The organism is Amycolatopsis japonica, from assembly GCF_000732925.1.
Classification (GTDB): domain Bacteria; phylum Actinomycetota; class Actinomycetes; order Mycobacteriales; family Pseudonocardiaceae; genus Amycolatopsis; species Amycolatopsis japonica.
In genome coordinates this window covers 2,148,836-2,204,942 of record NZ_CP008953.1, presented here as the reverse complement: position 1 = coordinate 2,204,942, position 56,107 = coordinate 2,148,836, and the positions used below count along the sequence as shown (strand labels likewise).

The following is a 56,107-nucleotide window of genomic DNA, read 5'->3' as shown; positions in this document are numbered from 1 at the left end:
ACGGGGGCTGCTGGAGGGCGGGGCCTGGGGCAGCGGTGGCTGAAGGCTGGGCCACTGTCACCGCGGTGATCACCGCGGCCGCGGCCAAAGCTCCTGACACCACGCGCTTGACTGGATGCGACTGCACGGTCGCGCGTGTCTCCTTTGCTGTCGGCCACCGACTCGGAACCCGGGACGAAGAGGTCGGGGGCCCTCTTCCGCGAAGCCGCGACGCCGACCGTGAGGCCCGCGCGGTTCCCCGCGTTCCCGCCTCGCGCCTGGCCGAGTGCTATCGCAACAGGTTTGGCGCGTGGCTGGTTCCGGTGCAGCTCCCCGACAAAGCTGCCTCAGTGGCGATCCCGTGTCGCCGTCTGGCGACGACTTCCGGCCACGAGATCTCGGACAGGTTACGAAACCACGGGCACCGCGTCCACCATGGGAAGCGCAAAAACTCTCCGTGATGCGCCGAAACACCTTCGGACCAGCATGAGCGGAAAGGTGTGACGGGCGTTACAACCTGGGGCCGATCACGACTACCTACCGTTCACCCGATCGGATCGACCACTCGTCGAATACCCCGGTCGAGGCGTGTCCTCAGGCCGATTTCCGGCGCTCCTGCTCCACGATCTCGACCATCCGGAGGCGCGGGACCATCCCGGCGTCGGCGAGCGCGTCGACCGCTTTCCGCTCGTCGGCGTCCCATTCGAGCGCGAGCGGCGCACCGAGAAGGACGCTGACGACACAGTCATGACATGCGTCACCGCGGACCGCGCACCGGTCGCAATCGATGACGAGAGTCTCTATGTCGGCTATATCGGCGATGGCCTTGTCGTCCATCTCGGACTCCTCACTTTCAGTGGTGAGGTGCACATTAAGAGCGACCACCGACAGTTTCGGGCCTCCGAGACCCGAGTTGTCCACAACCGGTCCTTCCATCCACAACTTTCGGCGGCGTTTCCTTGTCGCCCTGTCGCCCGGCCACCGTGGACGTGTGCCCCTACACAGACGCTGGTCGGAAGAAGCCATCCCGGCCGAACAACGACCGAGCTGGCCGGTCCTGATTCAGGAACAGCACGGCATCGTGACCAGAGCGCAGCTTCTGGCCTATGGACACAGCAAGGCCGCCATCGTCGCGAACCTCGAGGCAGGACGCTGGCAGCGTGTACTACCGCGGGTTTACGCGACTTTCACCGGTCTTCTCCCAAGGCAGGCCAGGGTTCATGCCGCGCTCCGCTACGGAGGCGGGCACGCGGTGCTGAGCCATCGCACCGCGGCCGAGGAGTGGCGTCTCCTGCCGGTCGAGGAAGGTCCGATCGAGATCACCGTGCCCTATTCCAGTTCCGCGATTTCCCAGCCTTCACTGGTGAAGGTGCACAGGTCGCGAGCGCTCCCGCACTCCGCGGCCGAGACATGGCCGCCGCGTACCAAACCTACGGACACGATCGTCGATCTGGCGGTCTCCCAGGCCGGCGCACGGGACGCGGTGAACGTCGTCGTCGACCTCGTCAGCCGGAGCAAAGTCCCGGTCTCCGCGATGCGGGACTGCGTCTCGTCGCGTCCGCCTTTCCGCTTCCGCGCCGAGATCCAGCGAGGTCTCGAATTGGTTGCCGGAGGCCTCATGTCAGCGCTCGAAGTGGAGTTCAAAGAGCAGGTGGAGGAAAGGCACGGCCTGCCGCCGGGCGACCGGCAGACAGCGGTCAAGGTCGACGGGAAGACGTTGTGGGAAGACGTCACCTACGACTCACGAGGCGCGGCGCTGACCGTCCGTCTGGATGGGCGGGCAACCCACGCGATGGCCGCCGTCGCGTTCCGGGACCGCCGGCGGGACAACGCGGCCGAACTCGCCGGCCGGGCCCGTCTGGTCTACGGCTGGCGGGACGTCCGGAATTCGCCGTGCCAAGTCGCGGCCGAGGTACGGACGGTCCTGTTGCGGGAGGGGTGGCGACCGACGGCCGAGCGGGTCACCTGCCCGAGGTGCTCGTGAGTGGTAAGGACGGTTCTAACCGTCCTTACCACTCACGACACGCTTCACACCCGGCTGAGCCGCGACACCAGCACCGCCGACGGCACCGGATGCGCGCCCTTGCCCCGCACCGAATCCGCCACCGCCCGGTCCGTGCTCGCGACCACCATCGGCCGCCCCGGCGGCTCGGCCGCGACGAGGGACCGGATGACGTCGTCCGCGAGCACGCCGCGTTCGGAGAACAGCACCCGCACCCCGCGCGGCACCGCGGCGGGCACGGAAAGCACGCCGGCACCGTCGAACACGACGGTGACTTCGGCCGAAGTCCGCGCGGCGAGCGCGGAAAGCTGGTGGATCAGCCGGTCGCGCTGGTCGGACAGCGCCAGCTCCGGATAACCGGTCTTCGTGACGTTGTAGCCGTCGACGATCAGGTGCACGTTGGGCAGCGCGAGGTGCCGGTCGAGCGCGGTGACGTCCTGGATCTTGCCGCCCGCCCCGAGACCCGACGTCGCGCCGCGCACCATGTCCGCCGGACGCTGACCCCGCGCGCTCACCGAAAGTTCGCGGCGCAGCCCGCCGACGGCGCCCTCGATCGTGTCCAGCAGCAGCCCGAGTCTCACCTCGTCGGCCTGACGCGCCTCACGGGCCGACTGACGGGCGATCTCGGCGTCCGTGACGGCCTTCTCCGCCCGCGCCCGCTCTGTCGCGACACGCTGCCTCTCACGGTCCAACTGGGCCTTCAGCGCCTTGATCTCTTCGGCGCTTTCGGCGCCTCCGCTCTCCAGCCGAGCGTGCGCCTCGGCGACGGCGTCCTTCGCCTGGCGCAGCTGGACACCTTGTTCCCGCAGGCGCTTCAACAGCTTCTCGACCTCGGCGTCGCGTTCGCCTCGCGCACTACCGGCGATCTCCTTGGCTTCGCGCAGTTCTTCACGCAGCTGCGCCAGTTCGGTCTCAAGCCGCTGGTTGCGCGCCAGCGCGGCGTCGCGTTCGGCGCGCAACGCCGTCTCCTCGGCGTTCTTCGCCACCAGCCGGACCCGTCCGGCCGCGCCCGCCTCGCCGAGCAGCACGGCGGCGGCCGCCGCGGCGACGGAATCGGGGGCGTTCGGATCGAGGGCGTCCTTGCGGTGATCACGCAGCCATTCGGTGACCGCGACCCGGAACTGCGAAGACTCCCCCAACGCGGTGAGCAACGCCGTCCCGCCGAGTTTCGCGCGTTTCGCCGGGGCGAACTTCGCGACCGGGCGCAGCTGCCTCGGCACGTCGGCGACCGGCAGTTTCCCGACGGCGGCGGCCGCCAGTTCGGCGATCCGCTCCCGCACGGTCTCCGGCAAGGCCGTCCAGCCTTCGGCAGGCACCTCTTCGGACGTCTCCGTCGCGCCCGCCGACGCCACGACACCCGAGGGGCCGCCGGTGGCGTCCTCGGGCGATTCGGGCACTGCGGGCTGCGGTTGCATCGCTCCAGCGTAGGCCCCATGCCCTCGGGGCGCGCTCGATGGGACGGCGTGCGCGCATCCTGGGATTGTCGGTGCCCGCCCCTACTCTGCCCGACCATGGACACCGGACGGCGGCCCGGCGCGGCGCAACTCGCCTTCGACGAGCTGGGAACTCCTTTGCGGGACATCACTTTCGTCGTATTCGACCTGGAGACCACCGGGACGAAACCCGGACCGGACGGGATCACCGAGATCGGCGCGGTCAAGATCCGCGCGGGCGAGGTGGTCGGCGAGTTCGCCACCTTCGTCAATCCTGGGATGCCGATCCCGCCCCAGATCGTCGAGCTCACCGGCATCACCGGGGCGATGGTCTACGACGCTCCCCGGATCGAGCGCGTGCTCCCCGCGTTCCTCGAATTCATCTCCGGTGCCGTGCTCGTGGCGCACAACGCCGCCTTCGACACCGGATTCATGCGCGCGGCCTGCGAAGGCCACGGCTACCACTGGCCCAAGACGGCCGTCGTCTGCACGGTCCGGCTCGCCCGCCGGGTCATCTCCCGCGACGAGACGCCCAGCTACCGGCTTTCCGCGCTGGCGGCGTTGTTCGGGGCGCGCACGACGCCCAACCACCGCGCGCTCGCCGACGCGCGCGCCACCGTCGACGTCCTGCACGCGCTGCTCGAACGGGTGGGCAATCTCGGCGTCCACACCCTCGAAGAGCTGCTGGACTACCTGCCCGGAGTGACCGCTGCCCAGCGCCGTAAACGGTCGCTGGCCGAGCATCTGCCGTCGAGGCCCGGCGTCTACCTGTTCCGCGGCCCGAGCGACGAGGTCCTCTACGTCGGCACGTCGTCCGATCTGCGCCGCCGGGTCCGGCAGTACTTCACCGGTTCGGAGAGCCGGGGGCGGATCCGGGAGATGGTCGCGCTGGCCGAGCGGGTCGACGCGGTCGAATGCGCGCACGCGCTCGAAGCCGCCGTCCGGGAGCTTCGGCTGATCGCCGCCCACCGCCCCATGTACAACCGCCGTTCCAAGAACCCACGGCACGCCTGGTGGGTCGCGCTGACCGAGGAGGCGTTCCCACGCCTGTCGGTGGTCCGCATGCCGCGAGACGGGATGCTGGGGCCCTTTCGCACCCAGACCGACGCCCGGTCCGCCGCGGACACCCTCGCCGGCGCCTCCGGGCTGCGGACGTGCACCCAGCGCATCTCGGCGACCGCGCCGAGCGGGACGCCCTGTGTCCTCGCGGAACTCGGCCGCTGCGGAGCGCCGTGCGCCGGGCTGCAGACGGCGGAGGCGTACCGGCCGGGAGTGCTCGCGGTGTCCGGTCTCATCGCCGGCACGGACGGACGGCCGCTGCGGGCCGCCGCCGACCAGCTGGCCCGGCTCTCCGCGGCGGAACACTACGAACAGGCCGCCCAGCATCGCGATCAGCTGGCCGGGCTGATCCGCGCGGTCGGCCGGGCGCACCGGCAGTCGGCGCTGGCGGGTATCCCGGAGCTGATCGCCGCCGGTCCGGACGGGAACGGCGGCTGGGAGCTGGCGGTGATCCGGCACGGCAGGCTCGCGTCGGCGGGGGTCGCGCGGCGCGGGGTGCCGCCGATGCCGGTCGTCGAGATGCTCGTGGCCTCGGCGGAGACGGTGCTCCCGGGTCCCGGTCCGCTCTTCGGCGCGATCCCGGAGGAGATCGGCATCCTCCTGCGCTGGCTGACCCGTCCGGGCGTCCGGCTCGTGCGCACGACACAACCCTGGGCGGAGCCCGCCGCCGTCGCGGGTGGCTGGCAGGAGTGGCTCGATCTCGCGGCGAGCGCGACGGCACTGGAACGCGTGGCGGGCTAGGATTTCAGCACCGGATTCACCGATGTAGGAGGACCCTTTGATCACGGCGATCGTGTTGATCCAGGTCGAAGCCGATGCCATCCCCGAAGCGGCGCAGGCGATCGCGGACATCGAGGGTGTCCGCGAGGTCTACTCCTGCGCGGGTGACGTCGATCTGGTCGCTTCGGTCCGGGTCACGGCCCACGAAGACCTCGCGGATCTGATCCCGGCGAAGATCGGCAAGGTGCCCGGCGTGCTGAGCACCGTCACGCATATCGCGTTCCGCTCGTACTCGAAGGCCGACAAGGAGTCCGCGTTCGACATCGGCGTCGAAGGCGCCTGAGCTTCCCCCGAAACGCGTGAAGGCCCCCTTCCCTCGGCTCAGCCGAGGGAAGGGGGCCTTCACGCGTGTCTCCCGGGTCTAGTGCCCGGAGGTGATCTCCTTGCGCTCCTCGGAAGGCTCGCCACCGATGTCGTCGACCTTGCCGTTGCCGTGCCCGTTGGACCGGGCGCGCTCCAGCGCGATCGTCTCCTCGACCGGGTCCGGGGACCAGGTCGAACCGGCGACGGCGTGTCCGGCCGAGCCGAGCTTGTTCATCTTCTTCGGCACCGACGCGCCCTGGTACTCGAGCGGGATCGCGTGGCCGTGGTCGTCCACCGGGCCGAGCGGCTGGTGGATCTCGATGAACTCACCGTGCGGCAGGCGCTTGATGATGCCGGTTTCGACACCGTGCTCCAGCACCTCGCGGTCGGCCCGCTGGAGGCCGAGGCAGATCCGGTAGGTGATGTAGTACGCGATCGGCGGCAGCAGCAGGACACCGATCCGGCCCGCCCACGTCGTCGCGTTCAGCGAGATGTCGAAGGCGAACGCGATGATGTCGTTGAAGCCCGACAGCATGATGACCGCGAAGAAGGTCAGGGCCATGATGCCCAGCGAGGTCCGGACCGGGACGTCGCGCGGACGCTGCAGCAGGTTGTGGTGCGCGGTGTCCTTGGACAGCTTTCGCTCGATCCAGGGATACATCACCAGCAACCCGATCAGCAGCGGCATCCCGACCGCGCCGGGGAAGAACACCGCCGGGACCGTGTAGTTCCCGAGGTAGAGCTCCCACGCGGGCCAGATCCGCAGCATGCCGTCGGCCCAGGCCATGTACCAGTCAGGCTGCGAACCCGCCGAGACCTGCGCCGCGTTGTACGGGCCGATGTTCCAGATCGGGTTGATCTGGAAGAGGCCCGACATCAGCGCGATGATGCCGGTGACCAGCGCGAAGAACGCGCCGCCCTTGAGCGCGAAGACCGGCATGATGCGGACGCCGACGACGTTGGTCTCCTTGCGGCGCACGCCCGGGAACTGCGTGTGCTTCTGGTACCAGACCAGCGCGAGGTGCGCGGCCACCAGGCCGAGCATGATGCCCGGCAGCAGCAGGATGTGGATCGTGTACAGGCGCGGGATGATCTCGTTGCCGGGGAACTCCCCGCCGAACAGCGCCCAGTGGATCCAGGTGCCCATGACCGGCACCGAGAGCACGATGCCCGACAGGGTCGCGCGGATACCGGTGCCGGAGAGCAGGTCGTCCGGGAGCGAGTAGCCGAAGAAGCCTTCGAACATGCCCAGGACCAGCAGCAGCGCGCCGATGACCCAGTTCGCCTCACGCGGGCGGCGGAACGCTCCGGTGAAGAAGATCCGGAACATGTGCACCATCATCGAAGCCACGAAGATCAGCGCGGCCCAGTGGTGCAGCTGGCGGACGAAGAGACCGCCCCGGACGTCGAACGAGATGTCGAGCGTGGTCGCGAAGGCCCGCGACATCTCGACGCCCTGCAGACCGGTGTAGCTGCCGTTGTAGACGACCTCCTCCATGGAGGGGTCGAAGAACAGCGTGAGATAGACACCCGACAGCAACAGGATGATGAAGCTGTAGAGCGCGATCTCGCCGAGCAGGAACGACCAGTGCGTCGGGAACACCTTGTTGAGCTGGTGCCGCATGCCCTTGGCCAGGTGATACCGGTCGTCGGCCCACTTCGCACCAGCGCCCGCGGCCTTCTCGACCGGGTTCGTCCCCTTGGTCGGGGTGGTGAGTGAACTCATGACTTACGCTCCCAAAAGGCCGGTCCGACGGCCTCGTTGAAGTCTCCGCGCGCGATCAGGTAGCCCTCTTTGTCCACTGTAATCGGAAGCTGGGCCAAAGGCCGCGTCGCCGGCCCGAAAATCGGCTTGGCGTAGTGGAGCGCGTCGAACTGCGACTGGTGGCAGGGGCAGAGGATGCGGTTGGTCCGCTGCTCGTACAGGGAGGTCGGGCAGCCCACGTGGCTGCAGATCTTCGTGTACGCGTAGTAGTCGCCGAAGTTGTAGTCCTCCTGGCCCTGACGCTTGACGACCTTGGCGGCGTCGGTCGGGCGGAGACGGATCAGCATGACCGGGTTGTCGACCCGCTTGAAGGCGGCCGACAGCGCGTGCTCGTCGTGCTCCTCGGACTTGCGGTACGGGAACACCGTCTCCATCGCGCCCGCGTCGAGGTCCTCGGCCTTGACCAGGGAGATCTCGTGCGGACGGCCGGTGTTGCGGCGCAGGTAGACGACCTCGTCCGGGAAGTTCTTCTTCCAGCCCGAGTGCCACAGCGAGTCGCGGTTCTCGGTGTCCTTCCACGGGTCCTTGATGAAGGACGCGACCGGCAGCGCCGCGACGGCGAGGCCGAGCACACCGGCACCGGCGCCCGCGGACCGCTTGATCATCGAGCGGCGCGCGATGGTGCTGCGGCTGCCCGAGTCGGCGAGCTGGGCGACGATGGTGGCCTTGTCGACCTCCTTGGAACCGCCGTCCCCGCGTTCCTGGACCGAGACCTCGGCCGGGATGAACTTCTTGGTGTAGAGGATCACACCGATACCGAGGCTGAGCACGGCCAGCCCGAGGGTGACCCCGAGCAGCGGCGTGTACAGCGTGTACTTGGTGTAGCCGGTCGTACCCGGCTCCTTGTACTCGAACCAGTGCGGCCACGCGATGAGGACCACGAACGCGAGGCCGGACAGCGCGGCCAGCACGAACCAGAGGGCGACCGCGCGCTCGGCGCGCTTCTCCGCCCGTGTCCCCTCGACCGGCCACGGCGTCGGGTACTCCACGATCTCGACCCCGTCGAGCGCGGTACCCAGCTTGACGAGCTGGTCGCGATCCATGTCCGCCAATTCCGCCTCTGTCGGCGGCTTCGGCCCTTCGGCGCTCATGCCTTCGATCCAATCCACAACGTCACGCCGATCAGCGCGGCGATCCCGACGATCCACGCGATCGCGCCCTCCGAAGCCGGGCCGAGTCCGCCGAGCGAGCTACCGCCGGGAGCGTTGTTCCCGTCGCTCACGGACTTCACGAACGCGATGATGTCCTTCTTCTCCTCCGGCGACAGCTGCCGGTCGGAGAACTTGGGCATGTTCTGCGGCCCGGTGAGCATCGCGGTGTAGATCTGCTCTTCCGTGGCCGGGTCCAGGTTCGGGGCGAACTTGCCCGAGGAGAGCGCACCGCCGCGGCCGGTGAAGCCGTGGCAGGAGGCGCAGTTGAGGCGGAAGAGTTCGCTGCCGCGCGCGACGTCCTCGCCGCGCAGCGCGTCACCCTTCTCGGCGGGACGCTGCGCGCCGCCGCCGTTGGCCTGGATGTAGGCGCCGAGGGCGTTGATCTCGGCCTCGGACAGCTTCGGCGGCTTCCGCTGCGCCTGGGCTTCCTGACGCACCGCGGGCATGCGGCCGGTGGAGGTCTGGAAGTACACGGCCGCGTCGCCGATGCCGATGAGGCTCGGGCCACGGTCGGTGACACCTTCGAGCTTCGGCCCGTGACATTCGATACACGTGTTGTTGTAGAGCTTCTCGCCCTCGCGCAGGAGGGCGGATTCGCCCTGCGCCTGCGCGGTCTGCGGCTCCGGGGCGAAAACGGCGTACAACCCGCCCACGCTGAGCAGCGCGATCCCGAGCGCCAGCGCGCCGGCGAAGCGCCTGCGTGCCTTCGACCGCTTGCGGAAGCGGCGCTCCGTGTTGTTCTTGCTGGAGGTCATCTTGCGGCAACCCTTGCTGTCAGTTCAGGCCGATAGGTCGTGGTGGCGGCTTCGTTCACGGAAGGATGTAGATCACCGCGAACAGACCCACCCACACGATGTCGACGAAGTGCCAGTAGTACGACACCACGATCGCCGAGGTGGCCTGGGCCGGGGTGAACTTGCTCAGCTTGGTGCGGATGAGCAGGTACACGAACGCGATGAGCCCGCCGATGACGTGCAGGCCGTGGAACCCGGTCGCGAGGAAGAAGACCGTGCCGAACGGGCCGGACGGGATCGTCATCCCCTCTTCGATCAGGTGGAGGTACTCGTAACCCTGGCCGCCGACGAAGATCGCGCCCATGATCAACGTGATGATGTACCAGCGTCGAAGGCCGAAGACGTCGCCCTTTTCAGCGGCGAACACGCCGAACTGGCAGGTGAACGAGGACGCCACGAGGATCACCGTGAACGGGATCGCCAAGGCGATGTTCAACTCGAAGGGCTCACCGTGCAGCGGCGGCGGCCACTGACCGGTCGCGTTCTGCGCCTTCACGGTGAAGAACATGGCGAACAGTCCGGCGAAGAACATCAGTTCGCTGGACAGCCACACGATGGTGCCGACACTGACCATGTTCGGCCGGTTCAGCGAGTGGACCCGCTGGCTGATGGTGGGAGCTGCCGTTGTCACGCGTCGCATTATGTCCTCTCACGCATGGCGCCCGCCGGGTGGGTCCACGGCGGGTCGCGTGCGTGTCGGGTCACATCTGAACGAAAGTGGGAACCGGGCTACTCATGGGTTTACTAGATCGGCTTCGTGACCTGGTCAGGAAGCCTTCCGCGCCGAGCCTGACGATCGACACGCCCGGCGTGGAGATCGTCGTGGAGGCGTTCGATCCGGCCGAGGCGGACTCTTCGGCGTTGGCGAGATCACCCGCTTGGGTCGCCGAAGCGCCCGCGATCCTGCGCCATCACTTGAAGCTGCCGCCCGAAAAGGTGGCGGAGGCGGCCTCGATCCTCGCCCAGGACGGCTGGGAGCTGCGAGAACAGGCACCCGACGGGGAATTCGCCCTCGCGCACGCACTGCGCGTCCAGACCCTCGACGCGCTGCACTGCGCGCAGGAACGGTCACGGATGGCGGGGCTCGCGCAACGGCTCGGCGGCGACTCCCTGGGCTGGGACGCGCTCCAGCCGTCGGGTGCGTCCACGTGATGTCGGTCATGGCGGATAACATCGCGGGGTCGACATGACTAGACGAGGCGGAGGCGCGCTCATGGGCGAGCAGGCGATGCGGATCCTGGTGTTCAGCCACAAGGCGGAGGTGCGCGAGGCGATCATCAACGCCGTCGGCCGCAGGCCCGCCGCCGACCTCGGCCGGGTGGACTACACCGAGGCGTCCGGCATCTCCGAGGTCCTCGTCGAGATGGACGCGGGCAACGTGGACCTGGCCATCCTCGACGGCGAGGCCCAGCCGACCGGTGGCATCGGGCTGACCCGTCAGCTGAAGAACGAGATCGGGGTGGGGGCGGGCCGGGCTGGTGATGACACAGACTGCCCGCCGATCATCGTTACGGTGCGGCGCAAGGACGACCGCTGGCTCGCGACCTGGTCGCAGGCCGACGCGGTGCTGGTCCACCCGCTCGACCCGCTGACCGCCGCCGAGACCGTCGCCGACGTGCTGCGCGCCCGGCGGGTGCCGGCCGTGCACGGCTGAGCCGTGACCGCCAAGACCTGGCCGTCCCTGCTCAACCAGCTCATCGCGCGCGCGGATCTGTCCGAGGAGGACACCGCGTGGGCGATGGACCAGATCATGAGCGGGGCGGCGACGCCCTCCCAGATCGCCGGATTCGCCGTCGCGCTGCGCGCGAAGGGTGAGACACCGGCGGAGATCTCCGGCATGGCCGACGCCATGCTGGCGCACGCCAAACGGGTCACCATCGACCGGCCGTCGGTGGACATCGTCGGCACCGGCGGCGACCGGTCGAATTCGGTCAACATCTCCACCATGGCCACGGTGGTGACGGCCGCGGCGGGTGCCCCGGTGGCCAAGCACGGCAACCGGAGCGCGTCGTCGAAATCCGGCGCGGCGGACGTGCTGGAGGAGCTGGGCGTCACGATCGACCTGCCGCCGGAGACGGTCCAGCGCAGCGTCAACGAGCTGGGCATCGGCTTCTGCTTCGCGCCGAAGTTCCACCCGGCCCTGCGCCACGCGGGCCCGACCCGCGGCGAGCTCGGCGTGCCGACGACGTTCAACCTGCTGGGTCCCCTGACCAACCCGGCGCAGCCGCGCAGTTCGCTCATCGGTTGCGCTTATCAGGACAAGACCCGCGTGCTGGCCGAGGTGTTCGCGCGGCGCGGCATGACCGTGCTGCTCGTGCGCGGCGACGACGGCCTGGACGAGCTCACCACCACGACCACGAGTTCGGTGTGGGTGATCTCCGGCGGCGAGATCACCGAGCGGAGCTTCGACCCCGCTTCGCTGGGCATCGCCAGGGCGACCGCGGACGACCTGCGCGGCGGGGACGCCGCCCACAACGCCGACGTGTTCCGTCAGGTGATGGCCGGGAAGACCGGGCCGGTGCGGGACGCGGTGCTGCTCAACTCGGCGGCCGCGCTGGCGGCTTTCGCCGGGTTCTCGGCGTCACTGGAAGACGATCTGGCGGCCGGGCTCGAACGAGCGGCGTCGGCCATCGATTCGGGCGCCGCGGCGGACCTGCTGAACCGGTGGATCGCCTTCGCCTGACCTGCGCCCGCTCTGCCCTCGGTCCCGCCAACGCCATGAAAGGGGCGGTCAGGACGTTTTTCGTCTTGAACGACCCTTTCATGACATTCCGCGACCGTCGGCACCCCGCCGGACCCCACCCCTCAAGAGAGCGCCATGAAAGGTCCTTTCCTTGCAAATTTTGCAAGGAAAGGACCTTTCATGGCGTTGGCGACCGGACTCACGAAGCGGTGCTGAAGCGCGCCCGGTAAGCCGTAGGCGTCAGTCCCGTAGCGCGCCGAAGCTGCGTACGCAGGTTCGCAGCGGTCCCGAAACCCGAAGCCCGCGCCACCCGGTCCAGCCGCTGCTCCCCGCGCTCGATCAGCCGGCACGCCAGCGCGATCCGTTCCGTCGTGAGCCACGCCAGCGGCGTCGTGCCCAGTTCGGCCCGGAACCGCCGGTGCAGCGTCGCCTGGCTGGCCGCCGCCCGCGCGGCGAGGTCGGCGACGGTGAGCGGCCGGTCCAGCCGTTCGCGCGCCCACGCGAGCACCGGCGCCAGCGACGTGTCCGGCACCGGCGGCAGCGGACGTTCGACGAACTGCCGCTGCCCGCCATCACGGTGCCCGGCGAACACCAGCCGCCTGCTCACCGCGTTCGCGATCTCGGCGCCGTGGTCACGACTGATCAGATGCAGCCCCAGATCGAGCGCGGCCGCGCTGCCCGCCGCGGTCAGGACGTCGCCGTCGTCGACGAAGAGCACGTCCGGCTCCAGCAGCACTTCGGGATACAGCTCCCGGAAGAGCCCCGCCCACTTCCAGTGCGTCGTCGCGCGGCGCCCGTCCAGGACCCCCGCCTGCGCGAGGGTGAAGGCGCCCGTACAGAAGCTCACCAGCCGGGCACCCCGCTCGGACGCGGCGCGAACGGCCTTCAGCACCGATTCCCTGGCCGGGCTCTCCGGATCGGGCCGGTTGGGCACGATCACCGTGTCGGCGGTCTCCGCGGCTTCGAGCCCGGCGACCCCGCTGAGGGTGAACATGCCCAGATGCATCCGCACGGACGGCTCGGCCGCGCACACCGTGAAGTCGTACCAGGGCCTCCCCAGCTCCGGCCGCCGCAGGCCGAAGAGCTCGGTCGCGACGCCCATTTCGAAGGGGTTGGAGCCCTCGTCGACCAGGATGGCGACCTTGTGCGAGGAATCATGCGACATATGCGATTCCTAGCACTCACTCCTCCGGCGGTCCAGTGACGAGGATCGGGGTATGAGCAAGCAGCCGATCGATCTGGAAACCGCGCTGGCCGGGTTCGACGAGATCTGGAGCCCCCGGATCGTCGCCCACGTCAACGACTACGACGTCCGTCTCGCCAAGGTCGCGGGCGAGCACGTCTGGCACGTCCACGAGAACACCGACGAGTTCTTCCTCGTGCTCGACGGCACCTTGGACATCGCGTTGCGCGAGGAGGGCGGCGAACGCGTCGTCACGCTGCCGCGCGGTTCGGTTTTCGTCGTCCCGCGCGGGACGTTCCACAAACCGTCCTCAGTGGACGGTGCGTCGCTGCTGCTGTTCGAGCCGACCGGCACGCTCTCCGTCGGCGACGAGCACGACGAGGTCCCCGACCACGTCCAAGTGACAGTTGGACAGGAAATCTCCTTCTAGCCTGCGGAAAACGTCCTGCGGTACGCGCTCGGGCTGGTCCCCCTCAGCTTGCCGAACTGATGCCGCAGCGCGGCGGCCGAGGCGTATCCGCAGGCGACCGCGATGTCCTCAATGGACAGACGGCCTTCTTCGAGCAAGGACTGCGCACGGTCCAGGCGGCGCTCGGTGAGCCATCGGTGCGGCGTCGTCCCGGTGGCCGCCGAGAACCGGCGCAGGAACGTGCGCTCCCCCAGCCCGCTGCGACGGGCGAGCTCCGCGACGGTGAACGGCTGGTCCAATCGCCGCTCGATCCATTCGAGCGCTTCGGCGAGCACGGTGTCGTCCGGCGCGGCGGTCTCGGGCACCGGCGCCTGCACGAACTGTGCCTGCCCGCCGACCCGGTGCGGCGCCGCGACCATCCGCCTGGCCAGCGTCGTGGCCGCGACGACACCGCGCAGCTCCCGCACGAGATGCAGGCACAGGTCGACTGCGGCCACGGTTCCCGCGCTGGTGAGAACGCCGCCGTCGTCGACGTACAACGCCTTCGGATCCACCTTCGCCGTCGGGAAACGCGACCGGAACTCCTGTTCGTAGACCCAATGGACGGTGCAATTGCGCCCGTCGAGCAGCCCCGCGTAGCCGAGCGAGAAGACGCCCGCGCAGAAGCCCGCGACCCAGGCGCCCCGGCTCGCCGCGTCGCGCAGGACCTCGAGCACCGGCTCCGGCGGGCTCGCGCTGCGCGGTGCGCAGGTCGGGACGATCAGCAGATCGGCGGACGCCGCGAAGTCCAGGCCCCGCAGGCCGTCGAGCCCGAAGCCGGACCAGCTCAGGACGTTCGCGCCGCCGGGCGAGCAGACCGCGAAGTCCCAGCCCTCGATGCCGTCGGCGCTGCGATCTGTGCCGAAGACCTCGCAGGCGACGCCGAGTTCGAACGGCGAGACCTGGTCGGCGAGCACCACCGCGACCTTCTTCACATCCATCCGGGCAGTGTGTCACAAGTTTTGCGGTCGATGTCATCTCTGACACTGGTTGAACGCGGACACGAGGGCGAAAGTGGTCGCCATGAACAAGAACAACCCCGTGTTGCAGTGGACGGCCGCGATGGCGCTGTCCGGCACGATCGGCGCCGTCGTCCTCGAAAGCGGCGCCGACGCCCCCGCCGTGGCGTTCGCGAGGAGCCTCGTCGGCGGTCTGCTGCTCCTGGTGTGGAGCGCGGCTCGCGGCTGGCTGCGCCCGTGGACGCTCAGCCGACGCGACCTGCTGCTCGCCGTCCTCGGCGGCCTGTTCCTGGTCGGGAACTGGGTGCTGTTGTTCGCCTCGTACTCGCTGTCGTCGATCGGGGTCAGCACCGTCGTCTACCACACGCAGCCGCTGATGCTGGTCGGTCTCGCCGCGGCGTTCCTCGGCGAGAAGATGGCGAAGAGCCAGCTGGTCCGGGCGCTGATCGCGTTCGGCGGAGTGACCCTCATCTCACTGTCCGCGCACGGCGCCGACGGCAAGCCCGTACGGCTGGCGGGGATCGCGCTCGCCCTCGGCGCGGCCGCGCTCTACGCCGGCGCCTCGTTCGTCGCGAAGCAGCTCACGCACGTCCGTCCGCACGTCCTCGCGGCCGTACAGCTCGTGACGGGCACGATCGTGCTCGCACCCGCCCTGCTGGTCACGCCGCTGCCCACGGACACCTCAGGGCTGCTGTGGCTGGTCCTGCTGGGAACCGTGCACACCGCGCTGATGTACGTGCTCATGTACGCGAGCATCGGGAAGCTGCCGACCACGACGGTGGCGCTGCTGTCCTACGTCTATCCGGTGGTCGCGGTGGTCGTCGACGTCCTCGCCTACGGGCACCGGCCGACCTGGCCGGAAGGGGTGGGGATGCTGGCCGTCCTGGCGGCCGCGCTGGCCCCGAAACGCGCGGAGGCACGCCAACCCGCCCGCGTTTAGTCCTCTGAATGCGGAAAGCGGCGCCCCGGTCCGAAGACCGAGGCGCCGCTTCCGGCGTCAGAACGTCACTCGTGGTTCGGACCGGTGTGGTACTCGAACACCAGCCCGCCGATGGCGATGATGACCAGGCCCAGCGCGATGATCAGCAGCCAGACGTGGAAGAACGCGAGCGCGACACCGGTCAGCGCGGCGGCCGCCGCGAGACCGATCGGCCAGTAGCTGCCCGGGCTGAAGAAGCCCAGCTCACCGGCACCGTCGCTGATCTCGGCGTCTTCCCGGTCCTCCGGCCGCGGCTCGATGCGCCGCGCCACGAACTGCAGGTAGCTCCCGGCCAGGAAGGCCAGGCCACCGGTGAGGATCAGGGCCACCACACCGACCGGCTCGACGCCGTCCCGGGTCATCGTTCCGGTCATGTACGCGTAGATACCCGCGACGATGACGGAGAAGACCGCGACGAGGAAGAAAATCCGTCCTTCGACCTTCATGGACGTTGCCTCACTCCTGTTTCGGGCTCGAACAGCCGGGTCAGTTGGACGCGACCCGCGCGGTGCGGTCGGTGTTGAACGGGGTGGTGGTGACGGCGTAGGGCGAGCACAGGTCGCCGCAGTTCATCGCCGTCAGCGCTTCGGAAGCCGTGTTCGGCTTGCCGCTCTTCGGGTTCACGGTGCCGCGGAGCTGGATGTACTGCGCGTACTTGTCCGGCGAGAGCGCCCTGACCTCGAAGTTCATCCCCGAGTGGTAGGTGCCGCACAGTTCGGCGCAGCGGCCGACGAACGAACCTTCCTTGTCGATCGAGTTCTGGAAGGTGAAGTCCTGGTTGTTCTTCTCCGGGTCCGGCATGACGTCCCGCTTGAAGTGGAACTCCGGCACCCAGAACGAGTGGATGACGTCGGCCGACCGCAGGTTGTACTGGATCGTCTTGTTCGTCGGCAGGACCAGCAGCGGGATCTCGGTCGAGCTGCCGACCGTGGTGATCTCGGGGTCCTCGTGGTTCTTGGAGTCGCTCTTGTACTTGAACTCCCAGTTCCACTGGAACGCGACGATGTCGACCGTGACGTCCGGGTTCTCCGTCTCGGCGAGCACGCGGTTCTCGGTGGTCGCGGTGAAGAAGAACAGCACGCAGACCATGATCGTCGGGACGACGACCGTGAAGATCTCCAGCGGGATGTTGTACTGGAACTGACGGGGCAGTTCCTCTTCCGCGCCGTCGGCGGTCTTCTTCTTGCGGTGGAAGATCGCGGTCCAGAAGATCAGCGCCCACACGATGACACCGACGGCCAGCGCGGCGATGACGGTCCACGTCCACAAGGTGCGCATGTCGTGCGCCTGCGGGGTCACCCCGACCGGCCAGCCGAAGCGGAGGATCTCGTCCCCGGAACAGCCCGTCGCGGTCAGCATCACCAGCGCGGCGAGCGCTGCGACGCGACCAGCCCGCTTAACCGGGATGCGCTCTGGATTTCCCACTGCGCCTTGCCCTTTCACCCAGAGCCTCCTCGACCGATCTTTGTGACAGCCGGAGCCTAGCCGAGTTGCGACGCCGCGCTGACCAAGGGGTGACCCCAACACGCGTATCCCCCACCACATCCGGGTGTACACACCCACCGGCATACTGGGCCCTTCTCCCCGCTCGGCCAACAAGAGGTGTGTGAACTAGACGTGTGCGGCCTGCTTGGACTGATCTGTTCGACCGAAGCCGACGCTGCGAGCGCCCGTGACGCCGTCGACGCGGCCATGCGCTGCCAGCGGCACCGCGGCCCCGACGAGCACGACACCTGGGCCGACGCCGAGGTGGTCTACGGCTTCAACCGGCTGGCCTTCATCGACGTCGACCACGCCCACCAGCCACTGGTGTGGGGTCCGCCGGAGGCTCCGGAGCGCTACACGCTGAACTTCAACGGCGAGATCTACAACTACAAAGAGCTGCGTGACGAGCTGGCCGCCGGGCACGGTGCGAAATTCGCCACAGAAGGTGACGGCGAGGCCATCGTCGCGGCGTACCACTACCTCGGCGACGAAGCGGTCAAGAAGCTGCGCGGCATGTTCGCCTTCCTGATCTGGGACTCGCAGGAGAAGGTCGTCTTCGGCGCGCGGGACCCGTTCGGCATCAAGCCGCTGTTCTACTCGGCAGGCCCCGGCAAGGTCGCCTTCTCCAGCGAGAAGAAGAGCCTGCTGGAGCTTTCGAGCGTGCTCGGCGTCCAGGACGAGCTGGACAAGACGGCCCTGCAGCACTACCTGGTGCTGCAGTACGTGCCGGAACCCGAGTCGATGCACACCGGTATCCGCCGCGTCGAGTCCGGCACGTCGTTCCGGGTGGTCCCCGGCGGTGACGTCGAGTTCACGCGCTACTTCCACCCCACGTTCAATGCGAAGCCGGTGAACAGCCAGGCCGAGGCCGACGAGCTGTACGAGCGCATCGCCGATGTGATGCGCGACTCGGTCGGCAAGCACATGATCTCCGACCCGGACGTCACGGTCGGCGCGTTCCTCTCCGGCGGCATCGACTCCACGGCGACCGCGACGCTGGCCAAGGAGCACAACCCGAACCTGATCGCCTTCACCACCGGGTTCGAGCGCGAGGGTTACTCCGAGGTCGACGTCGCCGCCGAATCGGCCGCCGCGATCGGCGTGAAGCACGTGGTCCGCACGGTGTCGGCGGACGAGATGATGGAGGCGCTGCCGCTCATCGTCTGGTACCTCGACGACCCGGTGGCGGACCCGGCGCTCGTGCCGCTCTGGTTCATCGCGCGCGAAGCCCGCAAGCACGTCAAGGCGGTGCTGTCCGGCGAAGGCGCCGACGAGCTCTTCTGCGGCTACACGATCTACAACGAGCCGATCTCGCTGGCGCCGTTCGAGAAGATCCCCGGCGGGATGCGGAAGATCATCGGCAAGGTCTCCACGAAGATCCCGGAGGGCACCCGCGGCAAGGACCTGCTGCGGCGCGGGGCGCTGCCGCTGGAGGACCGCTACTACGGCAACGCGCGCAACTTCCGCGACGACCAGCTCCGCAAGGTGCTGCGCACGTACGAGGACGGGATCGGCTTCAAGGACGTCACCGCGCCTTGGTACAAGATCTCGGAGAACTGGGACCCGGTCGCGCGCATGCAGCACGTCGACCTCTACACCTGGCTGCGCGGCGACATCCTGGTCAAGGCCGACAAGGTGACCATGGCGAACTCGCTGGAACTGCGCGTGCCGTTCCTCGACGCCGAGGTGTTCAAGGTCGCCTCGACCATCCCGCTCGACCAGAAGCTCGCGCACGGCACCACGAAGTACGCGCTGCGCCAGGCACTGGCGAAGATCATCCCCGGCCACGTCCTGAACCGGCGCAAGCTGGGCTTCCCGGTGCCGATCCGGCTGTGGCTGCGCAACGAGATGTACGACTGGGCCAAGGGCATCATCTCGGACTCGCAGACCGACGCGCTGCTCGACAAGAAGGCCGTCCTGGCGCTGCTCGAAGAGCACAAGGCCGGGCAGCTCGACCGCAGCCGTCAGCTGTGGGCGCTGCTGGTGTTCATGCTGTGGCACGGCATCTTCGTCGAGAACCGCATCAAGCCCGAGGTTCCGGAACCCGTCTACCCGGTGAAACTCTAGTCACGACTCGTGCGGCTGGCCTTCACCGTTCACCCGGTGGAGGCCAGCATGGAGCGATGGACTTCGTCCTCGTGCACGGCACGACGCAGAGCCCGGCGGGCTGGGACAGGGTGGCGAAGCTGCTCGCCGCCGCCGGGCACCGCACGATCGCGGTGGATCTGCTGACCCCGCGAGAACTGCCGGTCGAGGGCTACGCGCAGCACGCGCGAGACCAGTATGACGGCGAGCGGCCGGTGGTCGTGGCGCATTCCGGCGCGGGAGTCCTGCTGCCCGCGATCGCCGAAGCCCTCGACGCGCGGGCGCTGGTGTGGGTCGCCGCCTACATCCCCGATTTCGCCGGTGGGCGGAGCCTGCGGGACGAGGCGCGGTCCGTCCTCGAACCGGACTGGATCGGCGTGGACCCGACGGCGGATCCCGCGAAGGCGTCGGAATTCCTCTTCCACGACTGCGATCCCGAGACCGAACGGCTGGCGCTCGACAGCCTGAGGCTGTTCGACCCGGCGGTGCTCGCGGCGCATCCCGCCGGGGCGGCGCCGGAGATCCCGTCGACGGTGATCGTCCCCACTCGGGACCGCACTCTCCGGCCGGATTGGCTGCGGCGGGCGGCCCGGGAACGACTCGGGGTCACCGCGATCGAGATCGACGCGGGGCACTGCCCGCAGATGTCCCGGCCTGCCGAAATCTGCGGGATCCTGACCGGATCACGGCGATAGCCGCTTCAGGGACTCGGTGAGCCAGGCGTCGTACCAGGCCTCGAAGGTCGGCGTGGGCCCTAGGTCGATCACTTCGTCCGGGCCGGGGCTGCCCGAGCGGTCGGCGTGGGCGGGCATCCAGCCCCACTCGTCCATGTCCCACAGCGATCCCGCCAGCTCGCCGGTGGTGACCAGCATCGTGAAACCGCTGCAGCCCTGTTCGCTGATGGCGACACAACCAGGCAGGTCGGACCTCACCTCGATGCCCTTGAACCAGCCACCATCGGGATCGCGCACCGAGTCACGCCACTCCTGGTGAACCCGGCGAGCGTCTGCCGCGGTGAACGGGAATTCTTCGGCCGGATTCAGATCCTCGGCCCACTCTCGCAGCTCGGCCATGCCCAGCAGGCCGTGATCGGGCCCGGCACCGGCGCCGACCCGGCACAGAAAGTCGCGATAGTCGGCCGGGAACTCGACGCCGAGATCGGCCTCGGCTGCCGTGACCTCGGCTTCGTCCTGCGGTTGGCTGTGATACAGGTGTGTGTGGGCGCCGAAGATCACGAACTTGTCGTCGTACCGGCGCAGGTGGGCTGAAGGGGCCCTTCCCCGCGTCTCACGCGGTGAAGGGCCCCTTCGCTGCATCACATGAGGGGAAAGTCCCCTTCAGCTCACTCCGGCAGGATCGCCGCGATCTCCTCGGCGGACTCCGGCCCGAAGGCCTCCTTGAGCCGGCCCAGGACGTCAGCGCGGTCGAAGGACCACTCCTGTGTGCCCACGGTCTCCAGCACCAGCACGGCGATCAGCGAGCCCAGCTGCGCCGAACGCTCCAGGCTGAGCCCGCCGTCGATACCCGCGATGAACCCGGCCCGGAAGCCGTCGCCGACGCCGGTCGGGTCGACCTTGCCGCGTTCCGGGACGGCGCCGATCTGCAGCGCGAGGCCGTCCTTGCCGATGATCTCGACGCCCTTCTCCCCGAGCGTCGTGATCCGCATGCCGACGCGGTCGAGGACCTCGGCCTCGGTCCAGCCGGTCTTCTGCAGCAGCAGTTCCCATTCGTAGTCGTTGCTGAACAGGTACTTCGCGCCCTCGATGAACCCGCGCACCTGCGCGCCGTCCATCCGGGCCAGCTGCTGCGAGGGGTCGACGGCGAAGGTGTAGCCGCGCTGGCGGCATTCCTCGGCGTGCCGGACCATGCCTTCGGGGTCGTCCGGGCTGATCAGCACGAGCGACAGTTCACCGGCGTGCGCGGCGACCGGCGCCAGTTCGATGTTGCGGGATTCGGCCATCGCGCCGGCGTAGAAGGTCGCGATCTGGCAGAGGTCCTCGTCGGTGGTGCAGACGAACCGGGCGGTGTGCGCGACCTCGGACACCAGCACCCCGGCCGTGTCGACGCCGTGCCGCTCGAGCCACGAGCGGTAGTCGGCGAAGTCGGAGCCCACCGCGCCGACCAGGATCGGGCTCTTGCCCAGCACCCCGAGACCGAAGGCGATGTTCGCGCCGATCCCGCCCCGCCGCACGACGAGATCGTCCGCCAGGAAGCTCAGGGACACCCGGTGCAGCTGCTCGGCGATGAGCTGCTCGGCGAACCTGCCCGGGAAGTGCATGAGATGGTCGGTTGCGATACTGCCGGATACTGCGATCCTGGCGCTGGCTGCCACCGGTTCTCCTTGTTCGGTCGGCCCCGCGGGAGCGAGGACGGCTAAGTTACCCGCAGGTCATGCCCCATACGGGTTGCTTCAGGCACGGCCATCAACACTACCGGTTGGTAGTGGTGTCCGACTCCACGATGAGTCATTAGCTTGTCGTTCGTGACCACTTCCGCGTATCACCTCGAACCGGAATCGATCGGCGAACTCATCGCCGACTGTGCCGGTATCCCGTCGTCCCTCCAGGCCGAGAACATGCCCCTGCCCCGGGAGAGCGCTCCGCCCTGGACCGTGGACGAGCGTTGCCTCGCCCAGGTCGCCGATCTGGACGCCTACGTCTGATCCGCGGCGGCTTCGAAAAGCCGCAAGCATGAAGAAGGGCCGCGACCTGGGTGAGGTTCGCGGCCCTTCTTCATGCCTCGACGCGGATCAGTGGAAGCTGTCGCCGCAGGCGCAGCTGCCCGTCGCGTTGGGGTTGTCGATCGTGAAGCCCTGCTTCTCGATCGAGTCGACGAAGTCGATCACGGCGCTCGACACGTACGGCGCGCTCATCCGGTCGACGGCCACGCGGAGGCCGTCGAAGTCACGGAAGAGGTCACCGTCGAGCGTGCGCTCGTCGAAGAACAGCTGGTAGCGCAGGCCGGCGCACCCACCGGGCTGGACGGCGATGCGCAGGTGCATGTCGTCGCGGCCCTCCTGCTCGAGCAGGGCCTTCGCCTTGACGGCGGCGGCGTCGGTCAACGTGACGCCGTGGGTCTCCTCGGCGGTTTCGGCCTGAGCTGCGGCTGCCTGCTCAGCGGTCGTCATGGTTCTCCCTCTGGTCGAACTCGCTGCGGGTACTCGTCTTGCACATGGTCCAACACGTCGGAGTCCCGATCTGTTCCCCTCCATGGTGACATATCGCTCGGCCTGGTGCGTGGCACCGTGACGCCTGCAACTACCCTGGTGAGGTGAGGTTCCTGCGCCGTAGCACCACAGACTCCGCCACGACGGACACCGAGACGCCCGACACCGAGGCCGTCGAGGTCCAGGCCAAGGCGTATACGCCCGGCAAAGGCAAGGCCACGCCCAAACGGCGTGAGGCCGAAGCCAAGCGCCGCGGCCCGGTGGCGCCCCCGCCGACCACCATGCGGGAGGCGATGAAGCGCAACAAGGAACTCCGCAAGTCCGCGAAAGCCGACCCGGAGTACAAGGCGAAGCAGCGCAACGCCGCCAAGGAACGCCGCGAGCGGATGATGGCGGGCGAGGACAAGTACCTGCTCCCCCGCGACCGCGGCCCCGTCAAGGCGTACATCCGTGACCTGGTCGACTCGCGGCGCAACCTGCTCGGCCTGTTCATGCCGCTGGCGATCCTGGTGTTCGTCGCGCTGATCCTGCCGTACCCCGAGGTCCAGCGGTACGCGACGCTGCTGTGCACCGTGATGCTGCTCGGCATGATCGTCGAAGGCTTCCTCAGCGGGCGCCGGATCGCGAAGATGGTCCGCCTGAAGTTCCCGAACGAGACGGTCAAGGGCACCTCCGTCGGCTGGTACTCCTTCATCCGGGCGAGCCAGATCCGCAAGCTGCGGGTCCCCAAGCCGCGGGTGAGCCCCGGCGACAAGGTCTGAGAACAGGCGAAACCCAGGTCGTTAGCGACGCTAACGGCCTGGGGTAGAGTCGCGCCCATGGAGTTTCGACGACTGGGCCGCAGCGGCCTCAATGTCAGTGAGATCTCGTACGGCAACTGGCTCACCCACGGGTCCCAGGTGGAAGAGGACCAGGCCCAGGCCTGCATCAAGGCGGCGCTCGACGTCGGCATCACGACCTTCGACACCGCCGATGTTTACGCGAACACGGCCGCCGAATCGGTACTCGGCCGCGGCCTGAAGGGCCTGCGCCGCGAGAGCCTGGAGATCTTCACCAAGGTCTACTGGCCCACCGGCCCCAAGGGCCCGAACGACCAGGGCCTCGGCCGCAAGCACATCATGGAATCGGCGCACGCCTCGCTGAAGCGCCTCGGCACCGACTACGTCGACCTCTACCAGGCGCACCGGTTCGACCGGACCGTCCCGCTCGAAGAGACGTTCCTCGCCTTCGCCGACCTCGTCCGCCAGGGCAAGGTGCTCTACGTCGGCGTCTCCGAATGGACCGCCGAGCAGATCACCCAGGGCGCGGCGATCGCGCGCGAGCTCAACGTGCCCCTCATCTCGAACCAGCCGCAGTACAACGCGCTGTGGCGGGTCATCGAGGCGCAGGTCGTCCCGGCCTCCGAGCGTGAGGGGCTCAGCCAGATCGTCTGGTCGCCGATCGCGCAGGGCGTGCTCACCGGCAAGTACGAGCCCGGTCAGCCGCTGCCCGAGGGCTCCCGCGCGACCGACGAGAAGGGCGGCGCCAACATGGTCGCCCGCTTCCTCAACGACGACGTCCTCGAGCGCGTGCAACGGCTCGAGCCCATCGCGGAGAAGGCGGGCCTGACGATGGCCCAGCTGGCCGTGGCGTGGGTGCTGCAGAACCCGAACGTCGCTTCGGCGATCATCGGCGCCTCGCGGCCGGAGCAGGTGCACGAGAACGTGAAGGCGGCAGGCGTGAAGCTGGACGCGGATCTGCTCGCCGCGATCGACGAGGCTCTCGACGGCGTCACCGAGACCGACCCGACGCTGACCCGCTCCCCCTGATCCCCCGGAACGCAGTTAGTCGGCTAAATGCGGACGCTTTTCCCGCATTTAGCCGACTAACTGCGACACACCTCAGTCGCCGTGCACGCGGGACTGGTACGCGATCTGACCGTCGAGGTCGAGCGCGTCACCAGGCGCGCGCAAGGGATCGATTCCCAAGCCCCGCAACAATCTGCTCGCGCCGGCGACCCGGTCACCGGTCCGGCCGTCGAGCCGCTCCGGCGCGTGGCCCCGCTGGATCAGCAGGCCCTCGACGTCGTCGATCAGCCGGTACGGGTCGTAGACCTGCTGTTCAGGCATGACCACCACCGGGAATCCAGGTGTTCCCGGTGATCCTTTCGTAGACCTCGGTGTAGCGCTTGCGGGTCGCCTCGACGATCTCGGCCGGGATGGCGGGTCCTGGCGGCGTCTTGTCCCAGCCGGTCGTGGTGGACCAGTCACGGACGAACTGCTTGTCGAACGCGTGCTGCGTCCGGCCCGGCTCGTACTCGTCGGCGGGCCAGAACCGCGACGAGTCCGACGTGAGGACCTCGTCCCCGAGCGTCAGCACGCCGTCGGCGTCGAACCCGAATTCGATCTTGGTGTCGGCGATGATGATGCCGTTCTTCGCCGCGTGCTCCGCGCCCTTGGTATAGACCTCGAGCGTCAGCTCGCGGATGCGGTCCGCGGTCTCCTGGCCGATCTCGTTCACGACGTCGGCGAAGGTCATGAACTCGTCGTGACCGGTGTCGGAGATCTTCGTCGTGGGCGTGAAGATCGGCTCGGGCAGCTTGTCCGCCTCGACCAGACCGGCGGGCAGCTCGACCCCGGAAACCTTGCCGTCACGCTGGTATTCGCGCATCCCGAGACCGGTGAGGTAGCCGCGCGCGATGCACTCGACCTGGATCATCTTCAGCGGCTTGCAGCGCATGGCGCGGCCGGCGAATTCGGCGGGCACGTCGGTCGTGGAAACGACGTGGTTCGGCACCACGTCGGCCATCTTTTCGAACCACCAGGCGGAAAGCTGGTTCAGCAGCGCGCCCTTGTCCGGGATCGGGGTCGGCAGCGAGACGTCGTAGACCGAAACGCGATCCGACGCGACGAGCAGAATGTCGCCGTCGATTTCGTAAAGGTCCCGGACCTTACCCGCGTGAATGTGCTTCATGCCCCGTCCTCGATGTTGTATTCGTAGAAAATCCAGTGGCCCGGCAAGGCCGCCGATTCGCCGTACTCGAGTACGTCACCCTCGGCGGACAAGAACCTGTTGCGACTCAACAGAATCGCCGAACCTTCGGCCACGCCGAGTTCCGCCGCCTCCTCGGCACCCGCCAGCCCCGCGGCGTGCTGAGAATGAGTCGCGGTCAGTACCCGGCCCGTCCGGTCCGCCACGTATTTGACCGTGCCTTCGACGATCCGCACCGGCTCGAACAGCAAAGGCGCCTTCGACGCGACAGCTCCGTCGAACCACGAAACCGACGTCGACACCGGCCTGCCTTCGGCCGCGTACGTGGTCCTTCGCCGCCGGATCACCGGAGCACCTTCATCGATTCCGAGCGCGCCCGCCACCCTGTCCGGCGCAGGCAGGAGGCCAGCTTCGCGGATTTTCGCGTAGTGGCCCGGCGGATAGACCTTGCCGGTTCGCGCGATCGAGATCGTCCGATCGTGCGCGGACCGATGCAGCGCCCTGGTCTGCACCACTGTCCCGATCCCGCGTACCGCGCGGACCAGACCTTCGGCGCGAAGTGTCGAAAGCACCTTCATCGCCGTCGCCATCGCGACGTTCCAGTTCCTGGCGATCTCGCGCGCGGACGGAACCGCGTCGCCTTCCTTGAGCCTGCCCGAAACGATGTCGTCGCGAATGTTCCCCGCGATCTGGAGATACGGCGGTTCGGGTCGATCGACGGCGGGCAAGGTGACTCCTCACAAGGTCGCGCGGTGCGCACAAGCGTTCTAGCACACCAATGGGCGAGCACCAAGGATCCTGCTCACACCCCATTATTACGTACTAGTACACATTCTGGACGGTGCTCTAGTACACCTGTTACTCTCCGAGAAGTTCCCGAAACCCGTTGGGGGGCTCGATGAACCATCTGAGCATCGACGAACTGCTCGAAGAGCTTCGAAGACGCCGGTGGGTCGTCTACATCTTCGGCCCCCGGGAGGAGCCGGAGGTCTGTGCCGCGGTGTTCCAGTGGGACACCTGCGCCGACGTCCTCATCCTCCGCGGGGAAGAACGGGCGAGCGCCTTCCGCGTCACCACGGTCGCCGACACCGACGTCTTCCGGCCGGCGCTCGTGTCCTGGCAGTACCACTCGACGGCCGACTGGACCCTGCGCGCCGTGCTCACCATTCCGCCGCCCGGCGACACCGCCGCGCCGATCCAGCTGCTGCAACCACATCCGGACTGCGTGATCCCGATGGAGGCGCGACGGCCGGTCACCGTCCTGCCCGCCATACCGACCAAGGCCGACCAGGGAGATCCCTAACCTCGGCCGATCACCTGCTCGGCGACAACGAGGTCGTGCGGGTAGGTGATCTTGAGGTTCTCCGCGCTGCCCGGAACCCACCGCACCGGCAGCGCGGAGAACCTTTCCATGCACGAAGACGTGTCCGTGCCGACGAAACCCTCACGCTCGGCCGTTTCGTACGCCTCGAGCAACGGGGCGGCGCGGAAACCCTGCGGTGTCTGCACCCTGATCGCCCCGGGCAGCGCACCGGAAACGGTGTCGCCGTCGACGCGCACGATGTCGTCCGCCGCGACGCCGGGCACCACTCCCCCATGGCGCCGCGTGCCGTCGAGGACGTCCGCGATCAGTTCCGGGGTGACGAGCGGGCGGGCCGCGTCGTGCAGCAGTACCGCGTCGATCTCACCGCTCTCGATGCGGGAAGCCATGTGGCGCAAGGCGTTCAGCTCCGAACCCTGCCGTGTCGCGCCGCCGTGGACGAGTTCGACCTCGCCCGGATGCGCGGCGAGCACCTCGTGCGCGAGTTCGGTGTCCTGCGGCCGGATGACCAGCACGAGCACGTCGATTCCGGGCACGCGCGCGAAGGCGTCGAGCGACCACGCGACGACCCGTTTGCCCGCCACCGGCAGATAGACCTTGTTGAGCTTCGCGCCGACCCGGGTACCCGCTCCGCTCGCGAGCACCACCCCGGCGGCCTTCGTCTGAGCCACAGGCAACTCTGGCACAGCCGGGTGGGTAGGTTGGGCCCGGCCACCAAAGCGATCCGAAGGGGCAGGGCGTTGGACTACGAAAACCTCGAGTTCGCCGAAGTCGAGCAGCCTGATGAACACGCGCGTTCGGCGGCGATCGCCCTGCACACGAAACTGATCAAACCGGCCGGTTCGCTGGGCAGGCTCGAAGAACTGGGCGTCTGGGTCGCGGCCTGCCAGGGCCAGTCGCCGCCGCGGCCGTTCACGCGGCCGCGGGTCGTGGTCTTCGCCGGGGACCACGGTGTCGCCGCGAAGGGCGTCTCTGCTTATCCGGGTGAGGTCACCGCGCAACTCGTCGGAAGCATGCTGACCGGTGGCGCGGCCATCAACGTCCTGGCCGCCTCGGCGGGCGCGAGCGTCCGGGTCGTCGACATGGCCGTCGACAGCGACGCCCCCGCGACGCGGTCGATCGGCGAGTTCAAGGTGCGGCGCGGATCCGGCTCGATCGACGTCGAAGACGCGCTGACCGACGAAGAGGCGCATGCCGCGGTCCGCGCGGGCCGGGCGATCGCCGACGCCGAGGTCGACGGCGGGGCCGACCTGCTCATCGCGGGCGACCTCGGGATCGGGAACAGCACCCCGGCCTCGGTACTGGTCGCGGCGCTGACCGGGAGCGAACCGGTGGCCGTCGTCGGCCGCGGTTCCGGTATCGACGACAACGCCTGGATGCGCAAGGCCGCGGCGGTCCGTGACGCGCTGCGGCGGGCGAGGACCGTGCTGGCCGACCCGGTCGCGCTGCTGCGCACCGCCGCCGGCGCGGACATCGCCGCGATGGCGGGTTTCCTCGCGCAGGCCTCGCTGCGGAAGACGCCGGTGATCCTGGACGGCCTGGTCGCCTCCGCGGCCGCGCTGGTCGCCGAGGAACTCGTCCCGGGCGCGCGGCAGTGGTGGACCGCGGGCCAGCGCGGCGGCGAACCCGCGCATGCGCTGGCACTGGAACACCTCGACCTGGAGCCGATCCTGGACCTGGACGTACGCCTCGGCGAGGGAACGGGTGCCGTCGTGGCGCTGCCGCTGGTGTTCATGGCGACGCGGGTGCTCGCGGAGATGGCCACCCACGAGCAGGCCGGGGTCAGCGGGCCGCTGATCGAAACCCCTTCCGCCTGACCCCACGCCGCATTTAGTCCTCTAAATGCGTAAGTCCGTGAAGGCCCCCTTCCCTACGCTCAAGGTAGGGAAGGGGGCCTTCACGGACTTGGGGCGCTAGCCCAGCGGGTACATCCAGCCTTCCGGAGCCTGCCGGGTGCCCTCCTGGATCCCGGTCAGCGCGCCGCGCAGCTTCATCGTCAGCTCGCCGGGCTGCCCGCCCGCGACGGAGAACTCGCCGCCCGCGTGCTTCACGTGCCCGACCGGCGTGATGACCGCCGCGGTCCCGCAGGCGAACACCTCGGTCAGCTCACCCGAAGCCGCCGCCTTCTCCCACTCCTCGGTGGAGATGCGCCGCTCCTCGACGTGGTGCCCGAAGGACTTCGCCAGCTCCAGCAGCGACTTGCGGGTCACGCCCGGCAGCAGCGAGCCGGTCAGTTCCGGGGTCACGACGCGGGCTTCGTCACCGGACCCGAAGACGAAGAACAGGTTCATCCCGCCCATCTCCTCGACCCAGTGCCGCTCGACCGCGTCGAGCCACACGACCTGGTCGCAGCCCTTCTCCACGGCCTGCGCCTGCGCGACGAAGGACGCCGCGTAGTTGCCCGCGCATTTCGCCTCGCCGGTGCCGCCGGGGACGGCGCGCACGTACTCGGTCGAGAGCCACACGCTCACCGGCTTCACGCCGCCGGAGAAGTACGAGCCCGCGGGCGAGCCGATCAGCGCGTAGAGGTACTCGTTCGCGGGCCGGTTGACGCCGAGCCCGGCCTCGGTGGAGATCATGAACGGCCGCAGGTACAGCGACTCGCCCGGCTTCGTCGGCACCCAGCGGCTGTCGACCGCGATCAGCTCGCGGATCGAGTCGAGGAAGGTCTCCACCGGCAGCTGCGGCATGGCGAGGCGCTCGGCCGAGTTGCGGAAGCGGATCGCGTTCGCGTCGGGGCGGAACGCCGCGATCGTGCCGTCGGGCTGGCGGTACGCTTTGAGGCCTTCGAAGATCGCCTGGCCGTAGTGCAGCACGGAGGTGGCCGGGTCGAGCGAGAAGGGCGCGTACGGCCCGACGGTCGCGTCGTGCCAGCCCTGCTCGGCGCTCCATTTCACGGTCACCATGTGGTCGGTGAAGTGCAACCCGAAACCGGGTGCGGCCAATACGTCCGCGACGCGTTCCGGGCTCGCGGGGCTCGGGTGCGGGAGGTGGTTGAACTGCGTCGAGGTCGTCATGCCTAAGACGATAACGCTTGGTCGGACCCACGTTAGTCGGACGTCCGCATATCTTTACCTCCCTCGATCTGTCCGTCACGACGAACACGCGAGGGGTCGCGCCCCTAGGATGGCGGCGTGACGTACAACCAGATGCAGCCCGCTCACCCGGCCGCTCCCGCCGCTCCCGGCAAGGGGGCCGACGTCAAGACCTTCGTGACGGCCGTGCTGCTCACCTTCGGCACCGGCGTGCTGATGATGGACGGCTGGGCCCTGCTCGACAGCGGCTTCGGCGCGTTCCTCGGCCTGATCGCCGGGTTCTTCGGCATCTTCTGGTGGAAGCACATCCACGGCAAGGTGTTCCCGCGTGAGCTGTCCACCAAGTCGGTGGTCGTCCTCACGGTGATCAACGTCGTGCTGGTGCTGCTCCTGCTTCTGCAGGTGAGCTAGAGCAACCCGTCGGGGAGGCCGGGCGCGGGCCAGTCCGGGTCGGGCCGGAAGTCGGTCCACGTCCCGTCGAAGGGGAACCGCCCGGCGTCCGCGAGCGCCCCGATCCGCTCACCCTCGGCGCGCAGGCGTTCGAGCTGACCCGCGGTGATGCGGCCGGCGAGGACGGCCTCCTCGGCCTCGTCCTCGTCCTTCCACTGCCAGCGCCCGCCGGGCTCCACGGCGACGTCGAGGATGCCGTCGATCCGGTCGGGACCGGACGGCGTGCGCCCCAGCGGGACCTCGAGGTTGACGTACCAGTTCAGGAAGTGGCCGTCGGCGTCGAAGAACCACCAGACCGAGGACCATTCGTCGTCGGCGATGCGGCGCAGCGTCGACGTGTCGCGCCAGAAATCGGCCACGCGCACCCTCGGCACCCGGAACCGCTCTTCCAGGGGCGCTTCACGAAAGAGCCGTCCGTCGGCGAGCCTGCTGCCGACGATCGGGGTGTCCGCGGGCAGCCAGCCGAGCAGCACGGTGCCGTCGTCGGCGATGACACGCAGCGGGTGGTGCTGGCCGATCGAGCCGTCCGGTCGCAGGAAACGTTCGACGACCGTGTCGCCCGGGGTCCAGAGAGGATCATGCACGCCTTGAACGGTCACTCTTCGAACGGTACCGACGGGCGCGGACCCGCAGAACCAGTTCGGCGAGCGTTCCCACTCCCGCGAGCGCGAGGGCCACGACCGGCCCAGCGAAGAAGGCGGCGACGGCCACGATCAGTCCACAAGCGAGTGTCGCCTTCGGACGTTCCGGGGAAAGCCGTTCCCTGCCCTCGGTGAAGGCGTCGATCGCGACGGGCACGGTCACCACGGCGGCCACCACGGTCAGCACCGGCAGCAGGGAGACCGCGTCGGCCGCGGCGAGGAGCTCGCGGAACGAGGTCGCCGAAAGCCCCAGCCGGATCGGTCCCAGCTGGTAGAGGGCGACGGCCGTGATCGCGACGGCCACCGCGCCCACCGCGGCGGCCCGGCCGGCGCCGGGGCGGCGGGGCAGCAGGAACGGCAGCAGTACCAGCACGGCGAGGCCGAGACCGGGCACCGACGGCGGATCCGGCGCGATGAACTGCGCCAACGGCGGAATGCCCACGCAGATCGCGATCAGCGACGCGGCGGCGGCCAGCGACAGCCCGGTGACCCAGCGGGCGGCGTAGTCGCCGAGACGGACTCCGGCCAGGTCGGCGACGGTCACCACGGCGGCGAACACCGCGGCGGCGGCTCCCGGCGCGGACGGGAAGACGTACTGCCCGAACGTCGTCGCGAAGACCAGGACCAGGCCCAGCCGGGAAACGGAGCCCGCGATCCGCTCGGGCCGGGTGTCGCCCAGCGGCGGCAGCAACGCCTCCGCGGCGACGGCGAGGACGGCCGCGACGACGACCGCGACGAATACCCAGTAGTCCGCTCCAGAGGTGCCCACCGCCAGGGCGATGAGCAGACCGCCAGCCAGTCGCACGCCGTCGCCCTTCCAGTTCGTCCAGTCACCTGCTCGGCCCCGCTGTTCCCCCAGGTCCCACTGTCATTAGCATGGCTCACGATCCAACCGGGCGGCCGCCCGGTACCACCGCGAACGCGCGAGGAGCCAGAAGTGACCGTGCCGAAGCTTGCCCTGACCGAGAACGCCGAAGCGGCGCTTGCCAAGACGCGCGCCGACGTCGTCGTGATCGGCGCCCTGCAGGGTGAGGACGGTCTGGCTCTCGCCGCCGGTTCCTCCGTCGCCGACGCCGCCTTCGACGGCAAGCTCGCCGAGGTCCTCGGCACCCTCGGCGCCTCCGGCAAGGCCGACGAGGTCGTCAAGGTGCCGACGCTGGGCAAGCTGTCCGCCGGTGTCGTGCTGGCCGTCGGCCTCGGCAAGGCGGGCGCGGACGGCGTCACCGCCGAGCAGGTCCGCCGGGCCGCCGGTGCCGCCGCGCGGGCGCTGAGCGGGACCGACCGCGCGTTCGTCACGCTGTCGGCGATCGACCTCCAGGCCGCCGTCGAGGGCACCGTGCTCGGTGCCTACAACTTCACCGAGTACCGCTCCGAGAAGGGCGACGGCCCGGTCGCGAAGGTCGACTTCGTGAGCCCCGAAGAGGGCACCGCCAAGGACCACAAGGCGACGCTGAAGGCCGCCACCCTGATCGCCGAGTCGGTCATCATCGCCCGCGACCTGATCAACACCCCGCCGAACGACCTGTTCCCGGCCTCCTTCGCCGACCGCGCGAAGACCCTGGCCGAGGCGAACAACCTCGACTTCGAGGTCCTCGACGAGAAGGCGTTGAAGCGCAAGGGCTTCGGCGGCATCCTCGGCGTCGGCGGCGGTTCGTCGCGGCAGCCGCGCCTGCTGCGCATCGCCTACAAGCCCGCGAAGGCGTCGAAGAAGGTCGCGCTGGTCGGCAAGGGCATCACCTTCGACTCGGGCGGCATCTCGATCAAGCCCGCCGCGAACATGGACCACATGACCTCGGACATGTCGGGCGCGGCCGCCGTGCTCGCCTCCGTGGTGCTGGCCGCGAAGCTGAAGTACCCGCTCGAGGTCGTCGCGCACATCCCGCTGGCGGAGAACCTGCCCTCGGCCACCTCGTACCGGCCGGGCGACGTGCTCAGCATGTACGGCGGCAAGACCGTCGAGGTGCTCAACACCGACGCCGAAGGCCGTCTCGTGCTGGCCGACGCGATCGTGCGCGCGGGCGAGGAGAACCCCGACTACCTGATCGAGACCTCGACGCTGACCGGCGCGCAGGTCGTCGCGCTCGGCAACCGCACCGCGGGCGTCATGGGCTCGGACGAGTTCCGCGACCGGATCGCTTCGATCGCGCAGGCCACCGGTGAGGGCGGCTGGGCCATGCCGCTGCCGGAGGAGCTGCGCGCCGACCTCGACTCGCGTCTCGCCGACCTGGCCAACGTCACCGGGCACCGCTGGGGCGGCATGCTCGCGGCGGGCATCTTCCTGCGCGAGTTCGTCACCGAGGGCCTGCCCTGGGCGCACATCGACATCGCGGGCCCGTCGTTCAACACCGCCGGCGCGTGGGGCTACACCGGCAAGGGCGGCACCGGCGTCCCGGTCCGCACCATCGCCGCCGTCCTCGCGGACATCGCCGCCAACGGCTGATCCTTTTCGCGCGTGAAGGCCTCCTTCCCTCGGCTGAGCAGAGGGAAGGAGGCCTTCACGCGCTTTATGGCAAGGTCGGTGCCGTGGACAGGGACGCGTATCTCGAAGGCGCGATCAGGGACGTGCTCAGCGGAGACGACGCGACGCTCGACGACCGGATCGCGCACGCGGCGCTGCTGTTCGCCGCATCCGGGGCGATGGCGGACGCCGACCGGCTGGTCACGCACTGGCACGCGCTCACCGAACGCCCGATCACGGCGCTGATCCCCGGCGCCGTGCAAGCCCGTGCGTGGGCGATGCTCTTCGAAGCGCGGGGAGCGCACCCGGACTGGGCTGCGGCGATGATCCCGCTCGATCTCGACGCCGAGGAACGCGCCCACGACGACCACCTCGCCCGGCGCGTGTCCGATCTCGACGGTCTGCTCGGCGGCTCCCCGATCGGCGAGGCCGTGTCGCATCTCGGGCCGTCGCGGCCGGATCGGTTGCGTGAGGCCGTCGCGCGAGGCGACCTGGACGGCTGGGCCGAGATCGCGTCGCGACAGGGCCGCCCCGACGTCGCCGTGCTCGCCGCGACCCGGCGCCTCGCGCCACGGCTCGCCGCGGGCGCGGACCCGCTCGGGCTCGGCGACTGGACGGAACTGTGCGCCGGGGCGCTGGTCGCGGCGCTGTACGAGCGCTACCCGCCCGACACCGGCTCCTGGCGCGAAATGATCGGGGGCATCCTCCGGTTGCGCGGCGGCGGGACCGCTCCCCCGGCGGCGTCGCTCCGCACCATCGACGCGGCCGAGGCACGGCTCGGGCTCCGGCTGCCCGACGACTACCGCGAATTCCTCCTGACCTGCGACGGCCTTCCCGCGGACGTCGTCTTCCCCCGGCTGCTCGGGACGGCGGAACTGCGCGCGGAAGGCGGCGTCGTGGTGATCTCGGAACCGGCCGTCGTGCTGCTGACGGCCGCGGGCGAGCAGTGGCGGACGGTCGAGATCGACCCGGCGCTGGGCACGACGGTGCATCCGACGTTCCGGGCGCTGCTGGAGCGGCACTTGCTCCTTTTGGCGCAATCCGCGTGAGGCGTCAGGCTTCGCCGCGCTTCTTCCGCTCGGTGTACTCCCGCATCCGCTTCGGGTAGCCGACCCGCGCCACCTCGTACACGGGGATCGACCGTTTGTGACCGAACTGCTGCGCCGCGTCCAGGCTCTCGATCCGGCGCCGGGTCCACTCACCGTCATGGGCGATGAGGACGACCGTGGTCTCGGTGACGTTGGTCTTCGGCTCCACGTACGCCTCGACACCGGTCCGTGACGACGCCCAGTCCTCAAGATGCTTGAAGTCGTTTGACGAGGCTTTCCGCAGCGTACCGGGCTTTTGCCCGCCCTTAGAGCGCCGGCGCAGCGAGTCGAACAGACCCACTCCGACCACCTCACTTCCCATTCGCGTCCGATGTCCATTATCCCGACGCGGGCGTGTGCTCAGCGTGGCGGTCCGCGTGGACCGTGTCCCGTGGGTCACAGCACGCGGCCTAGGTCGCAGCCTCTCCACACGTAGTGACAAGATGGCAAGTGTCCGCGCGCGCGTATACCGCGCGGAGCGGCGCCAGAGCACCACCCCTACCGCTTGCCGAGGAGTTATTGAAGTGACCGACACCTCCGCCGACCTTGTGATCCTGGGTGGCGGATCGGGCGGCTACGCCGCCGCGTTCCGCGCGGCCGAGCTGGGCCTTTCCGTCACCCTGATCGAAAAGGACAAGCTTGGCGGGACGTGCCTCCACCGAGGCTGCATCCCGACCAAGGCCCTCCTGCACGCGGCGGAGGTCGCCGACGAGACCCGCGACGCCGAGACCTTCGGTGTGAAGGCCGTGCTGGAAGGCATCGACATCGCCGGCGTCAACAAGTACAAGGACGGGATCATCTCGCGCCTGTACAAGGGCCTCCAGGGCCTGGCCAAGGCGCACAAGGTGAACCTCGTCGAGGGCACCGGGACGTTCGTCGGCGGCACGACCGTCGAGGTCGACGGCACCCGCTACACCGGCAAGAACGTCATCCTCGCCACCGGTTCGTACTCGAGGACGCTGCCGGGCCTGGAGCTGGGCGGGCGCATCATCGCCAGCGAGCAGGCGCTTTCGCTGGACTACATCCCGAAGAAGGCCATCGTCCTCGGCGGTGGTGTCATCGGTGTCGAATTCGCGTCCGTCTGGGCGTCCTTCGGCGTCGACGTCACCATCGTGGAGGCGCTGCCCCGCCTGGTCCCGAACGAGGACGAGTACGCGTCCAAGCAGCTCGAGCGCGCTTTCCGTCGTCGCAAGATCGCCTTCAAGACCGGCGTTCGGTTCACCGGCGCCAAGCAGGACGACAACGGCGTCAGCGTGTCGCTGGAGTCCGGCGAGACGCTCGAAGCCGACCTGCTCCTGGTCGCCGTCGGCCGCGGCCCGAACTCGGCCGGGCACGGGTACGAGGAGGCCGGCGTCAAGATGGAGCGCGGCTTCGTCCTCACCGACGACCGCCTGCGCACCAACCTGCCGAACGTCTACGCCGTCGGTGACATCGTCCCCGGCCTGCAGCTCGCGCACCGCGGGTTCCAGCAGGGCATCTTCGTCGCGGAAGAGATCGCCGGCCAGGAGCCGCGCGTGATCGACGAGAGCGGCATCCCGCGCGTCACCTACTCGCACCCCGAGGTCGCTTCGGTCGGCCTGACCGAGTCGCAGGCGAAGGAGAAGTACGGCTCCGACGTCACCACCTTCACCTACGACCTCGGCGGCAACGGCAAGAGCCAGATCCTCAAGACCTCCGGTGGGGTCAAGCTGATCAAGGCTCCGGACGGCCCGGTCGTCGGCGTGCACATGGTGGGCGACCGCGTCGGCGAGCTGATCGGCGAAGCGCAGCTGATCTACAGCTGGGAGGCCTTCCCCGAGGACGTCGCCCCGCTCATCCACGCGCACCCCACGCAGACCGAGGCCCTCGGTGAAGCGTTCCTCGCCCTGGCGGGCAAGCCGCTGCACGTCCACAGCTGACGTCTCACCGTCGAAGAACCAGACCAAGCAAGACATATCAAGGGAGTCAGCGAACGATGGCCTACTCCGTCACGTTGCCGGAGCTCGGTGAGAGCGTCACCGAGGGCACCGTCACCCGGTGGTTGAAGCAGGAGGGCGACACCGTCGAGGTCGACGAGCCGTTGCTCGAGATCTCCACGGACAAGGTCGACACCGAGGTCCCGTCCCCGGTCGCCGGCAAGGTCGTGAAGATCAGCGCTCAGGAAGACGAGACCGTCGAGGTCGGCGGCGAGCTCGCCGTCATCGACGACGGGACCGGCGGCGTGCCGGAGTCCTCCGGTTCGGCCGAGCCGGCCGCCGAAGAGGCGCAGCCGGAGCCCGAGCCGGAGCCCGCTCAGGAAGAGGCCTCCGCGCCGTCCCAGCCGGACACCGCGCCGGCTTCGGGCGGCGAAGGCACCGAGGTGAAGCTGCCCGAGCTGGGCGAGAGCGTCACCGAGGGCACCGTCACCCGGTGGCTCAAGCAGGTCGGCGAGAGCGTCGAGGTCGACGAGCCGCTGCTCGAGATCTCCACGGACAAGGTCGACACCGAGGTCCCGTCCCCGGTCGCCGGCACCGTGCTGGAGATCCGCGCCGGTGAGGACGAGACCGTCGAGGTCGGCGGTGTGCTCGCGGTGATCGGTGCCGCCGGTTCCGCCCCGGCCCCGAAGGCCGAGCCGAAGCCGGAACCCAAGCCCGAGCCGAAGCCGGAGCCCAAGCCGGAACCGAAGCCCGAGCCCAAGGCCGAAGCGGCTCCCGCGCCGAAGCCCGCCCCGGCTCCGCAGGCCGCCCCGGCCCCCAAGGCCGAGGCACCGAAGCCGGCAGCGAGCAGCGACAACGGCTCGGACAACGCGCCGTACGTGACGCCGCTGGTCCGCAAGCTCGCTTCGGAGCACGGCATCGACCTGTCGTCGCTGTCCGGCAGCGGCGTCGGTGGCCGCATCCGCAAGCAGGACGTGCTCGCGGCCGCCGAGGCCAAGCAGAAGGCCGCCCCGGCTCCGGCCGCGCAGCCCGCTGCCGCCGCCCCGGCCGCCGCCCCGTCGGCTCCGCGCAAGGCCGCGGTTTCGCCGGAGCTCGCGGCCCTGCGCGGCACCGTGCAGAAGGCCAGCCGGATCCGCCAGATCACCGCCACGAAGACCCGCGAGTCGCTGCAGGTTTCCGCGCAGCTCACGCAGGTCCACGAGGTGGACGTCACGAAGATCGCCAAGCTCCGCCAGCGGGCGAAGGCGGCCTTCAAGGAGCGCGAGGGCGTCAACCTGACGTTCCTGCCGTTCTTCGCGAAGGCCACCGTCGAGGCGCTCAAGCAGCACCCGAACGTCAACGCGTCCTACAACGAGGACACGAAGGAGATCACCTACCACGGTGCGGTGCACCTGGGGATCGCGGTGGACACCGAAAAGGGTCTGCTGTCGGTGGTCATCCACGACGCGGGTGAGCTCAGCCTCGCCGGTCTCGCGCACCGCATCGCCGACCTGGCGGGCCGCGCGCGTTCGGGCCAGATCAAGCCGGACGAGCTGTCGGGTGGCACCTTCACGATCACGAACATCGGCTCCAACGGCGCCCTGTTCGACACGCCGATCATCGTGCAGCCGCAGTCCGGCATGCTCGGTACCGGCGCGGTCGTGAAGCGCCCGGTCGTGATCGCGGACGCCGACGGCAACGACACCATCGCCGTCCGGTCGATGGCGTTCCTGCCGCTGACCTACGACCACCGCCTGGTGGACGGGGCCGACGCGGGCCGCTTCGTCACGACGATCAAGCAGCGTCTGGAAGAGGGCAACTTCGAGGACGAGCTCGGTCTCTGATCCTCCGGTAGTCCGTGAAGGCCCTCGTCCCGCTTCGGCGGGGCGGGGGCCTTCGCCTTTCCCTCCCCTTCTCCTCTCCCCTCCCGCATTTCGTCCTCTGAATGCGGTCGTTGGCATGACGAACTACCGCATTCAGAGGACGAAATGCGAGGAGTTTGACAGCCACCTGGAACTCTAGTATTCCGGAATTACGGAAAACAAGAGGGAGGGTATCGACCATGCTGACCAGACGCCATCTGCTGGCGGGTGCCGCCGCGGGATCGGCCGCGCTGCTGCTGCCGGGGACCGCGAGCGCGACCCAGCCGGACACGACGACCGAACAGGGCTGGCTCGACTGGATCGCCGCACACCGGTACGACGTCTCCGTCCTGATCGACGACGGCGACGGCCGCCGGGCCGCGCACAACCCCGACGTCCGGCGCGTCATGGCCTCGTCGATCAAGGTCGTGCATCTCAGCGCGTACGCCGTCGCGGTCGCCGAGGGCAGGCTCGATCCGAAGGAACAGATCAGGATGGGCGACTGGGACGCCCACCACCCGTTCGTGGGCGATGGCCGCGCGCACTTCCTGGCGCTCAACCGGCTGGGCGTCCCCTGCGACGACTACGGCATCGCCAAGGATCCCGAGCAGCGTGTCTCCCTGGCCAGGCTCGCCGAAGCGATGATCTTCTTCAGCGACAACGCCGCCACGGACTATCTCCGCACCCGCCTCGGCGACCCGGCCCTCCAGCGCGCGGCGGCGCGGAGCGGCTGGTTCCGGCCGGACACCCGTTCGCTCGGCGGCGAGGTCCTGATGCTGATCATGCCGGAGTACGCGCCCCCGCCCGGCAGCCCGGCCGCGGTCCGCCGGGCCATGGGTGACGCGGTCGCGCGGCGCTTCGTCCGCGATCGGGCGTTCCGCGCCGAAGCGCTCAGGCGCTGGCCGGACATGCCGAGCACCCCCGAAGCCCAATGGCCGTGGATCAAGGGGCACGGCCAGGGTTCGGCGGCGGATCTGTTCGCGCTGCACCGCGGTATCGCGAACGGGCTGTACCCGACCGCGCGCGAGATCCTCGCGAAGCCGCTCGCGGACCGTGTGCCACCCGGAGCGAGCGAAGTGCTCTTCAAGGGCGGAAGCCTGCCGCGCTCACTGACCACGGGGCTTTCCGTTCGCTGGCCGGGCGGACGTTCGGGTACCGCGGCCATCCTGTTCACCTGCGTGAGCGATCAGGAAATCGCGAACGCCCCGGTGCTCCTCGACGTCTTGATCGCGGCATTGTCCGATCCGGCACGCTTCAGCGCCCTGGAACGAGCGCTCTGCTGAGACGCAGGTATAGATAACCGGCATGGACGCTGAGCTCGCCGACCGGATCGCCGCCCTCGAAGCACGGGTCGCCGCGCTCGAAGACCGGCACGGCGAGCACCAGGCCGAGCCGGCGGCGAGCCCCGGCGGGCTCGTCGGCTACCACGGCGAGCTGACCGAGCCCCTCGAGCTGAGCTGGGCCATCACCATCACGCCCGGTCCGATGCTGGCATTCGAGGACGGGCCGCGGGTCGAGGTGCTCGCGGCCCTGTCCAGCACGGCGCGGGTGGCGCTCGTGCGGACGCTGGCCGAGAAGGGCGCGCAGACCGCGCCCGCCCTGCAGGAGGCCGCCGATCTCGGGTCGCCCGGCCAGCTGTACCACCATCTCAAGGCGCTGACCGGCGCCGGGATCGTCGAGCAGGACAAGCGCGGCAGTTACCGGCTTCGTCCCACCGCGACGATCCCGGTGCTGGTGCTGCTGACCGCCGCGTCGGACGTCGCCGGGCAACTGAAGAACCTGAGCGTGCGACCGGATCGCGGATAGGACACGATCGGATCATGCGAGTTCTGATCGCGGGCGCGAGCGGACTGATCGGCACCTCCCTGACGACACGGTTACGCCGTTCCGGGCACGAGGTCGTCCGCCTCGTCCGCCGGGAGGAACGGGCGGCCGACGAGCGCCGCTGGGATCCCCCGGCGGGCGAGATCGCCGACGGCGCGCTCGACGGCGTCGACGCGGTCGTGAACCTCGCGGGCGCGCCGTTGCTGCCCGGACGCTGGAGCGCGGCCCGCAAGCAGGTGCTCCTCGACAGCCGGGTCGAACCGACGGAGGTTCTCGCGGAAGCCGTCGCCGAACACGGGATCCCGGTGCTGGTCAATGCTTCCGCCGTGGGCTACTACGGCGATCCCGGTCCGTCCCTTGTGGACGAAACGAGCCCGGTGGGCCGCGGTTTCCTCGCCGAGCTCTGCACCGCGTGGGAAGGCGCCACCGAGTCCGCGGCCACCGCCGGAGCGCGCGTCGTGCGTATCCGCACCGGGCTGGTGCTCGCACGCAAGGGCGGGCTCCTGGACGTCCTGCGGCCGCTGTTCCGGTTGGGGCTCGGCGGGAAACTCGGCGACGGCAAGCAGTACATGCCCTGGATCTCGCTCGACGACGAGGTCGGCGCGATCGTTTTCGCGCTGGAGAACGAATCGCTATCGGGCGCGGTGAATCTCTCGGGGCCGCAGCCCGCCACGAACGCCGCCTTCACGAAGGCGCTGGGCCGCGCCGTGCACCGCCCGGCGATCTGGCAGGTACCGGGTTTCGCCATGAAGATCGCCCTCGGGCAGGCGGCGGAGGAGATGGCGCTGTTCGGGCAGCGCGCCATGCCGCGTGCGCTGGAGGAGGCGGGATACGCCTTCCGCCATCCGACCCTCGAGGACGCGCTGGCCGCCGCGACATGACCTTGCAGCGCGGGCTGTACACCCTCGCCGGAATCCTGCTGCTGGTCGGCTTCGTCACACTCGGGCTGTCCGTCGACGAGCGGCCGCCGCCGGTGGACGTCGCCCTCGCCGACGCGTTCCGCGACCAGCACACCCGGCCCGCCGGGCAGGTGGCCGGCCTGGTCACGCACGTTCTCGGCCCGGTGCTGCCGTTCGCGCTGGGCGCCGTGCTGGTGGTGATCGCCTGGCGCCGCCGGGACCTGACCGTCCTGTGCGTCAAGCTGGCCGTCGTCCTGCTGTTGTGCCGCCTGACCAGCCTGATCGCGAAACCGGCCTTCTACCGGGAGCGGCCACGCGAATTCCCCGATCTGAGTTACCCGAGCGGGCACGTGGTCGCCGTCGCGTGCACGGGATTCGTCGCGGTGCTGCTGTGCGCGTGGACCCGGCCGCGTCTCGCGCGCCTGGCGATCACGATCGCCGCCGCCGCGACGGTGCTCGGCGCGCTCTGCCGCATCGTGCTGGGCGTGCACTGGCTGACCGACACCGCGGGATCCGTACTGGCGGTGGGTGGCGTGGGCCTGATTTCGGCGGCCTGGCTGGGCCTGCTCCCCCTGCCGAAAGACCCGGCGTAGTGTCGCTGACGTGAGCTCTTCGACCACGTCATGCCGTGCCGCCACCGAGCCCGTCGACGTCCGCGAGATCGGGACGATCGACTACACCGAAGCCTGGGAACTCCAGCGCCGCCACATGACAGCCCGTGCCGACGGCGAGGGTCCCGACACCATGCTGCTGCTGGAACACCCGTCCGTGTACACGGCGGGCAAGCGCACCGAAGCCGAGGACAGGCCGACCGACGGCACCCCGGTGATCGACGTCGACCGCGGCGGCAAGATCACCTGGCACGGACCCGGCCAGCTGGTCGGGTACCCGATCATCAAACTCGCCGACCCGATCGACGTCGTGCACTACGTGCGGCGTCTCGAAGAGGCCCTGATCACCGTTTGCGACCAGCTCGGCGTGCACACCGGCCGGGTCGAGGGCCGCAGCGGCGTCTGGATCCCCGCCGACGACCGCGGCCCGGAGCGGAAGATCGCCGCGATCGGCATCCGCGTCCAGCGCGGCGTGACCATGCACGGTTTCGAGCTGAACTGCAACGCCGACCTCGGCGCCTTCGACAAGATCGTCCCGTGCGGCATCCGGGACGCGGGCGTGACTTCGCTTTCCTACGAGCTCGACCGCGAGGTCACCGTCGCGTCGGTGCTGCCGATGGCGCGTGAGGCCGTGCTCGCGGCGCTGGAAGGCGAGCTGGCGGTGAACGACGAGCGCTGGCTGCCGCGTCCCGAAGCCCCGGCCGCCCCGGGCGTCACTTTCGCTCTGCAGAGCTGATTCCTGTGCCAAGCTCCCAGTAGGGCCGTGGAAGCGCCGCGGTCCCACTGGGAGGAGATCATGCGCAGATTCGCGTATGCCGCGGCGGTCGCAGCCGCCGTCGGCGGACTGCTGGCCACCCCCGGCGTCGCCTCGGCGGTGCCACCGGGCTGCTGGACCGAAACCAACGGCTCGACCTGGGCCGCGGGCTTCTGTCCGAGCGGGACCTACAAGGTCGTCGTCCAGTACTGCCGAGTGCACTGCACCCGGGAAGAGGGCTACCCGGCGGTGAACGGCAACCCTTCGGGTGTCTCGTTCAGCCCTGGCGGCTCCATCGCCAGCGTGGACGTCGAATACGTCTGACAAGTACATGAAGGCCCCCTTCCTTGCGCCTGGCGCAAGGAAGGGGGCCTTCATGTACTTCAGTCCAGCTGAGGAGCGACCTCGGAAGCGATCAGCTCGACCTGGTCCAGATCCGAAAGGTCCAGCAGCTGCAGGTAGAGCCGGGTGATCCCGGTCTTCTCCCGCCACTGCCCGACCTTCTCGACGACCTCCGACGGCGTCCCCGCGAGCCCGTTCTCCCGCAGCTCGGAGACCTCGCGCCCAAGCACCGAAGCACGCTTCGCGACCTCGGCGTCGTCACGCCCCACGGCGACGACGAGCGCGGCCGACCGGATGATCTCCTTCGGGTCGCGGCCGATCTCGCGCGCGGCGTCGTCGACGCGGCCGAACTGCTCGGCGGCGAAGTCCGGGCCGACGAACGGCAGGTTGAACTCGTCCGCGTAGCGGGCGGCGAGCGCCGGGGTGCGCTTCTTGCCGCCACCACCGATGATCACCGGCGGCCGGGGCCGCTGCGCCGGCTTGGGCAGGCCGGGCGAGTCGACGAGCTTGTAGTGCTCGCCGTCGAAGGAGAACGTCTCCCCCTCCGGCGTCTCCCACAGCCCGGTGACGACGGCGAGTTGCTCGGCGTAGCGGTCGAAGCGCTCCTTGATCGGCGGCAGGTCGAGGCCGTAGGCGGTGTGCTCGTCGTCGTACCAGCCCGAGCCGAGGCCGAGCTCGACGCGGCCGCCGGACATCTGGTCCACCTGCGCGACCGAGATCGCGAGCACCGACGGATGCCGGAAGGTGGCGGCGGTGACGAGGGTGCCCAGCCGCACGCGGCGCGTCTCGCGGGCGAGACCCGCGAGGGTGATCCACGCGTCGGTCGGCCCCGGCAACCCGGTCGCCGAACCCATCTTCAGGTAGTGGTCGCTGCGGAAGAAGGCGTCGTAGCCCGCGTCCTCGGTGGCCTTCGCCACCCGGAGCAGGTCTTCGTAACTGGCCCCCTGCTGGGGCTCGGTAAAGATCCTGAGGTCCACGAAAGCCACCCTATAGACGGCTTCGTCAGCTCGCTTTCCCGTGCTCGGCGGGCGGAACACGGCGGAATCCGACGAGCAGCCGCACCAGCACCTCCTCGACCTGGGCGCTGACCTTCTTCGGCTCGGGCGACGAAGCGATCTCGATCGCCGCGCTCGACAACGCGCCGAACAGCAGCCGCGCGGTGACGTCCACCGGGACGTCGTCGACCTCGCCGACCTCGATGAGCGACTGGATCCCGGTGCGGACCAGGCCGAAGCTGCACCGCTCCTCCGCCTCGCGCCAGCGTTCCCAGCCCATCACCACCGGCGCCTCGTGGATCGCGATGCGCTGGTACGCCGGGTCGAGGCAGCTCTGCAGGAAGCCGCGCAACCCCGCGAGCGCCCGCTCCCACGGCGAGGCCGGGCCGTTCATGATCTTTTCGAGCCGGTCGAAGACCTGGCTCTCGACGGTGTCGAAGGCCGCCTCGAACAACGCCTGCTTCCCACTGAAATGGTGGTACAGCGCGCCTTTCGTCACCCTGGCCCGTTTGGCGATCTCGTCGAGAGACGTGCCGGCGTACCCGCGTTTGGTGAACAGCTCGACGGCACTCTCGACGAGCGCCGACCGGGTGGACTCGGAATAGTCCAGCCGCCTTGACCTCATTGTCGCCACCTTCACAACTTTACGCCGCCGGTCCCGCTCCATACCCATGGTATGTTGACTGCTGTCAGGTCCGTACCGGGAGTATGCCGCAAACCTGCGGTATGAACCGGGTCACGGAGGGGAGCCCACATCATGAGCTGGAACGACTTCTACCAGCGGCGCGACATCCTCGAAGCCGCACTGCGCCAGGCGGGTCACCACCCGTCCGACGCCATCTCACTCGAAGAAATCCCCGGCGCCACCAAGTACTTCGCGACCGAAGAGGAGCTTCTGGTCGCGCTCCGGTACAAGTGGAACCAGGTGTTCGCCGGTCACCTCCGCGCCGAGATGACCGATCCGGACTACGCGGACCAGGACCTCGCGCTCGACAGGGTCGAAGCCGTCACCCGCGCCTGGAACAGCGCCACCACCGAACACGAGACCCTCCGCGCCGTTCTCGACGCGGCCCTCGATCGGTGCCCCGCGCTGATCCCGTCGCACGAAGCCGAACTGCGCACGCTCGCGCTGACGGCGGGGCTGGCCGACGGCAAGGAACCGGTCGACGAGATCACCCAGGTCGGCAGCGCGTTCGCCACCCTGCTCCGGCACGGACGGCACGCGAAGCCCGCCCGCCGCCGCAGCCCCATGGGTCACCTGCTCAGGTTGCTCGCGCCGAGCGCCTGATCCGGCGTAGCGGCCCCGCCGACGATGTAGTTAGGTACCGACATGGCTGCTCACGCGCGCTGGACCGAGGCCGACATCCCGGATCAGACCGGCCGGACCGTATTCGTCACCGGCGCGAACTCGGGGCTGGGGTTGCGGATGTCCGAGGTGCTCGCGGGCAAGGGGGCCCGCGTGCTGCTCGGCTGCCGGTCGCCGGAACGCGGCGCCAAGGCGCTGGAGCAGGTACGCGCGGCCGCGACCGGGAAAGCGCCCGGGCTCGTCCGGCTGGACCTCGCCGACCTCGACTCGGTCCGCGAAGCCGCGAAGAAGGTCGAGGAGTTGACGGACGGCAAGCTCGACGTCCTGGTCAACAACGCGGGCGTGATGGCGACCCCACGCGGCCACACCAAGGACGGTTTCGAAACCCAGTTCGGCACGAACCATCTCGGGCACGCGGTGCTGACCTGGCTGCTGATGCCGTCACTGCGCCGCGGCTGGGGACCGCGTGTCGTCACCCTGTCGAGTGTCGCGGCGACGGGCGCGCGCATCGACGTCGCCGACCCGAACTTCGAGCGCCGGATGTACAACCCGGGCTCGGCCTACGGCCAGTCGAAACTCGCCAATCAGGTGTTCGCGCTCGAACTCGACCGCAGGCTGCGTGCCGCGGGCGAGGACGTCATCAGCGTGGCGGCGCACCCCGGCTACACCTGGACCGGACTCGGCTCGGGGATGGCCCGCTCCTACCGCAACCCGGTGGTCCGCGCGCTCGTCGCCGGGGGCAACCGGATCGGCGAGATCTTCATCGCGCAGAGCGCCCGCCAGGGCACGCTCCCGCAGCTGTTCGCGGCGACCTCCCCGGAGGCCGAAGGCGGCGATTACATCGGCCCTCGCGGGCTCGGCGGACTTCGCGGCGCCCCGGTCAAGGTGCGCCCGCTGGCAGCCGCGCGGAGCGAATCGCTCGGCGCCGCGTTGTGGGACGTGACCACCAAGTTGACGGGCGTCACCCCCGACCCCGCGTGAGCGGCGACCACTGCTCCGGCGGGCGTAGGGTGACGGTGTGAGTGCTGCCCCAGATGGCCGCAAGCTGTTGCGGCTCGAGGTCCGGAATTCCCAGACTCCCATCGAAAAGAAGCCGTCGTGGATCAAGACGCGCGCCCGGATGGGTCCGGAGTTCACCGAACTCAAAGGCCTGGTGCGCCGCGAAGGCCTCCACACCGTCTGCGAAGAAGCCGGCTGTCCCAACATCTACGAGTGCTGGGAAGACCGCGAGGCGACGTTCCTGATCGGCGGCGACCAGTGCACCCGGCGCTGTGACTTCTGCCAGATCGACACCGGCAAACCCGCCGAGCTGGACCGCACCGAGCCGCGCAAGGTCGCCGAAAGCGTCCAGGCGATGGGCCTGCGCTATTCGACCGTGACCGGTGTCGCGCGCGATGACCTGGAGGATGGTGGTGCGTGGCTGTACGCCGAGACCGTCCGTCAGATCCACGCGCTGAACCCCGGCACCGGTGTCGAGCTGTTGATCCCGGATTTCAACGCGGATCCGGAGCAGCTGGCCGAGGTCTTCGGTTCACGTCCCGAGGTGCTCGCGCACAACGTCGAGACCGTGCCGCGGATCTTCAAGCGGATCCGGCCCGGCTTCCGGTACGCGCGGTCGCTGGAGGTCATCACGAAGGCTCGTGAGGCCGGTCTGGTGACGAAGTCGAACCTGATCCTCGGCATGGGTGAGACGCCGGAGGAGGTGGCTCCGGCGATGAAGGACCTGGTCGACGCGGGCTGCGAGATCCTCACGATCACCCAGTACCTGCGCCCGTCACCGCGTCACCACCCGGTGGACCGCTGGGTCAAGCCCGAAGAGTTCGTCGAGCACTCGAACGCCGCCGAGGCCATGGGCTTCGCCGGCGTCATGGCCGGGCCGCTGGTCCGCTCGTCGTACCGCGCCGGTCGGCTGTTCGCCCAGACGAAGGCCCACCGCGGGGAGCCGCTGTCGGAGAACCTGGCCCACCTCGCCGCCGAAGGGCCCGCCGCGCAGGAAGCCAGCTCGCTGCTGGCCCGGTGACTCCGGTCACCCTCTTCGCGACATCGCCACCCACCAGGTCACGAATCAGTAAAGTGACCTGGTGGCGTTGGTAACCGATCTTCTGAACTGGCTGCAGGGACTCCCGGAACCGGGACTGGTCGCGGCGACCGGCGGACTGGTGTTCGCCGAATGCACCATCGGGCTGGGCTTCATCGCCCCCGGTGAATCGGGGCTGCTGGTCGCGGCCACGACGGCGACGTCGGTCTCGCGCTTCCTGACCCTGTGGGCGGTCGTGACGGTCTGCGCCGCACTCGGCGACTCGCTCGGCTACGCGATCGGCAAACGCTTCGGCCCACGCCTGCGCGAGACGAAGCTGATCCGCAAGTACGGACTCGACGCCTGGGACAAGGCGACGGGGGTGCTTGAACGGAGAGGCGCGTGGGCGGTGTTCTTCGCGCGGTTCCTTCCGGTGATCCGCACGCTGACCCCAGCCGCCTCCGGCACCTCGGGCCTGCCCTTCCGTAAGTTCCTGCCCGCCGCCGCGGCGGGCGCGGCCTGCTGGTCGGCCATCCACATCGGTATCGGTGCCGCGCTCGGCGAGGCCGCCAAGAAAGTCGAAGGCGCGCTCAACACCGGTGGCCTGGTCATCGTCGGCGTGCTCGTCGGTGTCGCGGTGTTCTTCTTGCTGCGCTACAAGAAGAAGAAAGCGCTCGCGGTCACAGCCGAAGAAGCCACCCCGGCGAAGATCGGCGCGGACGACTAGATTCCGGGCATGACCGCCCTGAACCTGCCCCAGCCGATCGGTTTCGTCCTCGGTGGCGGCGGCAGTCTCGGGGCGATGCAGGTCGGGATGCTGCGTGCCCTCACGGAAGCGGGCGTCGCGCCCGACCTCGTCGTCGGCACCTCGGTGGGTTCGCTGAACGCCGCCGTGCTCGCCCTCGGGGGTGAATCGAGCGGCAGGCTCGACCGGATCTGGTCGCGGATGACGCGGCACGAGGCGTTCCCCGGCGGTGTGCTCAGCCAGGTGCGGACCCTGCGGCACAGCAAGACCAACCTGTTCCCCAACACCGGGCTCGCCGCGATCGTCGACGAGCACATCGGCGAGGGCGTCCGCTTCGAAGATCTCGCGCTGCCGCTGGGTGTCGTCGCGACGGACGTCGACACGGCCGAGCCTCTGCTGATCCGTTCCGGGCCCGTTCTGGCGCCCCTGCTGGCCAGTTGCGCGATTCCGGGGATCTATCCGCCGGTGCCCTTCGGTGAGCGCATGCTCTACGACGGCGGCCTGGTCGCCAACGTGCCGATGCGCCAGGCGCTCGCCATGGGCGCGAAATCGCTCGTCGTCCTCGACTGCGCCTTTCCCGGCAAGATGCCCGGCACCCCGCAGACCTTCGCCGAGGTCATGATGTTCACCGCGATGATCAGCATGCGGAACCAGGCGGTCCTGGAGGCGCCGATCGCCGCGGCCGAGGTGCCCGTGGTCTACGTGCCGGGGCCGAAGCCGGTACGGGTCAGCCCGCTGGACTTCAGCCACACCGCGGCACTGACCGCCGAGGCCTACGACGCCGCGAAGACCTATTTGGGTGAATTGAGTGTCGATGGCCCCGGTCTTTATGGTGCGCCCGGTCTCGTCGTGGACTGAGAAGCAACCATCCGGCATCGATCACGTCTTCTTCGTCGCGTAGTTTTGAAAGAGAACTTTCCGCTGATCGAGCGAAGTAAAAAGAGAATCTCATGTTTCCCAAGAAGACATTACTTTCGGCGGCCGGAATACTCGCCGCGATACTGCTGATCTCGGCCTGCTCTTCCACTGGCGACTCCGGTACCTCGAATTCATCCGGCCCGAGCGCCGGATCGGACGAAAGCGCGGTTTCGGTGACCATCGACCCGGCGGGCGGGACCAACGTCAATCCGGCGACCCCGGTGGTGGTCAAGGCCGAGCACGGCAAGCTGATCGACGTCACCGTCAGCAACGCCGACAAGGGCAACCAGGTGAAGGGCGAACTGGCGAGCGACGGGCTCAGCTGGAAGACCACCGAACCGCTCGGCTACGGCAGCACCTACAAGATCGTGGCGCATGCCCAGGGCAGCGACGGAAAGCCCGTCGAGCAACAGAGCAGGGTCTCCACGCTGAGCCCGAAGCAGCAGGCGAACCCGAACCTGATCCCGGCGCCCTCGGCGGTCGCTTCCGGCGGTGTCGGTGTCGGGCAGCCGATCGTGTTCACCTTCGGCCAGCCGGTGAAGAACAAGGCCGACGTGGAGAAGAAGCTGTCCGTGGAGTCGACGCCGAAGCAGGAGGGCTCCTGGTACTGGATCGACGACAAGAACGTCCATTACCGCCCCAAGGTGTATTGGCAGCCGGGGACGACGCTCAAGGTGTCGGCGATGATCTACGGCGTCGATTTCGGCAATGGCGTGTACGGCGCGACCGATCGCACCGAAACGTACAAAGTGCACGATTCCTGGGTCGCGAAGGCCGACGGCAACACCGAGCAGATGCAGATCTTCCACAACGGTCAGCTCGCGAAATCGATGCCCATTTCCATGGGCAAGGACGCCACGCCGACCCATTTGGGCGCGCACGTCATTTCGGACAAACACGAGAATTACACGATGGACTCGTGCACGTACGGCGTCTGCCAGGGCCAGCCGGGGTACTACAAGTCGAACGAGAAATGGTCGCTGCGCATCTCCAACGACGGCGAGTTCGTCCACGAGAACCCGAACAGTGTCGGCGCGCAGGGCAGCTCGAACGTGTCGCACGGCTGCATCAACCTCAACGCCGCCAACGCGCAGTGGTTCTACCAGAACATGGGGCTCGGCGACGTCGTCGAGGTGACGAACTCCGGTGGCCCGCAACTGCCGGTGTGGGACCTGTACGGCGACTGGTCGAAGTCGTGGGCGGACTGGCAGGCGGGCAGCGCGCTCAAGTAGAGGGATGATGGGCCGGTGACCAGTACCCTGAGCACCGCCCGCGCCCTCGTGGCCGGCGCCGGCCGGATCGTCGCACTGACCGGCGCCGGGATCTCCACGGACTCGGGGATCCCCGACTTCCGCGGCCCGCAGGGCCTGTGGACCCGCGACCCCGGCGCGGAGAAGATGTCGAACCTCAAGGCGTACCAAGGCAGCCGCGAGGTCCGGGAGCGGACCTGGCAGGCGCGGCTGGTGCATCCCGGCTGGGACGCCGTGCCGAACGCGGCGCATTACGCGCTCGAGCGCCTGTCGCCGACGTGGATCATCACCCAGAACATCGACCGGCTGCACCAGAAGGCGGGCTCGCCGCCCGAGCGGGTGCTGGAACTGCACGGGACGATGTTCGAGTCCGTCTGCCTCTCGTGTGACGATCACCGGGACATGCGCTCGACGCTGGAGCGGGTCCGAGCAGGCGAGGCCGACCCGCCCTGCCTGGTGTGTGGCGGCATCCTGAAGTCAGCCACTGTGTCGTTCGGCCAGCACCTGGACCAGAACCTGCTCCGCGCCGCGCGAGCCGCCGTCTCCGACAGCGATCTCCTGCTGGTGGCCGGGTCTTCCCTGAGCGTGCAGCCGGCCGCCTCGCTGGTGAGTGTCGCTTCCCGCGCCGGCGCCGCGGTGGTCATCTGCAATGGCTCCGAAACGCCCTACGACTCCATGGCCACCGCCGTCGTCCGCGGCCCGCTCGCCGACTCGCTCCCCGCCCTCGCCCCCTCCCGCATTTAGTCCTCTAAATGCGCCGGGCTCCGCCCTCTCCTCACGTGCCTCATCCCGTCACTCGCGTGATCGAGGCCGTGACTCGCGTGATTGAAGGCGGATCTCGCGTGTTTGGGGAGGGATCTCGCGTGATCAGACGGACGACACGCGTGATCAGGTGGACGACACGGCGCCCGGTTGTGTCGTCCGTGGGATCACGCGTGTTCGCCCTCTAATCACGCGTGATCGGCGCCTGATCACGCGTGCGACGGTTTCGGGCATGAGAAAAGGGCCCAGGTCTGGGAGAACTCGTGGTTCTCGACCAGGCCCTGGGCCCTTTTCCTTCTTTTCTAATGTTAGTCCGGCGGTGTCCTACTCTCCCACAACCCTTCGGTTGCAGTACCATCGGCGCTGTCAGGCTTAGCTTCCGGGTTCGGAATGGGACCGGGCGTTTCCCTGACGCTATAACCACCGAAACACTACGAAACAACACACACTGTCTGTTTCCAGAACGGTGTGGTGTTTCAGAGCTGTAGAGTGGATGCGTAACATCTTTGTGGGCAAGTCCTCGGCCTATTAGTACCAGTCAACTCGACAACACATTACTGTGCTTCCATTTCTGGCCTATCAACCCAATGGTCTGTTGGGGGCCTTAACCCACAAGGGGTGGGATACCTCATCTTGGAACAGGCTTCCCGCTTAGATGCCTTCAGCGGTTATCCCTTCCGAACGTGGCCAACCAGCCATGCCACTGGCGTGACAACTGGCATACCAGAGGTTCGTCCGTCCCGGTCCTCTCGTACTAGGGACAGCCTTCCTCAAGTATCCTACGCGCGCGGCGGATAGGGACCGAACTGTCTCACGACGTTCTAAACCCAGCTCGCGTGCCGCTTTAATGGGCGAACAGCCCAACCCTTGGGACCTACTCCGGCCCCAGGATGCGACGAGCCGACATCGAGGTGCCAAACCATGCCGTCGATATGGACTCTTGGGCAAGATCAGCCTGTTATCCCCGGGGTACCTTTTATCCGTTGAGCGACACCCCTTCCACCAGGTGGTGCCGGATCACTAGTCCCGACTTTCGTCCCTGCTCGACATGTCTGTCTCACAGTCAAGCTCCCTTGTGCACTTGCACTCAACACCTGATTGCCAACCAGGCTGAGGGAACCTTTGGGCGCCTCCGTTACTCTTTAGGAGGCAACCGCCCCAGTTAAACTACCCATCAGGCACTGTCCCTGAACCAGATCATGGTCCGAGGTTCAGATTCCCAATCCGACCAGAGTGGTATTTCAACAACGACTCCACCAACACTAGCGTGCCAGCTTCACAGTCTCCCACCTATCCTACACAAGCCGAACCGAAAACCAATACCAAACTATAGTAAAGGTCCCGGGGTCTTTCCGTCCTGCCGCGCGTAACGAGCATCTTTACTCGTAGTGCAATTTCGCCGGGCCTGTGGTTGAGACAGCCGGAAAGTCGTTACGCCATTCGTGCAGGTCGGAACTTACCCGACAAGGAATTTCGCTACCTTAGGATGGTTATAGTTACCACCGCCGTTTACTGGCGCTTAAATTCTCAGCTTCACCCCGAAAGGTTAACCGGTCCTCTTAACGTTCCAGCACCGGGCAGGCGTCAGTCCATATACATCGTCTTGCGACTTCGCATGGACCTGTGTTTTTAGTAAACAGTCGCTTTCCGCTGGTCTCTGCGGCCACCCACCCCTAGCCCGCGAAGGGCTTCAGAGTGTTTGGCCCCCCTTCTCCCGAAGTTACGGGGGCATTTTGCCGAGTTCCTTAACCACAGTTCACCCGATCGCCTTAGTATTCTCTACCTGACCACCTGTGTTGGTTTGGGGTACGGGCCGTGCACGCACTCGCTAGAGGCTTTTCTCGGCAGCATAGGATCACTCTACTTCACCTCAATCGGCTACGCATCACGTCTCAACCTATATGAATGGCGGATTTGCCTACCATTCGGTCTACACGCTTACACCAGTACTACCACTCACTGGCGGAGCTACCTTCCTGCGTCACCCCATCACTCGACTACTACGGAATCAGATCCCACGCTCCACACTCGCGTATCCACCCGAAGGCTTCAACACGAGGCTTTGGGTGGTTAGTATCAACCGCCTCATCCTGGGCGCACGTGCTCGGGTACGGGAATATCAACCCGTTATCCATCGACTACGCCTGTCGGCCTCGCCTTAGGTCCCGACTTACCCTGGGCGGATTAGCCTGGCCCAGGAACCCTTGGTCATCCGGCGGCAGAGTTTCTCACTCTGCATTCGCTACTCATGCCTGCATTCTCACTCCCACACCCTCCACGACTGGCTTCCGCCGCCGCTTCCCTGGATGCAGGACGCTCCCCTACCCATCCATACCACTGCATCACACTCTCAAGGAGGTGATGGATGTATATGTATGAATGACACAGCTTCGGCGGTGTGCTTAAGCCCCGCTACATTGTCGGCGCAGGACCACTTGACCAGTGAGCTATTACGCACTCTTTCAAGGGTGGCTGCTTCTAAGCCAACCTCCTGGTTGTCTGGGCAATCCCACATCCTTTCCCACTGAGCACACACTTAGGGGCCTTAGCTGGTGTTCTGGGCTGTTTCCCTCTCGACGACGAAGCTTATCCCCCGCCGTCTCACTGCCACACTCTCACACCACGGTATTCGGAGTTTGGTTGATTTCGGTAACCCGGTAAGGCCCCTAGACCATCCAGTAGCTCTACCCCCGTGGTGAAACATGTGACGCTGCACCTAAATGCATTTCGGGGAGAACCAGCTATCACGGAGTTTGATTGGCCTTTCACCCCTACCCACAGCTCATCCCCTCAGTTTTCAACCTAAGTGGGTTCGGCCCTCCACGTCGTCTTACCGACGCTTCAGCCTGGCCATGGGTAGATCACTCCGCTTCGGGTCTAGACCACGCGACTCAATCGCCCTATTCAGACTCGCTTTCGCTACGGCTACCCCACACGGGTTAACCTCGCCACGCAGCACTAACTCGCAGGCTCATTCTTCAAAAGGCACGCCATCACCTCAACATCACAAAGATGTGCTCGGGCTCTGACGGCTTGTAGGCACACGGTTTCAGGTACTCTTTCACTCCCCTCCCGGGGTACTTTTCATCTTTCCCTCACGGTACTAGTCCGCTATCGGTCTTCAGGAAGTATTTAGGCTTACCGGGTGGTCCCGGCAGATTCACAGCAAATTCCACGAGCTCGCTGCTACTCGGGAACACCACCAAGGTCTCAGAAACTGGTTTTCGCGTACGGGACTCTCACCCACTCCGGTCGCCCATCCCAAGGCGTTCCACTAACCAGCACATCAACCCGAAGAAATGTCAGTCTCTCCAAGGCGGGTCCCACAACACCACACACACAACGCCTGACAGCTTGACATGTGCATGGTTTAGCCTCTTCCGCTTTCGCTCGCCACTACTCACGGAATCACGGTTGTTTTCTCTTCCTACGGGTACTGAGATGTTTCACTTCCCCGCGTTCCCTCCACACACCCTATATATTCAGATGCGGGTAACACCACATAACTGGTGCTGGGTTTCCCCATTCGGAAATCCTCGGATCACAGCTCGGTTGACAGCTCCCCGAGGCATATCGCAGCCTCCCACGTCCTTCATCGGCTCCTGAAGCCAAGACATCCACCATGTGCCCTTAACAACTTGACCACAAAGATGCTCGCATCCACTCTACAGTTCTCAAACACCACACCAGAAACAAACAACCTGGGGGGTTAGCCCCTCGGCGTGTTGCCTCAGGACCCAACAGCGTGCCAATGAACACCGAAATCCCCTTGACCCTGCAGCACACGTTCCACGCTCCTTACGAAGCAGTACTAGCCCGTGCGGGCATCAAGCGAACCGGCATAAACCAGTAGTTCCACAATTCCTTGAGCAACCAGCACAACACCACGTTCGGGTGTTGAGTGCCGGCCACTCCACCAACCGTTGGTCCGGGTATCCCGGCGGGGTGGATGTGTTGCTCCTTAGAAAGGAGGTGATCCAGCCGCACCTTCCGGTACGGCTACCTTGTTACGACTTCGTCCCAATCGCCAGTCCCACCTTCGACCACTCCCTCTGCAAGCAGTTGGGCCATGGGCTTCGGGTGTTACCGACTTTCATGACGTGACGGGCGGTGTGTACAAGGCCCGGGAACGTATTCACCGCAGCGTTGCTGATCTGCGATTACTAGCGACTCCGACTTCACGCAGTCGAGTTGCAGACTGCGATCCGAACTGAGACCGGCTTTAAGGGATTCGCTCCACCTCGCGGTATCGCAGCCCTCTGTACCAGCCATTGTAGCATGTGTGAAGCCCTGGACATAAGGGGCATGATGACTTGACGTCATCCCCACCTTCCTCCGAGTTGACCCCGGCAGTCTCCCACGAGTCCCCGCCATAACGCGCTGGCAACGTAGGATAAGGGTTGCGCTCGTTGCGGGACTTAACCCAACATCTCACGACACGAGCTGACGACAGCCATGCACCACCTGTACACCAACCACAAGGGAAGCCCTATCTCTAGGGATGTCTGGCGCATGTCAAGCCCAGGTAAGGTTCTTCGCGTTGCATCGAATTAATCCACATGCTCCGCCGCTTGTGCGGGCCCCCGTCAATTCCTTTGAGTTTTAGCCTTGCGGCCGTACTCCCCAGGCGGGGCGCTTAATGCGTTAGCTACGGCACGGACAACGTGGATGTCGCCCACACCTAGCGCCCAACGTTTACAGCGTGGACTACCAGGGTATCTAATCCTGTTCGCTCCCCACGCTTTCGCTCCTCAGCGTCAGTATCGGCCCAGAGACCCGCCTTCGCCACCGGTGTTCCTCCTGATATCTGCGCATTTCACCGCTACACCAGGAATTCCAGTCTCCCCTACCGAACTCAAGTCTGCCCGTATCGCCCGCACGCTCCACGTTAAGCGTGGAGTTTTCACGAACGACGCGACAAACCGCCTACGAGCTCTTTACGCCCAATAATTCCGGACAACGCTCGCACCCTACGTATTACCGCGGCTGCTGGCACGTAGTTAGCCGGTGCTTCTTATCCAGGTACCGTCACTTGCGCTTCGTCCCTGGCGAAAGAGGTTTACAACCCGAAGGCCGTCATCCCTCACGCGGCGTCGCTGCATCAGGCTTGCGCCCATTGTGCAATATTCCCCACTGCTGCCTCCCGTAGGAGTCTGGGCCGTGTCTCAGTCCCAGTGTGGCCGGTCACCCTCTCAGGCCGGCTACCCGTCGTCGCCTTGGTAGGCCATTACCCCACCAACAAGCTGATAGGCCGCGGGCTCATCCCGTACCGCCGGAGCTTTCCACTCTCAACCATGCGGCCAAGAGTCATATCCGGTATTAGACCCAGTTTCCCAGGCTTATCCCAAAGTACAGGGCAGATTGCCCACGTGTTACTCACCCGTTCGCCACTAATCCACCCCGAAAGGCTTCATCGTTCGACTTGCATGTGTTAAGCACGCCGCCAGCGTTCGTCCTGAGCCAGGATCAAACTCTCCAACAATGTCAAATTTGATCGAGGCAAATAAATACTTGCTCTCAAAGGAACCTCAAACGAGGTTCAAATATAAGCTCTACTGGCTTAGTTCACTAGCACACTGTTGAGTTCTCAAGCAACACACCCCGAATCGCACCACCATCACAGCGGCCTTATCCGAAGCAGTTATTTCTTGGCTTTTGTTCGGAGTACACCCTAGCACCTGCTCGAAACTGCCGTTTCAGCGGGGGTAGAGTTACCTCTCCGGTTCGGGAC

The 56,107-nt window shown here is 67.8% G+C and carries 57 protein-coding genes and 3 rRNA genes (1 of these 60 only partly in view); 33 read left to right on the top strand and 27 right to left on the bottom strand.

The features are described from left to right. On the bottom strand, nt 1–127 hold the start of the coding sequence (locus tag AJAP_RS10765) for a C40 family peptidase (protein ID WP_174492015.1). 926 nt of this gene lie to the left of the window's left edge; 127 of the gene's 1,053 nt are visible here — the first part of the coding sequence; the start codon lies at nt 125–127; its stop codon lies off the left edge, out of view. Between the two features lie 446 nt (nt 128–573). Beyond that, a complete protein-coding gene (locus AJAP_RS10760) occupies nt 574–816 on the bottom strand; it encodes a hypothetical protein (RefSeq protein ID WP_038522796.1) in 243 nt (80 codons plus the stop codon). 154 nt (nt 817–970) lie between these two features. On the opposite strand from AJAP_RS10760, the gene AJAP_RS10755 reads away from it, so the two are divergent. Beyond that, nucleotides 971–1,963: a hypothetical protein gene (locus AJAP_RS10755; protein WP_038510209.1), complete on the top strand. Its 993-nt coding sequence runs from the start codon at nt 971–973 to the stop codon at nt 1,961–1,963. Between the two features lie 44 nt (nt 1,964–2,007). Here the strand turns inward: AJAP_RS10755 and AJAP_RS10750 are convergent, their stop codons facing one another. Further along, complete coding sequence (locus AJAP_RS10750; protein ID WP_038510206.1) at nt 2,008–3,396, bottom strand: NYN domain-containing protein; 1,389 nt, start codon at nt 3,394–3,396, stop codon at nt 2,008–2,010. 96 nt (nt 3,397–3,492) lie between these two features. Between AJAP_RS10750 and AJAP_RS10745 the strand changes: the two genes are divergently transcribed. Together AJAP_RS10745 and AJAP_RS10740 are read left to right on the top strand one after the other, a co-directional pair. Further along, complete coding sequence (locus tag AJAP_RS10745) at nt 3,493–5,214, top strand: DEDD exonuclease domain-containing protein (RefSeq protein WP_038510203.1); 1,722 nt, start codon at nt 3,493–3,495, stop codon at nt 5,212–5,214. Nucleotides 5,215–5,251: 37 nt separating this feature from the next. After that, entirely contained in the window at nt 5,252–5,536 is a 285-nt protein-coding gene (locus tag AJAP_RS10740) for an Lrp/AsnC family transcriptional regulator (protein ID WP_016336037.1), read from the top strand. Between the two features lie 78 nt (nt 5,537–5,614). Here AJAP_RS10740 and qcrB read toward each other — a convergent pair whose 3' ends face one another. The 4 genes from qcrB to ctaE are packed head-to-tail and all read right to left on the bottom strand — an operon-like array spanning nt 5,615 to nt 9,906. After that, nucleotides 5,615–7,282: a cytochrome bc1 complex cytochrome b subunit gene (qcrB, locus tag AJAP_RS10735; RefSeq protein ID WP_038510200.1), complete on the bottom strand. Its 1,668-nt coding sequence runs from the start codon at nt 7,280–7,282 to the stop codon at nt 5,615–5,617. Further along, nucleotides 7,279–8,412, bottom strand: a complete 1,134-nt coding sequence (gene qcrA / locus AJAP_RS10730) for a cytochrome bc1 complex Rieske iron-sulfur subunit (protein WP_037344746.1) — start codon at nt 8,410–8,412, stop codon at nt 7,279–7,281. Before qcrA ends, qcrB begins: the two co-directional genes overlap by 4 nt. Then, complete coding sequence (qcrC, locus tag AJAP_RS10725; protein ID WP_038510197.1) at nt 8,409–9,227, bottom strand: cytochrome bc1 complex diheme cytochrome c subunit; 819 nt, start codon at nt 9,225–9,227, stop codon at nt 8,409–8,411. Before qcrC ends, qcrA begins: the two co-directional genes overlap by 4 nt. 55 nt (nt 9,228–9,282) lie before the next feature. Then, nucleotides 9,283–9,906, bottom strand: a complete 624-nt coding sequence (ctaE, locus tag AJAP_RS10720; protein ID WP_073848452.1) for an aa3-type cytochrome oxidase subunit III — start codon at nt 9,904–9,906, stop codon at nt 9,283–9,285. A gap of 95 nt (nt 9,907–10,001) precedes the next feature. On the opposite strand from ctaE, the gene AJAP_RS10715 reads away from it, so the two are divergent. From AJAP_RS10715 to trpD, 3 genes are all read left to right on the top strand, one after another. Beyond that, complete coding sequence (locus tag AJAP_RS10715; protein WP_038510192.1) at nt 10,002–10,418, top strand: hypothetical protein; 417 nt, start codon at nt 10,002–10,004, stop codon at nt 10,416–10,418. 61 nt (nt 10,419–10,479) lie between these two features. Continuing rightward, entirely contained in the window at nt 10,480–10,920 is a 441-nt protein-coding gene (locus tag AJAP_RS10710) for a hypothetical protein (RefSeq protein ID WP_038510189.1), read from the top strand. 3 nt (nt 10,921–10,923) lie between these two features. Next, nucleotides 10,924–11,949: an anthranilate phosphoribosyltransferase gene (trpD, locus tag AJAP_RS10705; protein ID WP_038510186.1), complete on the top strand. Its 1,026-nt coding sequence runs from the start codon at nt 10,924–10,926 to the stop codon at nt 11,947–11,949. A gap of 199 nt (nt 11,950–12,148) precedes the next feature. On the opposite strand, the gene AJAP_RS10700 is transcribed toward trpD, so the two are convergent. After that, complete coding sequence (locus tag AJAP_RS10700) at nt 12,149–13,114, bottom strand: helix-turn-helix domain-containing protein (protein WP_038510183.1); 966 nt, start codon at nt 13,112–13,114, stop codon at nt 12,149–12,151. 52 nt (nt 13,115–13,166) lie between these two features. On the opposite strand from AJAP_RS10700, the gene AJAP_RS10695 reads away from it, so the two are divergent. Next, entirely contained in the window at nt 13,167–13,562 is a 396-nt protein-coding gene (locus AJAP_RS10695; RefSeq protein WP_037344733.1) for a cupin domain-containing protein, read from the top strand. Here the strand turns inward: AJAP_RS10695 and AJAP_RS10690 are convergent. Then, nucleotides 13,559–14,521 (bottom strand): GlxA family transcriptional regulator, encoded by a 963-nt coding sequence (locus tag AJAP_RS10690; RefSeq protein ID WP_038510179.1) that lies wholly within the window; start codon nt 14,519–14,521, stop codon nt 13,559–13,561. The genes AJAP_RS10695 and AJAP_RS10690 overlap by 4 nt on opposite strands. Before the next feature lie 82 nt (nt 14,522–14,603). On the opposite strand from AJAP_RS10690, the gene AJAP_RS10685 reads away from it, so the two are divergent. Further along, the gene (locus AJAP_RS10685; RefSeq protein ID WP_038522794.1) at nt 14,604–15,479 is read left to right on the top strand and encodes a DMT family transporter; all 876 of its coding nucleotides are present in this window, start codon (nt 14,604–14,606) and stop codon (nt 15,477–15,479) included. A gap of 65 nt (nt 15,480–15,544) precedes the next feature. Here the strand turns inward: AJAP_RS10685 and AJAP_RS10680 are convergent, their stop codons facing one another. Both AJAP_RS10680 and ctaC read right to left on the bottom strand, forming a co-directional pair. Continuing rightward, complete coding sequence (locus AJAP_RS10680) at nt 15,545–15,964, bottom strand: cytochrome c oxidase subunit 4 (protein ID WP_037344731.1); 420 nt, start codon at nt 15,962–15,964, stop codon at nt 15,545–15,547. Between the two features lie 40 nt (nt 15,965–16,004). Next, on the bottom strand, nt 16,005–16,943 hold the full coding sequence (ctaC, locus tag AJAP_RS10675) for an aa3-type cytochrome oxidase subunit II (RefSeq protein ID WP_038510176.1): 939 nt from the start codon (nt 16,941–16,943) through the stop codon (nt 16,005–16,007). A gap of 192 nt (nt 16,944–17,135) precedes the next feature. Between ctaC and asnB the strand changes: the two genes are divergently transcribed. Together asnB and AJAP_RS10665 are read left to right on the top strand one after the other, a co-directional pair. After that, nucleotides 17,136–19,070, top strand: coding sequence for an asparagine synthase (glutamine-hydrolyzing) (asnB, locus tag AJAP_RS10670; RefSeq protein ID WP_038510173.1), 1,935 nt, complete (start codon nt 17,136–17,138; stop codon nt 19,068–19,070). Nucleotides 19,071–19,126: 56 nt separating this feature from the next. After that, nucleotides 19,127–19,783, top strand: a complete 657-nt coding sequence (locus tag AJAP_RS10665; RefSeq protein ID WP_038510170.1) for an alpha/beta fold hydrolase — start codon at nt 19,127–19,129, stop codon at nt 19,781–19,783. Here the strand turns inward: AJAP_RS10665 and AJAP_RS42435 are convergent. Together AJAP_RS42435 and AJAP_RS10655 are read right to left on the bottom strand one after the other, a co-directional pair. Continuing rightward, on the bottom strand, nt 19,772–20,323 hold the full coding sequence (locus AJAP_RS42435; protein ID WP_051972401.1) for an SMI1/KNR4 family protein: 552 nt from the start codon (nt 20,321–20,323) through the stop codon (nt 19,772–19,774). The two genes, AJAP_RS10665 and AJAP_RS42435, sit on opposite strands and share 12 nt — an antisense overlap. A gap of 107 nt (nt 20,324–20,430) precedes the next feature. Next, nucleotides 20,431–21,420 (bottom strand): carbohydrate kinase family protein, encoded by a 990-nt coding sequence (locus tag AJAP_RS10655; RefSeq protein ID WP_143202733.1) that lies wholly within the window; start codon nt 21,418–21,420, stop codon nt 20,431–20,433. Nucleotides 21,421–21,561: 141 nt separating this feature from the next. Here AJAP_RS10655 and AJAP_RS10650 point away from each other — a divergent pair, with 141 nt between their 5' ends. Then, nucleotides 21,562–21,750, top strand: a complete 189-nt coding sequence (locus AJAP_RS10650; protein ID WP_016336059.1) for a hypothetical protein — start codon at nt 21,562–21,564, stop codon at nt 21,748–21,750. Between the two features lie 87 nt (nt 21,751–21,837). Here the strand turns inward: AJAP_RS10650 and AJAP_RS10645 are convergent, their stop codons facing one another. After that, a complete protein-coding gene (locus AJAP_RS10645) occupies nt 21,838–22,215 on the bottom strand; it encodes a HesB/IscA family protein (protein ID WP_005164197.1) in 378 nt (125 codons plus the stop codon). Nucleotides 22,216–22,358: 143 nt separating this feature from the next. On the opposite strand from AJAP_RS10645, the gene AJAP_RS10640 reads away from it, so the two are divergent. Further along, the gene (locus AJAP_RS10640; RefSeq protein WP_038510163.1) at nt 22,359–23,015 is read left to right on the top strand and encodes a DUF3043 domain-containing protein; all 657 of its coding nucleotides are present in this window, start codon (nt 22,359–22,361) and stop codon (nt 23,013–23,015) included. A 57-nt stretch (nt 23,016–23,072) separates the two neighbouring features. After that, on the top strand, nt 23,073–24,062 hold the full coding sequence (locus AJAP_RS10635; RefSeq protein ID WP_038510160.1) for an aldo/keto reductase family protein: 990 nt from the start codon (nt 23,073–23,075) through the stop codon (nt 24,060–24,062). A gap of 72 nt (nt 24,063–24,134) precedes the next feature. On the opposite strand, the gene AJAP_RS10630 is transcribed toward AJAP_RS10635, so the two are convergent. The 3 genes from AJAP_RS10630 to AJAP_RS10620 are packed head-to-tail and all read right to left on the bottom strand — an operon-like array spanning nt 24,135 to nt 25,952. Continuing rightward, nucleotides 24,135–24,362 carry a hypothetical protein gene (locus AJAP_RS10630; protein ID WP_038522789.1) on the bottom strand — a complete coding sequence of 76 codons (228 nt, stop codon included), beginning with the start codon at nt 24,360–24,362 and terminating at the stop codon, nt 24,135–24,137. Continuing rightward, nucleotides 24,355–25,206 carry a phosphoribosylaminoimidazolesuccinocarboxamide synthase gene (locus tag AJAP_RS10625; protein ID WP_038510157.1) on the bottom strand — a complete coding sequence of 284 codons (852 nt, stop codon included), beginning with the start codon at nt 25,204–25,206 and terminating at the stop codon, nt 24,355–24,357. The genes AJAP_RS10630 and AJAP_RS10625 overlap by 8 nt, the downstream gene beginning before the upstream one ends. Beyond that, nucleotides 25,203–25,952, bottom strand: a complete 750-nt coding sequence (locus AJAP_RS10620) for a GntR family transcriptional regulator (RefSeq protein WP_038510153.1) — start codon at nt 25,950–25,952, stop codon at nt 25,203–25,205. The genes AJAP_RS10625 and AJAP_RS10620 overlap by 4 nt, the downstream gene beginning before the upstream one ends. A gap of 170 nt (nt 25,953–26,122) precedes the next feature. On the opposite strand from AJAP_RS10620, the gene AJAP_RS10615 reads away from it, so the two are divergent. After that, nucleotides 26,123–26,527 (top strand): hypothetical protein, encoded by a 405-nt coding sequence (locus AJAP_RS10615; RefSeq protein WP_037344708.1) that lies wholly within the window; start codon nt 26,123–26,125, stop codon nt 26,525–26,527. Here the strand turns inward: AJAP_RS10615 and AJAP_RS10610 are convergent. Then, nucleotides 26,524–27,192, bottom strand: a complete 669-nt coding sequence (locus AJAP_RS10610; protein ID WP_038510150.1) for an IspD/TarI family cytidylyltransferase — start codon at nt 27,190–27,192, stop codon at nt 26,524–26,526. The two genes, AJAP_RS10615 and AJAP_RS10610, sit on opposite strands and share 4 nt — an antisense overlap. 93 nt (nt 27,193–27,285) lie before the next feature. On the opposite strand from AJAP_RS10610, the gene cobT reads away from it, so the two are divergent. After that, on the top strand, nt 27,286–28,362 hold the full coding sequence (cobT, locus tag AJAP_RS10605) for a nicotinate-nucleotide--dimethylbenzimidazole phosphoribosyltransferase (RefSeq protein WP_038510147.1): 1,077 nt from the start codon (nt 27,286–27,288) through the stop codon (nt 28,360–28,362). 96 nt (nt 28,363–28,458) lie between these two features. Here cobT and AJAP_RS10600 read toward each other — a convergent pair whose 3' ends face one another. Further along, complete coding sequence (locus AJAP_RS10600) at nt 28,459–29,562, bottom strand: branched-chain amino acid aminotransferase (RefSeq protein ID WP_038510144.1); 1,104 nt, start codon at nt 29,560–29,562, stop codon at nt 28,459–28,461. 117 nt (nt 29,563–29,679) lie between these two features. Here AJAP_RS10600 and AJAP_RS10595 point away from each other — a divergent pair, with 117 nt between their 5' ends. Then, nucleotides 29,680–29,991 carry a hypothetical protein gene (locus AJAP_RS10595; RefSeq protein ID WP_038510141.1) on the top strand — a complete coding sequence of 104 codons (312 nt, stop codon included), beginning with the start codon at nt 29,680–29,682 and terminating at the stop codon, nt 29,989–29,991. Here AJAP_RS10595 and AJAP_RS10590 read toward each other — a convergent pair. Continuing rightward, nucleotides 29,988–30,614, bottom strand: coding sequence for a DUF402 domain-containing protein (locus AJAP_RS10590; RefSeq protein ID WP_037344701.1), 627 nt, complete (start codon nt 30,612–30,614; stop codon nt 29,988–29,990). The two genes, AJAP_RS10595 and AJAP_RS10590, sit on opposite strands and share 4 nt — an antisense overlap. Next, nucleotides 30,607–31,476 (bottom strand): hypothetical protein, encoded by an 870-nt coding sequence (locus tag AJAP_RS10585; protein WP_038510139.1) that lies wholly within the window; start codon nt 31,474–31,476, stop codon nt 30,607–30,609. Before AJAP_RS10585 ends, AJAP_RS10590 begins: the two co-directional genes overlap by 8 nt. 132 nt (nt 31,477–31,608) lie before the next feature. On the opposite strand from AJAP_RS10585, the gene AJAP_RS10580 reads away from it, so the two are divergent. Beyond that, on the top strand, nt 31,609–33,111 hold the full coding sequence (locus AJAP_RS10580; RefSeq protein ID WP_038510136.1) for a leucyl aminopeptidase: 1,503 nt from the start codon (nt 31,609–31,611) through the stop codon (nt 33,109–33,111). A gap of 83 nt (nt 33,112–33,194) precedes the next feature. Then, complete coding sequence (locus tag AJAP_RS10575; protein WP_038510134.1) at nt 33,195–34,178, top strand: SMI1/KNR4 family protein; 984 nt, start codon at nt 33,195–33,197, stop codon at nt 34,176–34,178. Nucleotides 34,179–34,182: 4 nt separating this feature from the next. Here the strand turns inward: AJAP_RS10575 and AJAP_RS10570 are convergent, their stop codons facing one another. Further along, nucleotides 34,183–34,527 carry a hypothetical protein gene (locus tag AJAP_RS10570; protein ID WP_037345665.1) on the bottom strand — a complete coding sequence of 115 codons (345 nt, stop codon included), beginning with the start codon at nt 34,525–34,527 and terminating at the stop codon, nt 34,183–34,185. Nucleotides 34,528–34,741: 214 nt separating this feature from the next. On the opposite strand from AJAP_RS10570, the gene lpdA reads away from it, so the two are divergent. The 8 genes from lpdA (at nt 34,742) to AJAP_RS10530 (ending at nt 42,365) form a co-directional block, all read left to right on the top strand. After that, the gene (gene lpdA, locus AJAP_RS10565) at nt 34,742–36,115 is read left to right on the top strand and encodes a dihydrolipoyl dehydrogenase (protein ID WP_037344695.1); all 1,374 of its coding nucleotides are present in this window, start codon (nt 34,742–34,744) and stop codon (nt 36,113–36,115) included. 56 nt (nt 36,116–36,171) lie between these two features. Continuing rightward, nucleotides 36,172–37,935, top strand: coding sequence for a 2-oxoglutarate dehydrogenase, E2 component, dihydrolipoamide succinyltransferase (gene sucB / locus AJAP_RS10560; protein WP_038510131.1), 1,764 nt, complete (start codon nt 36,172–36,174; stop codon nt 37,933–37,935). 218 nt (nt 37,936–38,153) lie between these two features. Then, nucleotides 38,154–39,236, top strand: a complete 1,083-nt coding sequence (locus AJAP_RS10555) for a serine hydrolase (RefSeq protein WP_038510127.1) — start codon at nt 38,154–38,156, stop codon at nt 39,234–39,236. Nucleotides 39,237–39,258: 22 nt separating this feature from the next. Continuing rightward, nucleotides 39,259–39,759 (top strand): ArsR/SmtB family transcription factor, encoded by a 501-nt coding sequence (locus tag AJAP_RS10550; RefSeq protein WP_038510125.1) that lies wholly within the window; start codon nt 39,259–39,261, stop codon nt 39,757–39,759. A gap of 14 nt (nt 39,760–39,773) precedes the next feature. After that, nucleotides 39,774–40,658 carry a TIGR01777 family oxidoreductase gene (locus AJAP_RS10545; protein WP_038510122.1) on the top strand — a complete coding sequence of 295 codons (885 nt, stop codon included), beginning with the start codon at nt 39,774–39,776 and terminating at the stop codon, nt 40,656–40,658. Further along, nucleotides 40,655–41,269, top strand: coding sequence for a phosphatase PAP2 family protein (locus tag AJAP_RS10540; RefSeq protein ID WP_038510119.1), 615 nt, complete (start codon nt 40,655–40,657; stop codon nt 41,267–41,269). Before AJAP_RS10545 ends, AJAP_RS10540 begins: the two co-directional genes overlap by 4 nt. Nucleotides 41,270–41,279: 10 nt before the next feature. Then, entirely contained in the window at nt 41,280–42,023 is a 744-nt protein-coding gene (gene lipB, locus AJAP_RS10535) for a lipoyl(octanoyl) transferase LipB (RefSeq protein WP_038510117.1), read from the top strand. A gap of 60 nt (nt 42,024–42,083) precedes the next feature. Further along, nucleotides 42,084–42,365 carry a hypothetical protein gene (locus tag AJAP_RS10530; protein ID WP_038510115.1) on the top strand — a complete coding sequence of 94 codons (282 nt, stop codon included), beginning with the start codon at nt 42,084–42,086 and terminating at the stop codon, nt 42,363–42,365. A gap of 59 nt (nt 42,366–42,424) precedes the next feature. Here the strand turns inward: AJAP_RS10530 and AJAP_RS10525 are convergent, their stop codons facing one another. Beyond that, entirely contained in the window at nt 42,425–43,360 is a 936-nt protein-coding gene (locus AJAP_RS10525; protein ID WP_038522786.1) for an LLM class F420-dependent oxidoreductase, read from the bottom strand. A 25-nt stretch (nt 43,361–43,385) separates the two neighbouring features. Beyond that, entirely contained in the window at nt 43,386–44,003 is a 618-nt protein-coding gene (locus AJAP_RS10520; RefSeq protein WP_016336085.1) for a TetR/AcrR family transcriptional regulator, read from the bottom strand. Nucleotides 44,004–44,135: 132 nt separating this feature from the next. Between AJAP_RS10520 and AJAP_RS10515 the strand changes: the two genes are divergently transcribed. The 7 genes from AJAP_RS10515 (at nt 44,136) to AJAP_RS10485 (ending at nt 50,358) form a co-directional block, all read left to right on the top strand. Then, on the top strand, nt 44,136–44,666 hold the full coding sequence (locus tag AJAP_RS10515) for a hypothetical protein (RefSeq protein ID WP_038510111.1): 531 nt from the start codon (nt 44,136–44,138) through the stop codon (nt 44,664–44,666). Nucleotides 44,667–44,708: 42 nt separating this feature from the next. Next, on the top strand, nt 44,709–45,665 hold the full coding sequence (locus AJAP_RS10510) for an oxidoreductase (protein ID WP_038510109.1): 957 nt from the start codon (nt 44,709–44,711) through the stop codon (nt 45,663–45,665). A gap of 37 nt (nt 45,666–45,702) precedes the next feature. Then, nucleotides 45,703–46,704 carry a lipoyl synthase gene (gene lipA, locus AJAP_RS10505; RefSeq protein WP_038510106.1) on the top strand — a complete coding sequence of 334 codons (1,002 nt, stop codon included), beginning with the start codon at nt 45,703–45,705 and terminating at the stop codon, nt 46,702–46,704. Nucleotides 46,705–46,765: 61 nt separating this feature from the next. Continuing rightward, nucleotides 46,766–47,428, top strand: coding sequence for a DedA family protein (locus AJAP_RS10500; RefSeq protein ID WP_038510102.1), 663 nt, complete (start codon nt 46,766–46,768; stop codon nt 47,426–47,428). Nucleotides 47,429–47,437: 9 nt separating this feature from the next. Then, the gene (locus AJAP_RS10495; protein WP_037344668.1) at nt 47,438–48,304 is read left to right on the top strand and encodes a patatin-like phospholipase family protein; all 867 of its coding nucleotides are present in this window, start codon (nt 47,438–47,440) and stop codon (nt 48,302–48,304) included. Between the two features lie 92 nt (nt 48,305–48,396). Beyond that, the gene (locus tag AJAP_RS10490; RefSeq protein WP_038510100.1) at nt 48,397–49,596 is read left to right on the top strand and encodes a L,D-transpeptidase; all 1,200 of its coding nucleotides are present in this window, start codon (nt 48,397–48,399) and stop codon (nt 49,594–49,596) included. A gap of 15 nt (nt 49,597–49,611) precedes the next feature. Then, entirely contained in the window at nt 49,612–50,358 is a 747-nt protein-coding gene (locus AJAP_RS10485) for an SIR2 family NAD-dependent protein deacylase (RefSeq protein WP_051972400.1), read from the top strand. Nucleotides 50,359–50,687: 329 nt separating this feature from the next. Here AJAP_RS10485 and rrf read toward each other — a convergent pair. The 3 genes from rrf to AJAP_RS10470 all read right to left on the bottom strand — a co-directional run bounded on the left by rrf (nt 50,688) and on the right by AJAP_RS10470 (nt 55,858). After that, nucleotides 50,688–50,804: ribosomal RNA gene (gene rrf / locus AJAP_RS10480) — 5S ribosomal RNA — on the bottom strand. A gap of 80 nt (nt 50,805–50,884) precedes the next feature. After that, nucleotides 50,885–54,020: ribosomal RNA gene (locus tag AJAP_RS10475) — 23S ribosomal RNA — on the bottom strand. 321 nt (nt 54,021–54,341) lie between these two features. Beyond that, nucleotides 54,342–55,858, bottom strand: a 16S ribosomal RNA gene (locus AJAP_RS10470). Together the 16S, 23S and 5S rRNA genes form the textbook arrangement of a ribosomal RNA operon. Between the last annotated feature and the right edge of the window lie 249 nt (nt 55,859–56,107).

Coding starts and splice junctions, on each gene's coding strand:
- AJAP_RS10760 (WP_038522796.1), bottom strand. CDS start 816: ATGGACGACAAGGCCATCGCCGATATAGCCGACATAGAGACTCTCGTC.
- AJAP_RS10750 (WP_038510206.1), bottom strand. CDS start 3,396: ATGCAACCGCAGCCCGCAGTGCCCGAATCGCCCGAGGACGCCACCGGC.
- AJAP_RS10745 (WP_038510203.1), top strand. CDS start 3,493: ATGGACACCGGACGGCGGCCCGGCGCGGCGCAACTCGCCTTCGACGAG.
- qcrB (WP_038510200.1), bottom strand. CDS start 7,282: ATGAGTTCACTCACCACCCCGACCAAGGGGACGAACCCGGTCGAGAAG.
- qcrA (WP_037344746.1), bottom strand. CDS start 8,412: ATGAGCGCCGAAGGGCCGAAGCCGCCGACAGAGGCGGAATTGGCGGAC.
- qcrC (WP_038510197.1), bottom strand. CDS start 9,227: ATGACCTCCAGCAAGAACAACACGGAGCGCCGCTTCCGCAAGCGGTCG.
- ctaE (WP_073848452.1), bottom strand. CDS start 9,906: ATGCGACGCGTGACAACGGCAGCTCCCACCATCAGCCAGCGGGTCCAC.
- AJAP_RS10715 (WP_038510192.1), top strand. CDS start 10,002: ATGGGTTTACTAGATCGGCTTCGTGACCTGGTCAGGAAGCCTTCCGCG.
- AJAP_RS10710 (WP_038510189.1), top strand. CDS start 10,480: ATGGGCGAGCAGGCGATGCGGATCCTGGTGTTCAGCCACAAGGCGGAG.
- AJAP_RS10700 (WP_038510183.1), bottom strand. CDS start 13,114: ATGTCGCATGATTCCTCGCACAAGGTCGCCATCCTGGTCGACGAGGGC.
- AJAP_RS10695 (WP_037344733.1), top strand. CDS start 13,167: ATGAGCAAGCAGCCGATCGATCTGGAAACCGCGCTGGCCGGGTTCGAC.
- AJAP_RS10690 (WP_038510179.1), bottom strand. CDS start 14,521: ATGGATGTGAAGAAGGTCGCGGTGGTGCTCGCCGACCAGGTCTCGCCG.
- AJAP_RS10685 (WP_038522794.1), top strand. CDS start 14,604: ATGAACAAGAACAACCCCGTGTTGCAGTGGACGGCCGCGATGGCGCTG.
- AJAP_RS10680 (WP_037344731.1), bottom strand. CDS start 15,964: ATGAAGGTCGAAGGACGGATTTTCTTCCTCGTCGCGGTCTTCTCCGTC.
- AJAP_RS10665 (WP_038510170.1), top strand. CDS start 19,127: ATGGACTTCGTCCTCGTGCACGGCACGACGCAGAGCCCGGCGGGCTGG.
- AJAP_RS10645 (WP_005164197.1), bottom strand. CDS start 22,215: ATGACGACCGCTGAGCAGGCAGCCGCAGCTCAGGCCGAAACCGCCGAG.
- AJAP_RS10635 (WP_038510160.1), top strand. CDS start 23,073: ATGGAGTTTCGACGACTGGGCCGCAGCGGCCTCAATGTCAGTGAGATC.
- AJAP_RS10630 (WP_038522789.1), bottom strand. CDS start 24,362: ATGCCTGAACAGCAGGTCTACGACCCGTACCGGCTGATCGACGACGTC.
- AJAP_RS10625 (WP_038510157.1), bottom strand. CDS start 25,206: ATGAAGCACATTCACGCGGGTAAGGTCCGGGACCTTTACGAAATCGAC.
- AJAP_RS10615 (WP_037344708.1), top strand. CDS start 26,123: ATGAACCATCTGAGCATCGACGAACTGCTCGAAGAGCTTCGAAGACGC.
- AJAP_RS10600 (WP_038510144.1), bottom strand. CDS start 29,562: ATGACGACCTCGACGCAGTTCAACCACCTCCCGCACCCGAGCCCCGCG.
- sucB (WP_038510131.1), top strand. CDS start 36,172: ATGGCCTACTCCGTCACGTTGCCGGAGCTCGGTGAGAGCGTCACCGAG.
- AJAP_RS10555 (WP_038510127.1), top strand. CDS start 38,154: ATGCTGACCAGACGCCATCTGCTGGCGGGTGCCGCCGCGGGATCGGCC.
- AJAP_RS10550 (WP_038510125.1), top strand. CDS start 39,259: ATGGACGCTGAGCTCGCCGACCGGATCGCCGCCCTCGAAGCACGGGTC.
- AJAP_RS10545 (WP_038510122.1), top strand. CDS start 39,774: ATGCGAGTTCTGATCGCGGGCGCGAGCGGACTGATCGGCACCTCCCTG.
- AJAP_RS10540 (WP_038510119.1), top strand. CDS start 40,655: ATGACCTTGCAGCGCGGGCTGTACACCCTCGCCGGAATCCTGCTGCTG.
- AJAP_RS10530 (WP_038510115.1), top strand. CDS start 42,084: ATGCGCAGATTCGCGTATGCCGCGGCGGTCGCAGCCGCCGTCGGCGGA.
- AJAP_RS10520 (WP_016336085.1), bottom strand. CDS start 44,003: ATGAGGTCAAGGCGGCTGGACTATTCCGAGTCCACCCGGTCGGCGCTC.
- AJAP_RS10515 (WP_038510111.1), top strand. CDS start 44,136: ATGAGCTGGAACGACTTCTACCAGCGGCGCGACATCCTCGAAGCCGCA.
- AJAP_RS10510 (WP_038510109.1), top strand. CDS start 44,709: ATGGCTGCTCACGCGCGCTGGACCGAGGCCGACATCCCGGATCAGACC.
- AJAP_RS10495 (WP_037344668.1), top strand. CDS start 47,438: ATGACCGCCCTGAACCTGCCCCAGCCGATCGGTTTCGTCCTCGGTGGC.
- AJAP_RS10490 (WP_038510100.1), top strand. CDS start 48,397: ATGTTTCCCAAGAAGACATTACTTTCGGCGGCCGGAATACTCGCCGCG.